The organism is Dietzia sp. IN118, assembly GCF_032905965.1.
Taxonomy (GTDB): domain Bacteria; phylum Actinomycetota; class Actinomycetes; order Mycobacteriales; family Mycobacteriaceae; genus Dietzia; species Dietzia kunjamensis.
The window spans coordinates 1-56,680 of sequence record NZ_JAUMSR010000004.1; the positions used below are offsets into that span (position 1 = coordinate 1).

A 56,680-nucleotide genomic window follows, 5' to 3' on the forward strand; every position below is an offset into this window, starting at 1 on the left:
TCACCCTGACCACCGACACCGACACCAGCTCGCAGACGGAGGTGACCACTGATGCACTGATGCAACTACCCGCCTGATCACCAACGAAGGATCACAATTCAGTTACACCACTTCTAGGGGCTTGACCGTTGCCGATCTGCACGGTCTCTATGTAGGGCGGGAAGTTCCCCTGATTGTCCGCCCGGAACTGAGCGATCCCCATGCTCCTGAGCCGTTCGGTCTCGTCTCCGATCATCTCCGCCAGCCTCTCGGCCTCCGCCTGAATCGCGGCCTCCAGCGCTTCTGGAGTCGGGTACTCCCGGTCCCGTCCGAGCTCCTCCCATGCCGCCTGAACGGCTCTGCGCGTCATCTCTGACATGGTTGTCTCCTTCGGGGGCGTCGTCGCCAAAGCTGAATAGGTCCGGTTGTTCTGACAACGGTGCCTCCACGATCGGCTGCGGTATCGCTTCACCCTACGACCCCGGAAATGCCTGTTGTGGGACGTGCACCGTGATGATTCCTTCTCATCCATGAGCTCTGCCTCCCTGCCCGATTCCGCCAGTTCGCCCCAGGCTGTCTTCAACGTCGAGGGCTAGATCTGCCCAGTCGAGATCCGGCTCAAGTGCGTCGCCGATGAGCTCGCCGACCTCGCGCACGGCCGAGGCGACTGATAGACCTGATTGCGCGGCGACAGCTCCGACGGCAGCCGCGATGAGCCCCACGCAGTCCGGTCGTCGACCCCGCGATGCCAGGACCGCCAGCAGTCGGCGGTACTCCCCCACGTCAGGCCGAGCCAGCCCAGCGCTCCTCGCCGACGCGAGCTCGAACCCGAGCGCTCGCCCGGATAGCGCTGCCATCATGTGCAGCTCAGGTTCCGGCACCTCCGAGTAGGTGGACACCAGAACTGCCTCCGCCCTGCGATGCGCACCGACGAACACGCGGCGCCGTGGATCAGCAGCCACGTGGCGGATGTGCGCGGCGAGATTGGACTTCATCTCATTGGTGGCAAAGACTCGAGTTGGCATGGTCTCGGTTATACGCCACGGATAGGCCTAGTTCTAGGCCTACTTTTCGTCGCCAAAAGAAAGTGCCCCTTGTGGCACAAGGGGCACTTGTTCGAATGGTGGCGCATGTGGCACTTGCGCAGCGCGTTCTATCTCTCCAGCCTGTCGAGCTTTTCGTCGATCGCCTCACGAATGAGATCGGCGATGGCGTCGTAGTCACGAGCATTGGAAGCCCACACGTCCTTAAGCCTCTCGTGACGCTCCTTTCCCAGGACCACCGACACCTGGCCGGTGCGGTCCCAGCCCTTCTTCTTGCCGGCCCCCCGCTTCTGTGGGCTGGCGGCCTCGACCGAGGCGACCTCGGCGACCGGCGCTGGAGCCTCATGCGGAACGGAGCTCAGGTCACTGAACACCGATCGCTTCCTGCGGTTCGGGGGCTTTGGGCCCTCCGGCAACTTGTCCGCCATGGTCGATCAGTCCTTTCCCGTGATGGTCGTGAGCATGTCGTCGAAGAACCGGGCGACCTCGACCGCGCGAATTTCGGTGAGCTCGTCGAATCCGTACCCGGCAGCGTTCGCTCGTTGGATGAAGGTGAGTCTGGGAAGCGGGCGGCCAAGGACTGAAATCTCCGCGTCGCGGGCATACTCCTCGATCTCAGACACGAAGGCCTCTTCGGTCTTGACGTTGGTTCGGTGCCCGTTGATGACGATGCCAGCGATGTCGATTTCGCGGCCAAGCACGCGTCCGAGCTGCTCGTTGGCGGTGTCGATCGTGTTGACGATGCGCCCGACGCCTACGAATCCGGCCGACGACGGGTCGGTGACGATGATGACCGAGTCCACAGCCGCGAACGCATTGGTCAAGGTCAGCCCGAGCGCTGCGGGGCAGTCGATCACGACGAGGTCGTAGGCGTCGTCCGGGAGCTGACTGAGGGCCTTGTGCAGCGTCAGTTCGCGCATCATCGCCCCGGTCAGCGTCATCTCTACTGCGACGTAGTCGTCCAAGCCCGAGGGCACGAGGTCGATGCCATCTCGTCGGGTCGGAACGACCGCCTCGTCGACGCGCACGTTCGTCGACGGATCCATGACGTCGGCGATGGTGACGTCGAACCACTCGTCCGCGTTGCGGGCGGTGAGCTGCTGGGTCAGGTTGCCCTGGGAATCCAGGTCGATACCCAGCGCCTTCTTTCCGCGGGCAGCGGCGGCGTGCAACAAAGACTGCGCGACGGAGGTCTTTCCGACTCCGCCCTTCTGGTTCGCTACTGCAACGATTTTCATGCTTCCTCCCTCTAGTGACCCTAGTGCAACTAGTGGCGCGTGCGGTGCACGCGCCACTAGTTGATTTTGCGTGTCGCTCTAGTCGCGTCGTGCGCTGTCGAGGACGATGCGCCCGGGCAGTGCGATCGCCGCCCATTCGATCGTTTCGGTGTCCACTTCGAGGCCGAGCTCACGCAGAGCGTTGCGCAGTCCTCCGGTCGAGAACTCGCGGACATGGAAGGGGCCGTCCTCGATGCTGCTGTCGGCAAAGTGGTTGAAGTACTCGATGCGGACCGAACCCGGGCCGGTGACCTCCGGGGTCGCCACCGCTCGCACCTCTTCGTCGCCGTGGATGATGCCTTCAACCACGCAGCGGTGGGCGTCGTCCTTCCCGGCAGCCTTGAACAGTCGGGCAAAAACCAGTACCTCACGTGCAGTCAGGTGGGAGGTCAGGGCGTGCAGCACCTCAGCGTCGGCGAGCAGGGACGCGACCTCGGACAGCGCTAGCCCGAGGGCGGCGAGACTGGTGGGTGAATCACCCATGGTGTCCTCCTGGGGTTTCCGGGGGCGGTGTTGCCCTCTCGGTATGCCTCCATAGTAGCACTAGTGTCACTAGTGCCACAAGGGGTTTAGCGGGTTTGGCCTGGGTTTTTCCGGTCGCCGGGACCGGCGGTGACCTCCACGCATGGTGCCCCTTTCCCTGATACCGGCCCGATTGGTGTGGAGCGGACGGGGTCAAGAGAGGGCACGGCGGCGGAGCCGGGAAGGTCCGGGCGATATAAGCGAGCGCAGCGAGCGCGTCCGGGGCTTGTCGGTGGAGCCGGCGCACCCGAAGGGTGCCGACCTTGACGCCGGCAGCGGAGCACCAAGACTGGCGGGAGCAGGGAAAGGGACCCCACCAGCTAGCTACTCCACCCGGCGGGCAAAGGGCTGTGTCGCATGGCCAACGTCGATGCCGTAGACCACCAGGGTGGACGCTCCGTCTTTATCTCCCTGGACCCGGATCGCGTCCTCGGCGTAGACCAAGAGGTCGTCGCCGACCGTGAACCTCGCCTGGATTGCCGTGGACCACTGAAACAGCTTCGAGTCAACGAACTGCACTTCGTATCGAGTGGGGGAGTGGCGCGCCCCCGGTTGGCCACCGTGCTGCGGGCGCGAGTGATCGTCCACGACCCGCAGGGTCGTTAGTTGGGTGGATCCGCGCTTGGTCGTGATTGTGGTGGTGTGCAGGTGAATGAGAGAACCGCGAACGATCATCGTTGAACCCTAACGTCTCGACTTGAACACACGCGGCACACGCGGCACAAGTGGCACTCGTGCCACTTGTGCCGCTAGAGCCGCACGCTCTTTGAGGCTGTGACGGTCCGGATGTGTTCAGCCCCGTGGGCTGAGCCTGGCCGGGTCAGCATCTGGGGGAGGGGCTGGAAACGCTCGGCACTTCAGTGCCCCATACCCACTCCGCCGTCGACGTTGAGCACGTTGCCGGTGATGTAGCTGGAATCCTCGGAGGCCAGGAATGCGACGGCGGAGGCGATCTCCTCGGGTCGGGCGAACCGGGCGAGCGGGATCATCGAGGTACCGATTTCCTTGGCTTTGTCGTCCATCGCGTCGGACATATCGGTCTCGGTGAATCCGGGGGCCACGACGTTCGAGGTGATGCCCTTGATGCCGAGCTCTCGGGCGAAGGATCGGGCCATACCGATGACGCCGGCCTTGGAGGCGGTGTAGTTGACCTGGCCGGGGACGCCCGACATTCCGGATGCGGATCCGATGAAGATGATCCGGCCGTACTTCTGCTTGAGCATGTTGCGCGTCGCTCGTTTAGCGATGCGGAACGCGCCGGCCAGGTTGGTGTTGACGACGTCGAGGAACTGCTCTTCCTTCATCCGCATCACCAGTGTGTCCTTGGTGATGCCGGCGTTGGCCACGACCACGGAGACCGGGCCGAAGGTCTGCTCGGCGTAGGTGAACGCGGCATCGACGGACTCGGGGTCGGTGACGTCGCACTCGACGCCGTGGATGCCTTCGCCGACGCCGCTGCCCCGGTGGGTGCCGACGACCGTGAAGCCGTCGCGGGCGAGTCGGGCGGCGATAGCCGCGCCGATGCCTCGGTTGGCGCCGGTGACCAGGGCTACGCGTGCGTCGGTCATGTGTGATCCTCCTGGGGTCGTCGTGCAGAGAACAGCGCGACTTGGCCGACCCGCCGGGTGCTGACCTCGGCGTAGCCGCGGAGCGCGTTCTCCAGCTCGTCCATGGTGTCGTCGGCGTTACCGAACACGCCGAGCTTGTTGTACGTGCTATTCAACGCTCGAGCTGCGAGCGTCGCGGTCTCGGGATCGGGGATGAGGGTGGAGCCGAAAATGGTCCCGCCAGGCCGGAGGTGGCCGCGAAGCTGGGAGAGGCGGTCCCACTTCTCGTGACTGGGGATGCAGTGAAGCAGGAAGTTCAGACCGATCGAGTCGAAGCTGTGCTCACGGGGCAGCGGGTCGAAAAAGGACTGCTGGAGGGAGGCGACGGATCTGCCGTGGCCAACTCTGACGGACGCGGCGGCGAGGCAGGAGGCGTTGAGGTCGAGCAGGGTGAGCGAGGGGGAGTCGATGCGCTCGAGGAAGTAGCCGGTCCCGGGGCCGACATCGAGGTGGCTACGGCCGGCGTGACTGCGGTAGTGCTCGACCATCGTCGCTGTCGGGCATCGCCAGATCAGCCGATTAGTCAGCCCGAGGACGCCCGCATCGTAGAGCCTGAGAGTGACGGGGTTGTAGATACCTCCGCTGGCGCCGCGATCGCGTGCTTCGCTCATGCAGTTCCTCTTCTACGCAGCATTACAGTGGCCGCCCCGCCGTCCATGTCTGCGATCGGGACCACACTGGCATCGAACTCGATGCCATCTAACTCGACGGGGAAGACGCCGGTTTCATACAGGTCATACTCGGTGACGAGGCGGCACAGTGCCTCGTAGCTCAGCGGGGCGTCTGCACCGACACTGGTGACGGCGCTTCGCGCCAGGCGGTTGACCAGCGCAAGCGTGATGGAGGCGAACTCGACGAGCGGCCCGAGGAGGTCCGGAGGTTCCTGCGTGCGCTCGGCGAGGACGACGCTGGTGCCGATGATCCGTCGCTGCTCACCCTCGACGCGGAGCCGGCCTCCGCTGAACATGTGCAGCGGGGCAGCGTCCGGCAGGTTGAGAGTCCACTCGTATCCGACCCACGTGTTGTCCGGGTCGAGCACCGCCGCTTTGTAGCGCGTGACAAGGGTGGCGGCGTCGGCCGGGGTCAGAAATCGCCACAGATCTTGAATCGGCCGCTGTTCGCCGGCGACACGGCCGTCTGCCATGAGGGAGACGTCGTCGCCGGCAGTGACGGTGGTGAGATCGGCCAGGTCCATGACCCACGAGTTGAGCACGCAGCGCTCACCCGGCGGGGTGGGGTGGAGCCAGACGGCGATTCCGGTCGGACCGCACTCGGGGTGTTCGACCAGGTGGTAGTCAGCGTGCAGGCCGGGAGTCGAGCATGTTCGGGTGCGGGCGTAGTCCGTGAGCAGCCTCAGACCGTCACGGTCGAGGTCGAGCAGGCTGCTCTTGACGGCCCGGCGGAGCGTGCGCTGGCAGGGGACTCCACCGATGGAGTGAACCATCAGGTCTCCATCGCCTCTGTCTGCGAGATCGAAGACGATCCATCTCGGATCAAGCCTCACGTGAAGCCTCCTGACGTGGTCAATGACGGGCACAGCCTATGGTTTCGAGCTCAATCTCGGGCGATCAACTTCCCCCGATCACCACCCTCGGGCGCTACCTGGCGAGGCCGAAGCGGTCGTTCTCCGCCGACCTGCGCTGCCGTCGTCTCAGGATTGAGCGAATGGCGTCCATGTGGCGTGACACCTGCTCGGGAGTAGCTGCGCGTTCTTCGGCTGCGGCGGCGGCCTCGGCCCGTCGGCGCTGCTCTTCGAGGGCTTGCTGTCGGTGCTGCTCGGCCACCTCGCTGGGTGAGGGGCCGGCGAGCACGTCCTGGAGCCGGGAGAGGCGATGCCGCAGGAAACCGGCCGGATTCTTGATCGTGGAGGGCCAGTCCCGCGGGTTCTTCCGCGCATCCTCGTTGAGGATCGTCACCAGATCACGCCCTGTCCAGCGAGTGCAATCCACGAGCTCGTCGATGACGTCGACCAGTGACCCGAGGTGACGCCCGTTGTCGAGGCTCTTTGCTGCGGCGACGAGCTGGGCGGTGACGATGTGTGCCTGGCGAGGTCGCTCTCGCCCCTGGAGTCTTGGTGAGCGCCCGGAGGGCGCCGTCGCGCGCTTGCGCGCGTGTGTGGGGGAACGCTTCTTACGGGGAGTTTTACTCCCCGTAGAACCGCTACGCGGTAGAGACGATTTTGTGTACAACCTGCGGGGAGTCGTCAGCGCCCATGTGGATGCAGCTCGGATCTGAACTCCGTCGTGGTGCACGGCTGCCTGAAACCGTTCCTCGGCGGTGAGGTACCGCCCCCGCGCGACCTCGACCGCGAGTTCCAGCGCCGCCAGGACGGCCCGAGCTTTCAGGACAACATCGTGGCAGTACGGACGAGCGCGACCCGCCAGCTCAGCGGCGACCCGGCCGATAGTGGCGTTGGAAGCGGTGACGCCGCGCCCGGTGCTGGAGTCTGCAAAGTGAGCGCACGCCCGAGCTACGAGCAGTACGGTCCGCGAGGACACGCCCCACTTCCGGCACAGCTGCCGGCCTGGAGCGCACGCCAACACCGCCGCGGCGGCCGTGAGCCACTTGGTGCGGCTCTGCCATACCAAGGCTGGCTGTCGGCCGTCGAGTGCCCAGGAGTGGCCGCGTTGGCCGCGCAGCGTGTTTTCTTTCTCGGCATCCACGATCCGCTGGCGGATCACGTCGCCGAGGTTGGGTTCTTGCGTGTTATCGAGGTCTATTGGCGCACCCTGCGACTCGCCCAGCATTGACATGCTGGACACCGCATTTGGGTGTGCGCTACCCTCGGAGCTGTCTCGCACGACAGTTCCTTCCATTGGGAGGGAGCGCAGATCAGAAGCAGGTTTGGTCGCCTGTCCTGATCTCAAACTTCAAGGACGTCACCCGATTCCCGCCGGGTGGCGTTCTTTTTTGTTTGTGAACGCTCCGCTGTGCAGTTGTCACGCAGGTAGTCGGTGGTCAGTCGATACCCGCGTCAGTGCATGGTGAGAGGCGTCCTCCTGTTCAGTCGTGGTCGGTTCTTAACCGGCTTGGAGCAGCTCCTGCTGCCCGCCCCGGTGGTCTTTGGGTACGGCTTCGTACGCTTCGACGCCCAGTCGGACGATCTCTTCGACAACCTGCCAGCGTTTGGGGTTGCCGGATTCCCGCCAGAGGCGCTGCACGTCGGCGAACAACTTCTCGTCGATGAGCGCATTGAGTTGAGTGCGGCCTTCAGTGGTACGAGGAGGTGCCATGGGGATATTGCTATCACGGGTGTAGTTTCAGGTGTGTTATTTCCTAGGCGGGGCGGCGTGTCGGGCCGGTAATACTTAACGATACAGATGCGCGCTATTGGGTGGAACCCTTGAGCGTGTCGTTGGCGCGCTGCCATGCGTCGCGCACGGCCTCCCGGGGCTCCCCATAGAGGTCGGCCAGGCTGGCGCACAGCGCCTCGGACAGTGGCGAGCCCCCCTGCTCGATGGTGGAGAAGGCGCTTTGGCTGAGGCCAACGCGCTCGGCGACCTCGGACTGATTGAGCGCTGCGTGCACGCGCATGTCCGAGAGGGTTTCGCGGCCCGGGAGTACGCCGGTGAGGTCTCGAACGTTCAGCTCGAGGACTTGGGCTAGCGCGGCGAGTTTCGCTGGGGCTGGTGCCGTGCGGCCGGCTAGCCAGTTGCGCACGGTCGAGGGGTTGACGCCTACGCGAGCGGCGACCTGGAGGCCCGTGAGGCCGTGTCGGAGCATCGCTCCGCGAGCCACGGAAGGGCTGACATAGCCGGGCCTGCGAGCCACGCAACCTCCTGCATCTGGCGTGCAACTCGCATCATCATCGCAGTCCATTTCGGCCCCCTCAGCCCTTGCGCCGGTATAACTTAACGCTATAGCCTAGCGTTGCAGACCCGCTAGACAAGCTGGTCTATCAACTAAGTAGAGGCTCACCGGAATCGAGAGGGAAGCCCTTGAGCAAGCACCCAGCGTTCGCATACCGTGCCTTCTGCGCCCGTACCGCCGGTACGGCTCCGCACCGGTTGATTCTGTCCCGGTGCGATGAAGCGCAATCCCCACCACACGCGTGTGCTCTGCCGACTGTCGGCGCCCCCCTGGTCACGGGGCGCTGCCCCCTGCCGAGCGCCGCCCTCAGTGATCCGAGGATGCGATGAGCCATACCCAGGGAGACCTCCGTTCGGCCGTTCGCGGAGCAGCCATCGGCGCCTGTACAGCGCTGATCGCGTTCGCCGGCGTGTACGCGGCGTCGGCCGCGACACAGTCAGGAATCGAGGAGGCGACTGCGCCCGCAGCTCGACCCTCGAGCACGCAGGCAGGCGTGGACGTGGCCCAGAAGCCCAGCGCTTCCCAGCGGTCCGCGAAGGCCGCTCAGGCGACCCCATCTCGGACGGCTACGCAGCGTCCTGCCCAGGTCAAGCAGGCGGGCGTGGCCAAGGCGGTCCAGCCAGCCCGTGAGGTGAAGAGGGAGGATAGGCGCGACGAGCCCCAAAAGGCGGCCTCTGAGGTCGAAACCGCTCCGGCGCCGCAAGCTCCCACGCAGCAGGTCCGCTCTCCGCAGCCTGCGCCGGTGCAGCAGGCCCCGTCGTACCCGGTGCAGCAGGCCCCGTCGTACCCGGTGCAGCAGGCCCCGTCGTACCCGGTGCAGCAGGCCCCGTCGTACCCGGTGCAGCAGGCCCCGTCGTACCCGGTGCAGCAGGCGCCGGTTCGACAGGCTCCCGCTCCGGCACCCGCTCCGGCACCCGCTCCGGCACCCGCGCCGCAGGGGATCACGATCGACCTCGGTGGCCGCGCGCCCGTCGTGCCGCAGGCCCCGATCCCCCCGAAGCAACTTCACATCGGCTGACGACCGCCCGGTCGCCGGTCCCACCCGTAGAGAAAGAGGAACAACCATGCTCACCGCCGCTTCTGCCATCTCCGGCGCGATCATCGCCGCGCTAGCGACCCTTGGCCCGATCGCTGCCCCCGTCATTGGAGCGGCCACCGCCGCCGGTCCGATTGCCACCGCTGGTACCGCGATCGCCGGGCTGGCCGGCACCGGAAGCGCCGCCGGTGGTGCTGCCTCGCTCGGTGCCGGTGGGGCCGCGGTCAACGCCAACCCGCACGCGGCGATGGGCGTCCAGAACGGCATCAACGACTCGATCAACCAGGCCAAGGACCACGTCGCCGGGTCGATCAACAGCCTGAACATCCCGGGCGTGCCCCCGGTCCACTTCAACTGATCCGACGCACTGATCGCAGCACCGATCGAGGGGAGTGGACATGAGCCGCGACGACGATCTGCCCGAGTGGTTCTCAGAGTCGTCAAATTCTGCTGACGACCGCGGTGAACCCTGCCACTTGGAAGCCGTGGCCGGAGGCCCGGAGTCCGACTGCGACTGGTTCGACCAGGTCGAGGCCACCCCTTCGGCTGGCGAAACCCCGCCGGCGCGAGATAGCGGCCGGAAGCGGACCAAGCTCCTGTTCGGCGGCACGGTCGCGGCGGTACTGCTAGCGATCGGTGGCGGTGCCTGGATGCTGTCGTCGCTCCTGTCTGGCTCCGAGACGTCGGCCTCCCCGACGTTGACGCTCCCCACGACGGCGACCACCGCACCACCGAGCGTCGAGCCGGTGGTGGCCGATTCGGAGTGCGAGTCCTCCGACTCGGCCACCACAGTGACGGGCAACGGCAAGGGCGACCGAGAGTCCGCCGCCGGCGTGGTCCTGGCCTTCCAGCACGCCTACTACGTCGCCAGAGACGCCGACGCCATCAAGCCACTGCTGGCGAAGGATTCACCGATCACCAATCTCGATGCTCTCCAGGAGGGCATCGACTCAGTGGCTCGGGGAACAACGCACTGCCTGCATATCGAGCGCGACGGCGACGACGCCGTGGTCGAGCTGACCGAGACCGCTCCGGACGGCAGCGCAACGACCTACTACCAGCGCGTGACGACCACCCGTGAAAACGGGGAGGTCCGGATCGTGTCGATCGAAGAGAACTCTGAAGGAGCCAGCGAATGAAGCCGGGGAACGTGGCAAGGATCGGCGCTGTACTCACGGCATCATCGTTGGCAGTGGTGGCCCAAGCAGGAGGGGTCCAGGCGCAAACCACGGCGAGCGCTACACCCTCCGCCACCACGGCTCGACCGTTGACCTCAACCGCTACGGTCCCGACCTCGGCTCGAGGAACCTCGGAGGTGGCGCTGCCCGAGGGCGATGAGTGCCCGCTGGTGCAGCTCGTGGCGATCAACGGCACGACGGAGTCAACGAAAAACTCCAAGACCGACGCGGACACGGGATGGATGGCTCGCGTGGTGAGTCCCACCGTCAGAGCGGCCAACGCCGATGGCCAGGCGCGTATGAGCCGCACCTACGTGCCGTACCCGGCATCCTTCGGAGGCTTCGTCCCCTCAGAGGACCAGTCGAGTTATGCCGAGAGCGTCACCGTCGGCATAGAGAACGGGCGAAAGCTCATCGCCGAGACGGTCGAGCGATGCCCGGAGACCAAGATCTTCGTCTCCGGCTACAGCCAGGGCGCCCAGGTCGCCTCGGCGCTGGCTCGAGAAATCGGCGCCGGCGCCGGGCCGGTCACTCCCGAGCAGTTCGCCGGTGCGGCACTGATGAGCGATCCCACCCGCGCTCAGGGCGCCCCGATCTTCCAGGAGGGCTCGTCCCGGACGACTCCGGGGGCGGTGCCGGGCACGGAAGGCGCCGCGGTGTCAGCGATCAGCGTGGGTGAAGGTGCCCCTCGGCCGGAGGGGCGCGGCATCTCCCCGAACACGTCCGCCCCGGATTTTGGTGCGGTGGCCGATCGAGTCGCCTCGTTCTGTGTCCCCGGGGACCTGGCGTGCGACACCCCGCCCGACTCCGATCTGTTCCAGGTCGTAGCCAACATCGCGGGACAGAGCGAGACCGGGGGAGACCCGATCCGTGCGCTGGTCAACGTCGCCACCGTGGCGGGGCAGTCGGTGCTGTTCACGGCCGCAGAGACCATCGCCGAAGACGTGGAGTACTCCGACGGAAGTGGTTTCACCATCGCCCCGGCCAGCCGAGGCAACACCACGCTGTCGCGGATGGCGCGCTACTCCGATCCGACCCAGGTGAAGAACCCGACCGACCCAACCGCACTGCTGGTGGAAGCCGGGACCAAGCTGGCCGGGATGGCGCTCGGAGCGTCGATCACCGTGGCGAAGAAGACCCTGACGCCGGAGAACATCGCGCAGATCGCGGTGGCCGGCGCAGCGAGCCCGGCAGCGGCGGCAGCGGTGCTGGTGGGCCAGCTCGCGGTTGCGGCGTCTGAGGTCATTACTCCCGCAACCGTGGACTCCGGTCTGCAGCGGGTGATCGGCGAGATCGAGCACACGGTGTCGGATACGACGGGCCTGGTCGACCTGGCGACCCAGACCCAGACCTGGAACGCGATCGACGCCCACGGCATGTACGACCGCACCCCGTTTACGGCATCAGGGCAGTCCCCGGCGGCGATCACCCAGCAGTGGGCGCTGGCCGCGGCCAACGACCTCGCCGTTGCCCGGGGGATGGAGCCGGTCAGCGAGATCAGCCACTCCACGGATGCCGACCGCATGTCCCTGATCCGGTCGGGAGCCGGGGACGACCAGCTGTCCAAGCTCCCGGCGACGTCGCAGACCGCCGACATCGCCGGACTCTCCGAGGCCCTGGCCTCGGTGACCGCGTGACGCCCGCAAGGGACAAGACGAAGGAGGCGAGCATGACCAGCGCCCACAAACTCCCGCACCCGACATCTAAGGCTGTTCCCGGGTGGCTGGCGGTGCCAGCCGAAGGAGATCGCGCACCGGTGTGGGACACACCCGTTCCTCGCCCCGCCGACAGCCGGACCCCGGTGATCTGGTTGCTCGGCGCCCACGGAGGGGCCGGGGTGTCGACCTTGGAATCCATGTGGGCGCCGGCCGCAGACAGTCAGCGAGGCTGGCCGTCCGCCGAGAAAGCGCCGTTCGTCGTCGTCGTCGCACGAATGCACACGGTCGGCCTCAATGCAGCGCACCGGCTGTGCCTTCAGCACCAGGCAGGAGAGGTCGGTGGCTGCTCGCTGCTGGGTCTGGTCACCGTCGCCGCAGCCCCCGGCAAACCGGACCTGACACTGTCCCGCCGCCGCGAGCTCGTCGCCGCCGCTGCCGGGACGAGCTGGCACATCGACTGGGTTCCCGAACTGCTGGCCTGCGAGCCAACCGAACTGGCGCAGTGGACCCCGGACTACACGCCGCCGCCAGCAAAGCGATTCGCCCGTCCGTTAGCGCCCACCGACGCGGTCCCGGGATCGGTCGCTGCCGCTGCCGCGGAGATCTTCGCCGCGGCAGGCGAGCAGTGGCGCAACCGCCCTGGCAAGCCCTAACTCCAACTTCAACCGCATCACTTCACCACAAGGAGCACCACCATGATTGTCGAGACGATTCACGCCGCCGCCCCGGTGGCCGAGCACATTATCGCCGTCGGCGAGAACCTGTCCCCGATGGAGATCCCCGGGGCTGGCGACAAGGTCGACACCGCACTGTCGTACGCGATGTGGGGCTGCATCGCCGTCGGGATCTTGGGCGTGATGTTCACGGGGGCATATTTCGTCATGGCGCGGGCAGCGGGGCGGGGTGACGAGGTCCAAGGTCGAGTTATTGGAATCATCGGCGGTTGCTTGACGATCATGCTGGCCGGCCCCATCGTCAACGCCCTGGTCTCCTAACCGCCGTGCTCACCGACGTGGTGACCGTGCTGGCGCAGGACCCGGCGGTAGTACTACCTCCGACCAGCCCTGTCGCCCCGCCACCCGAGGCGATGACCCGGTTCACCCAGGCGGTCGGCTGGGTCAAGTGGGGAGCCACCGCCGTCGTGGTCGCCGGCGTTATGGCGATCGGGGCTCTCCTGACGGTCGACAACCGACTGATCGACCAGTACGGCCCCTCGATCCAGGCCATCGCCATCAAGGTCGTCCTCGGTTGCCTGGTCGTCGCCACTGCTGGCCACTTCGCCGACGTATTCATCTAGAAGGAGTCCCTGTTGTCCAAGATGCGACGCGTTCTCACCGCTGCGGCGGTGGCGCTGCTGCTGACGGCGAACACCGCCTGCTCAAATGATGAGCAGACCGAGCAGCCGCCAGTTGTGGACACCGCTTCTGCCCCGGCGGATCTGATGTGGCGGAACGTAGCCGGACTCAAGGTGCCGACCTCCCGCGCCGACGGGCCGGCGCGAACGTCTCCGCCCCAGGGGTACAGCCATACCCCGCAAGGCGCGGCTCTGGCGGCGGCGAACGGGCAAGCAGCCCTTGCCACGGCGCCCGACTCCACGTGGCCCGAAGTGGTGCGCACGGTCACCGCTCCCGGCCCCGGCCGGGACCAGTGGGCGCAAGCCCGCGTGCTGATGAGCGTGTCGGGCGCCGTCGATCCGTCGGTGGCCGCCACCTTCACTGGGTTCAAGGTCACCGACTACTCGCCTGAGAAGGCGATTGTCTTGCTGGCTACATCGACACCGCCTGCGCCGGGAGAACAGGAGCCCCTGCTGACGGCCTACCCGGTGCAGTTGGCGTGGACAGGAGCGGACTGGAAGCTCGTGCTTCCCACACAGGAAGACGACATCGACGCCTCCGAGATTCAGACGCTCGAGGGCTTCACCACCTGGGAGGCAGAAGCAAAGTGAACAAGCGCCCCTGGACCATTGCCGCGGCTCTCCTAGCGGCGGCCATCATCACCCTCGTCATTGTCGTCGCCTCGCTCACCAGAAACCCTTCGGAAGACACGACTGCGACAGCTGCCCCCGAACCGCCGCCGGCAGCGTCTCTGCAAAGCTCACCACCCGATCAGACCGGCGAGTTAGTACCCGACGCAATGGGCAGGCGGGTACTCGATGTCGGCCAGGTCCCCGGCAAGCCATTGGCGCAAACGGAATCGCCGGGCGACTTTCCTGCGGGAACTGAGCCGGTAGGCCCTCCGGCGGGCTTAGAACTGCAGCGAGTGGCCCGAGGCGTAACGATCGGCGTCTCGACAAGTGACGGACCTACCGGAATCGAGGACGGCGTCCTCACAGGGTTTGCACGCTCGCCCCAGGGCGCTGGCCTGCTCGCGATGACACATCGAGCGCGGGTGATCGCGGCAGGACCGGAGTACACGGCCTTCCTCAAGTACTACTTCCCGGACGCCTTCGCGCAGCTGTCCCCGACGATGATCAACGAGATCGAAGCCAAGGACGAGTCGAAGATGCGGGACTACATGTCCACGGGGTATTTGGCGCCCTCGTGGTTCAAAGTTCGCGCCTGCGACGAAAACTTCTGCACTGTCGAAACCGCTGATGTTCCGCTGAAGGAAGCACTAGGAGCTGTTCCCGAAGAGGCGCAGGGCGCCGACCGGCATTCAGTCACTCGAGTCTCGATGGCGTGGCGCGGGGATCACTGGGTGATCGTCAAGACAGATGCCTACAACGTTGAAGCTCTCGATGACTCGTGGGTAAGGTGGCTATGACACGCCATCGTCCGACCGACATTGCATTAAAGATCCGCCGATGCGTGGCCATTTTAGTCGCGTCCTTCACAGCGATCGTTGCCTTCGGCGGCCCTGCAACAGCGCAGGATCTACCTGAGTCGCAGAACAGCTTTCAAGAGCTCTATCACGAGTGCCGTGAATTCATCGACACGGACCCGTTCACCGGCGAGGACGGCGGCGCTCGTGACCATGAAGCCAGCAATTTCCTTGACGGTGCCCTGAATCAGCTCGGAAACACCGTGGCCAGCGGCACGTGTAACGCAATCAGCGCGGTACGCCACCCAGGCGACGCTTTGGAGGCTGCTGCTTCAACCGCCGCCTCGGCGTTCTGGGGCGATCCGATCGGAGACTTCGTCAAGTCCCTCCTGGAGGGAAATGCTCAGGCGTTGTCGCTGATCATGACAATGTGGATTAAGGAGTCACCCTTCTCGAACGAGGACCTCGAGCAGTCGGTGGCGGACGTTGAATCCCCCTCCACTGCACCAGATTTCCGGTCGTCGGTGGCAGGAGTGTTCAACCTGACGCTGTGGGCGCAGGTACTGCTGTTCGTGGTGTCGCTGATCATCGCGGGGGCACGGATGGCGGTCGCCCGAAACCGCGGATTGGGTGATGGGTTCGAGGACGTCGGACAGCTCGTCTTCAACTTCATCCTCGCCGGGGCCGCGCTTCCGGCGGTGATCATGTCGCTGCACATGGCCACCGACCTGGTCTCGGTTCAGTGGCTCACCGACGGTCTGGGCGGGGATCCAGAGGCCAAGATCAACGCGGTCGCGCTCATCGACGAGAAGACCGGACTCGGACCGGCAGCGGTGTTGATCATGGTGGTGTTCGCGCTGCTGGGCGCTCTGGCGCAGATGGTGGCGCTAGTGATCCGCGAGGGCCTTCTGGTGGTGGTGGTGGGTCTGCTGCCGCTGGCGGCAGCGTCGTTCGCGCTGAGCACCGGCAAGCAGGCCTTCAAGTCGATGATCGGGTTCGTCGTCGCGGCGCTGCTGTTCAAGCCGGTGGCAACCCTGCTGTACCTGGTGGCGTTCTGGCTCAGCTCGGGAACAGAACAGCCGTCGATGATGGAGGCGGTCTCCTCGATGCTGCTGCTGGCCGCCGCCGGCCTCGTACTGCCCGCGCTGATGCGCGTCGTCGCCCCGGCGGTGTCTGCCTCGGTGTCCGGTGGCAGCGCCGCAGGCATCGGCGCCGCCGCTGCCGGAGCCACGGGCGCTGTCGCCGGTGCCGCCGGCGCTGCGCTGGGCAACGCCCAGCAGAGCCTTGGCGGTGGAACGTCGTCGTCCGGCTCGGGAGGCCAGAGTGCCGCGAACGGGGCGGCCTATCTCGGCCCGCACTCCTCGGGAGGCTCGTCGTCACCGCCGGCGGCCGGCTCTTCGGGTCCGACTCCGTCGGCACCTTCGGGGGGCGGCGCACCAGCTGGAGGCAAGAGCTCCTCGGGCACGGGCCCCAGCTCGTCGGGCCGTGTCGGCGGGGCAGTGGCGAGTGCGGCCCGCGGCGCCGGCACCGTAGCGGGCTTCGCTGCCGCCGGCGTGGGCGCGGTGGCGACGGCAGCTCAGACAACGGCTCGAGCGACACAGACGACCGAGCAGATGATCGACGGTGCGCTGGCAGCTCACCCAACACCCCACCACTACCGCTGACGGCAAGGAGATCGCTGGTGTCTGCATCAGGTGAGCAGGCGGACCTTCGGCTCTACACGCTGGGTGAGAAGTCGCAGCGCACCGGCATGTTCGGCCTGCCGCTGCGGGCCACGATCATCGCCGGGATCGCCTTCATCGTGGCGATGTTGGTGCTGATGCAGGGCGGACTAGGCGCGGGAGCGCTCATTGCGGTGCTGGCGGTGGCGTACCTGGCCCCGGCAGTACTGCGTATCGGTAATCGAACTCTCTACGAGGTGGCTCAAATGCGTTGGCAATTCTGGCGGGCACAGGCCGCTGGCTCCACGGTGTACCGGTCCGGGCCTAACTCGCGGGTACCTGGCGGCCGATACCGGCTGCCCGGTGCCCTGGCCAAGACCGAGCTGCACGTCGGCCGCGACGTGGCCGGCAACGATTTCGCGCTCATCCGCGACCGTGCGCTCAACCAGTACACCGTCCTGTTGGACGCGGCCTCACGTGGCCAGGAGCCGCTGACGGTGGCCGACCGCAACGACATGACCGCCGAGTGGGGCGCCTGGCTCGCCGAGCTGTCGCTCAACGACGACGTCGTGGCGGCCACCGTGACCGTCGAGTCGTACCCGACGACCGGGCAGGACCTCATCGCCGCGGTGAAGGACTCGGTCAGCGAGTCCACCCCGGAGATCGCCCGCCGCATCCAGGCGGAGTCGGCGGTGGAGTTTGCTCGCGGCAAGCTCGTCACGCGGTCGTGGATCGCGGTCACCTTCAAGGCCGCCACCGCGATGCAGCGCAAGGACCCCGAGGCGATGGCCACCGATCTGGGTTTCCGGCTGCCCGGGCTGTACCAGCGGCTCGAGTACGCGGGAGTGTCTGCCACACCGATGAACCCGGAGGACGCGATCGGGCTGGCGTTGCGTTGCTACCGCCCCGACCTGGAGGAGACCATCAACAGCGCTCGCCTGTCTGGCGAGCCGCTCGGAGTGGACTGGGACGACGCCGGCCCGGCCGAGGCTGTGGCGAAGTGGAATCACTACCGCCACGAAGACTGGGTGTCCCGCTCGTTCGAGATGGCCGCCCCGCCGGCCGCCGCGTTCCCGGACCACGTCCTGCGGCCCCTGTTGGAGCCGAAGTCAGACATTCCCCGCAAGCGCGTGACGCTGATCTACCGCCCGATCGCCGCCGGTGACGGGGTGAGGCAGGTCGAGAAGGAGCACACCGACGCGGTCAACGCTGCGAACAAGACCCGCTCGATCGGCAAGGCCTCTGCCGGCCTGCGCCTGGAGCGCACCGAGGCCGCGCGGCAGGCGCTGGCCCGAGGCGGCCAGCTCGGCGAGTACTCGCTGCTGGTGACGCTCACTCTGCGCGATCCTGAGCTGCTCGACCAGGGCTCGGCGATCATCGGCCAGCTCGGCAACCGGTCTCAGCTTCGGCTGCACGCTACCAACGGCCAGCAGGATGCGGCGTTCGCCGCCGGGCTGGGTCTGGGCGTGTTGCTCGATCAGAAGTCCACGATTTCCTCGTTTGCGAAGGCGGAGTGATGGCCAGGCGCACCAAGACCCCCGTCGGGCCGGCAGAGCTGGAAGAGCTGCACGCCCGTATCACCGCAGGCGATCAGCTCCCTCCCTGGCCGCACACACGAACCGGCCGTGCGTACAAGCGGTGGTGCGACGAGCACCCCGAGCGGGCCGAGCAGGCGCGCACCGCTCGCCAGGCACCGCAGCTCCGCTACGGAAAGCCCCGGTTCACTAATCGCTACGCCTCCCTCGACGGCCGCGGCTTCAAGGGCGCGTTCTCGGGGCGGATGGCAGTGGTCTCCGCCCCGGCCGCCACCCAGACCTCCACCAACTACGGCTGTGGTTTCAACCCGTGGGTGGTCGGGGCGACCGCCCCGGCGGTCGGCGTCCCTCTGGGGGTTCACGCACAGACCGACCAGGACGTTTCCGGCGACGTGTTGTCGTGGTTCCGGGCCGGCATCATCGGCAACCCGTCGGCGTTCGTGCTCTCCTTGCCCGGGCTGGGCAAGTCCACGATCATCCGCAAGCAGTTCATCGGCGCGGTCGCCCAGGGCCATGTGCCGATCGTGGCCGGGGACATTAAAGGCGAGTACGTGGCGGTGACCGATGCGATGGTCACCCCGGCCGGAAAGCGCGGGCAGGTGATCCGTCTCGGACATGGGCACGGGCACCTGAACCCGCTGGCCGCCGGCGCTCTGGGCGAGGCGATCCCGGTGATGCAGGCCCATCTGGACGAGCTCCGCGCCCGGGGCGAGGACAGCACACGCCTTGCCGAGGCCATCACCGAAACCGAGGAGTCAGTGCACTCGCGGCAGGTCACGATGGTCGTGGCACTGGCCGAGCTGATCCGCGGTCGGCCGCTGGCTGACTTCGAGGGTCTGGTCATCTCCACCTCGTTGCGGGAGATGCGCCAGGGCGGCAGGTTCTCCTTCGCCTCACCGCCGCTACTGCGAGACCTGATCGACTACATCCGATCCGGAAACGCCGACCTGCGGCGAGCGCTGTTCGTCGCCGACGAAACGGAGTACCGGCGCACGGTCCGGACCCTCGTCCAGACGCTGGAGTCGCTGACCGACGGCGTCATGGGCCAGGTGTTCGCCGAGCACACCACCACCAAGATCGACCTCGACGCCCCGGCGATCTGCATCGACGTCTCGGCGATCGCTCGAGGAGACCAGTCGCTCAAGGCGGGCGTGCTCCTGGCCTGCTGGTCCGATGCCTATGGAGCGATGGAGGCCGCGCACGTGCTGGCCGACTGCGGTCTGGCGCCGCAGCGCTACTTCCTGGCGATTCTCGATGAGATGTGGGCGACCCTGGGCGCCGGGGCGGGGATGGTGCAGCGCGTCGACGAGCTCACGCGCCTGAACCGCACCGACGGCACCGGATTGCTGATGATCACCCACACGGGCCGAGACCTGGAGACGCTGCCCAACGAGGTCGACGTCAAGACCGCGATGGGCTTCATCGAGCGGGCCGGCATGGTCATCTGCGGCGGTCTTCCCGCCGGCGAGCTGGAGCGGCTCAAGGGCGTTCTCCAGTTCACCGATGCTGAGGCAGCGATGATCACCGCCTGGTCCAAGGGCGCGCCGATCGAGCGCACCGAAGCCCGCGAGCGTAAGAAGCCACCCCTGGGGCGAGGCAAGTTCATGCTCAAGTCGTCCAAGGACGGCACCGCCGGGATCCCGGTGCAGGTTCTGCTGACCGCGACCGAGCGGGAGACCAACATCCACGACACGAACGTGCGCTTTCGCGAGCTGCTCGATGGCGTGCCCTCCGGGCAGGCGGTGTCGGCATGAGCTCAACTGCGTACGACGCCGATTTCCGCGACCAGGTGGTCGCGCGGCTGGCAGAGCTCGAGCCCCAGTTCCCCTCGACCTCAGCCGCCGCCGAGGTCGTCGCCCGCGAGTTCGGCATCAGCCGCGACTCGGTGCGCCGCTGGTCGGTCGCCGCGGGGACGTGGCAGGCCCACAACTCGTCCACCCTGCGGGCGCTGCAAGCCGAGAACGCGGCCCTTCGAGCGCAGCTAGGGCTGTAGACGGATGCGGTCGGCCAAGCTCGTCGTCGGCATCGTCATCGGGATCATCGTGCTGTCGCTGGTGGTCGTGGTGATCCTCGGAGACGGCAGCGACGATCGGTGCCGCCCGAACGGGGCCATAACCGGCGGCGGGGGAGTGCCCGCCGGCGAGCTGAGCCTGCCGATCGCCGAAGGCGATTACGTCGTGTCCTCGACCTACAAGAGCGCAGACCGGCCCGGCCACCGAGGCATCGACCTGGCCGCCGCCGACGGCACGCCCATGTACGCGATGGCCCCAGGCGTGGTGACCGCCGCCGGCCCCGCGAGCGGGTTCGGCAACTGGATCGTCATCGACCACACCATCGACGGTCAGCCCTACTCGACCGTCTACGGCCATATGTGGGACGACGGAGTGGCCGTGCAGGTGGGCGACACCGTTGCCGCAGGACAGCACATCGGTGAGGTCGGAAACAACGGCCAGTCCACCGGCGCCCACCTGCATTTGGAGGTGTGGCAGGGCGGGCGCCTGACCGGTGGGAGCGAGACCGATCCGCAGCCGTGGCTCGACCGGGCCGCGAACCCGGGCTCGGGAGGCAGTGAGCCGCCCCCCGACGAGTCAACGACCTCCCGTCAGCCGTCTCCGCCCTCGAGTGGGGAGATGCCCGATTCGGACAAGATCGCCTCCAAGGAGAACTTGCAGGTCGACTCGATCCGGGTGGCCCGGGCCGTAGCGCAGCGCTTTCCCGACGTGAAGACCATCGGCGGGTGGCGGCCTGTTGATGCCTACCCCGATCACCCGTCGGGCCGCGCCGTGGACATCATGATCCCGGACTACTCCTCGAGCGAGGGCCGCGAGCTGGGCAATCGCATCACGAACTACCTGCTGACGCACCGCGAGTTCTTCAACATCGAGTACCTGATCTGGCGGCAGCAGTACATCCCCGCCACCGGGCAGCCCAACCAGAGGGAGGACCGGGGCGACCCGACCCAGAACCATTTCGACCACGTGCACGTCACCGTCGCCGGCGGCGGAAAGCCCACCCCGGACCAGCGCTACGGCGCCGCCCCCACCGACGGTGCCGACGACTCCTCGGAGACCACCGGCGCCGCCGGGGGCGACGACTGCGCCCCGGACTTCGGGCATCGCAGCCTGAACGCGGGCGAGATCCCCGCCGAACTGCGCAAGTGGATCGACCTGGGAGGCCAGGTCTGCCGCGAGGTCGACTCTCCGCTGCTGGCCGGGCTGCTGTACCACGAATCGGCCGGCTTCCAGGCCACGGCGGTCTCGACGGCCGGAGCGCAAGGGTACGGGCAGTTCATGCCCGGCACATGGGCGGCCAAGGGCGCCAAGGTCGACGACAACGGCCAGATCGCCGGACCTCCCGGCTCGGGCTCTCCGTCGGACCCGGCGGACGCGACGATGGCCGCCGCCCGCTACCTGTGCGAGATCGCCGAGGGCCAGCGAGAGGGCATCGCCTCGGGCGAGCTCAGTGGCGACCCGCAGGCGTTGATGCTGGCCGGCTATAACGCCGGACCCGGCGCCGTGCAGCAGTTCGGCGGGGTACCTCCATATGCCGAGACGCAAAAGTACGTGGTCATCGTGCCGCAAGAGGCCGCAAGGTTCGCCGCCGCATGAACACCGCCGACGAGTAGGAGACAGCGATGAACACCAAAGGCGTAGCCGTGGTCGCCGCGGCGGTGGTGGCGGTAGTGGTCGCCGCCGTCGCGATGGCTCTGACGCTTGGACGCGATGATGAACCGGGAACCGATGCGCACGTACACATCGACCCGATCACGACCGCCGATGAAGTGGCGGTGGCGGTGATGGCAGGGATTCACACGTGGACCCCCGCGCAGCAGCAGTCCCCGTGGGATGCGATGCACGCGATCTCCGACCAGCTCACCGGCCAGATGGCGGACGCGGCCACCACCCGCCCGGACCCAGATCCTGCCCCTGGGCAGTGGCCGGCATGGGCGCGCTCGGGTGACCGCGTGATCGGCGCCGCAAGCCTGGCCGGAGATCAAGACCCCGTCCCGCAGGACGCGAACCAAGCTCGGCGCCTGGTCACGGTGCAGCAGAAAGTGCTGCACCCCGACGGAGCAACGACCCCGCTCGAGCGCATCACCGCGACCGTCGAGCTCAAGCGCACCGGCGAGACGTGGAAGGTCGCCAGCTACCAATACCGATCTGTGGGCGAGTAACCGCGCACATCACACCAGGGAGGCAACAATGGCAGGCAAAGACCTGGCACGAACGTCCCAGACCCGCGAGCCCGGACCCACGATCGCGCTGGTCATGATGGGCGTGGTGGCGGCCGCGGTGATTGCGGTGTGGGGCAGTATCGCCCTCGGCGAATCCATCGCCCCCACCGGTCAACAGGTTCCCGGTAACCCCGCGGTGGCGGTGATCGACCTGGCCCAGGGGCAGGTGCAGTGGACCACCGGCGCCACGGTCGTCGCCGTGGCCCTGGTGGTGATCGCCGTTGTGATCGTGGCCGTGGTGGCGGCGCTCGTCGGGCGCCGGCAGGGCCGCAGGACCCGCGTCGATGGGATCACCAAGCACCTGGCGGGCCGCGCTGACGTGAAGTCACTGTCGGCCAAGAGCGTGGTCCGCGCCAACCGCGAGCGAGGCGACACCACCCAGATCCCGGGGGTGTACATCGGCAAGGAGGTCGCTTCCGGCCAAGATCTCTGGGGCGGGTGGGAAGACCTGCATCTGGATCTGTGGGGTCCCCGCCAGGGCAAGACCTCCAGCCGCATCATCCCGATGATCCGCCGCGCCCCGGGCATCTGCATCTCCACCTCGTGCAAGCGCGACGTCATCGAGGCCACGATGCCGTTCCGTCAGCTCCTCGGCCGTGTCTGGGTGCTCGACCCGCAGGACAAGGCGGTCGGGCTGGACACCTCCAAGTGGTACTTCGATCCGCTGGACTTCGTGCGCCGCGACCAGTGGTGGGACGGCAACGCCGAGGAGCTCGCCGAGATCTTCAACGCCGCCACCGCCCGCGGGGAGGCCGGCAGCGACCCCAACGCGTACTTCTACTCCCAGGCCGTGGACCTGCTCGCCTCGCTGTTCCTGGCAGCGGCGATGAAGAACCGTCCCATCACCGATGTCTACGGATGGGTCTCCAATCTCGAGGACGCCACCCCGGTCGACATCCTGGCCGACAGTCAGTGGAAGCCGCAGGCTGCGGACCTGGCCAGCAAGTACAACGCCGATCCCCGTACCCGCTCCAACGTGTTCTCCGCGGCCAAGAACATGATCTCCTGCCTGGGACGCAGGCAGATCGTGCGGTGGCTGACCCCCCAGGCCGGTGCCCAGCGTTTCGACCCGGTCGCCTTCGCAAACTCCGAGGCCGACACGCTGTATCTGGTCTCGGATGAGGAGAACCCGATCGGCCGGCCGGTGACGTCCATCCTGACCGTCGCGGTGTTCAAGGCCCTGGTCGACCGGGCCGACACCTGCCCCGGTTCGCGCCTGCCGGTGCCGGTGACCGCCGCCCTGGACGAGATCGCCAACATCGTGCGGTGGCCCAGGCTTCCCGACTACTACTCGACCTTCGGCTCCCGAGGCATCATCTGCTCGACCGTGCTCCAGTCCTACGCCCAGGGCGTGGAAGTGTGGGGCGAGCAGGGCATGAAGAAGCTGTGGTCTGCCGCCGCGATCGTCGTCATCGGCCCCGGCCACAAGGACTACCGATTCCTCGACGAGCTGGCCCATCTCATCGGCACCCACACCGAACAGCAACGCTCCATCTCCAGCGGCGGCGGCGATCGCGGACGGTCCGTGTCGACCCAGACGGTCGAGAAGCAGACCATCACCGCCGCCGAGCTGGCCGCTCTGCCGTTCGGGCGAATGATCGTCCTGGCCACCGGCCGGCGCCCCATCCTGGCCCGGATGGTCCGGTGGGACCACCAAGACCTTCCCTCCGCACCTGAGAAGACCGAAGAGGCCGCAGCGTGAGCCACCTGTTCGACAAGAAGATCGTCGAGGCGTTCGGTGAGACCCTCACGGCGGCGGCCAAGGAGTCGCTACCTGCTGCTGTAGAGGATGTTCTGGCAACACCCGGCCTCACCGACCACCTTGCCCGCACCGTGGAGAGGGAGGTCCAGCGGTTCGCCGAGACTGAGCTTGGCGTGCCGCCCATCCTGCGGTTCACCGACGAGTTCGCTTTCTTCGACGACTACCTGCGACTGGCCTACGAGTCGACGGGCATGAGTCAGAAGTGGTGCTCGCGCTGGTGGGCGCACCGCTCGGTCCGATTCCGCATCCGTTCGATGTGGCTCGCGTACGAGTCACTGGCCCGCCGGGACCCGGCCACCTGCGATGAGGTGTTCCTGCGCACGATCGGCGACCACCACATGCCGCTCCTGACGGGAGAGCGCTCGCCAATGGTCGCCTGCACGTCCGGTCACCAACCGGGCAAGCCCTTGAAATCGGACCCCATTGAGGAAGGCACGCTATGAGCTCGCACCCCAGCGACCCGGTGGTCGCCGATCTGGTCCGTCACGCCCGCGTGGGCGCGGCAGCTAATCCGTACCCGCCGCGGACTCGCTCGCTCGGCGAGCACTCCGCCCGCCAACACTCGGTCGGATCGCTCGTGGTGGAGGCCGCTCGCGCAGACTCCGGCGTATCCGAAAAGGTCGCTCAGGCGCGGCGTGAGGTGCTCGCCGCCGAGCTGGAGCGAAGGCGGCTGGTGCAGGCCGCGGAGGAAGCGCGGCGGCAGGCAGAACTTGATCGGACCCAGGCCGAGCAAGAGCGCGATGAGGCCGTTCGCCGCGCTCGCGAGCGGTCAGGACCGGACCCGGACTTCTTGACCCTGGCGGTGATCGCAGCGGTGACCCTGGAGATCACCGAGTACGAGCTGGCCGGCGTGCTCGATGCGGCGATCACCGACACCCCGGCCTCTCGTCGGTCGATACCGCCGACCTCGCAGGTGAGCGCAGGGTCGGCCTCACCGAGGAGCTGCTGCACACCGAGGTGGCCGCCGTCGGCGGCTCGCCGGCAGTCGCGGACGTTATCGACACCGGCGTAGGAACGCAGACACCGTCCCAGCTCATCGCCCAGTCCGATCAGGAAGCTCAGCCCGCCGCTGCCACGTTCGACAGCGCTGCGGTGTCCGTCGATACAGCCCCAGAGGTCGAAGAGCTATGAGCGCACAGGCGCCTGGCAACGACCAGATGAGGACCTACCTCGCCGATACCCTGGCAGCGGCCGACTCCCCGTTGACGGTCATGCCGCAAGACCCACAGGACCCGTGGGATGTCCGATTTCACGACGCGCGGTTCGACTCGCACATGAGTGTCAGGCAGGACCGCTTGATGGGCCTGCTCGACACCAGGACTCCCGAAGCCGTCGCCAGGGGGCTCGAGTACCGGTCCGCGGTCGGTGAGATCGCGATAGCGCTCATGGAATACCCCGAGGATTGGTACACCGTCGACACGTACAGTGGCGCCGAGCTAGCCATGTACTCGGGCTTGCTCAGCGTGTACCACCATGGGGCCGACATAGAGGTCGACGTACCGATCGACCACATTGAGCTCGATCGCCCCGACCTGCTCGGTCCAAGCGCACGGGCCGCGATCGAGGACCGTCTCGACCGGACCACGGGGACCACCCCCGATTCCCGATGGGCCCTCACATACCCAGTCGGCGACGAGATCAAGATTGGGCAGCTTCCCCCGCCTGCGTGGTCTCCCGATCGCGCTCTCGGCAGCGAGCCCCTGTCGTCGGCGAATCCGTTCACGGAGTCGTACTTGAGCCACCGCGCTGATCGCACGTTCGAGGCCAGGTCCGCCGAGGTGACGCAAGCGGACTTTGCTGAACCCCCCGTGATCGAGACGTAGCCAAGTAAGACCAGGACGCGTGTTAACTTACGCTTAGGCGGTGTCTAGCGAATCTGGTGCAGGCTGCGGATGTGCCGTTGCCATAGGTGTTGCCCTCTTGCTGGGGTTGGGAATGTGTTCCTCCTCTGACGACGACAGCACATCGCGCAGCCCCGGCAGCTCGAGTAGTAGTGGCACCCGTCTTAGCCCATTGGATTGTGAAGCGCTGAGGATGACGGCCCTGGACAACGACAACCCCGAGCCCTGGAAGGCGCTGGACAAGTACGACAAGTACTGCTGACAACCCCCCTGCCTTCTCGGGCTCACCACGGGTCGGGGGAGGAATCGGTGGTGGCTCCCCAATCCCATTGCGGTCCGGATGTCGATTCGACGTCCGGGCCGCGTTCTTGTTCTGCGGCACGGTGGGCCAGATAGGACTCAGCGAAGTCGTCAGACGGTGCGGGTGCCGGCGCAGTGGTGAGCGAGCCGTGGGTGGTCGCCAGCCACGCTGCCAGTTCGGTGTCGGTGGCCGGCGCGATTGGGGGAGGAGTGGGCAGGGCATCCCGGTCCCGGTCCTCATTTGTCGCGTGACGTATCCGGTGCGCGATGACGGCCCCTGGATTGTCGGCGGTCTCCAGGTTCGCGGTGGCCTCAGCCCACAGCTCGCGGGGGTCGTGGCCGGTGGTGGCGGCGTCGGCCCAGGCTCGGGCGAGGGAGTCGTATTGGTCGCCTCCGGGCTCGAGGTGTCGGCTGTAGAGGCGCGGCAGGGCGTCGATGTAGCCGGGCAGCGTGGAGCTGGTGAAGGCTTGGGCAGCGAGGTCCACGCCGTGGCGGTACAGCGCTTCAATGCGCGCCGGGTCGGTGGCGCCTGTCATCTCCTCGCGCAGTGTTGCGGTCGCGGAGGCTTGGTGAGTGTCGCGCCTAAGAATGGCGGCCAGTACCTCGGCGGCGGTGGGGGCGTCGTTGTCGCCGGCTGAGTGCATGTGGGCGTCTTCGGCGGACAGGTCGACCGTGGGTTCGCACACGGCGTAGGCGCGGTTCTCCTTCTTGCCGCGGGTCATCGCAACGTACAGGCCGGCACGGTCCACCGAGGTGTCGACGACTGCGTGGGTGGTGTCGACGGTGGCGCCCTGAGCGCGGTGCACTGTGGCCGCATACCCCAGATGCATGTTCTGGCCGGCGTAACCGGCTGGCACTGCCATGTCCTGCCCTGTGGACTGGTCCCGTACCGACAGCGAGCCGTCCTCGGCGATGCCGGTGACGGTGAACAGTTGGCCGTTAATCACGCGCCCCAAGGGCCGGCGGTGATCGTCGTAGAGAATCGAGTTCTTGCGGGCGATGACCGTATCGCCGACACCAATGGTGTCGCCGCGAGCGACCTGGGTTGTGCGGGTGTCATCAACTTGCCCACGGGCGATCCGGTCGGCGCGGATGACCTCGTTGAGCGAGTCGACGTCGCTGTTTCGGGACGCGATGATCAAGCTCTTGCGGCCCATCTTGGTGTCCTCGAGGAAGGCTTGAACGGCGTCGGTGAGCATCTGCTCGCGGTGCCCGCCACGGATCCAGCCACGGCGCCCGTAGAGGCCCAGGGCGTCGGTGTCGCCTTCGCGTAGGGCGAGCGTTGCCTCGGCCTGCTCGGAGTCCGCTCCCATACGCATGACCTCACGCAGTTCGACTGTTCCCGGGGTGCGGGTCAGGTCGGCGAACAGGCCACCGGTCTCGACGGCGGCGAGCTGCTTCGGGTCTCCGATCAGGCGCAGGACAGCGCCGGATTCGGCGGCGATTTCGGTCAGCGCGGCGAGGTTCTCGGTACTGGCCATGCCCGCTTCGTCGACCAGCAGCATGTCGCCGGGGCGAATCTTCACCGGCAGCGCCTCGAGGCTCCTTCCCGGGGCACCGGGGTTCCGACCGAGCCAGGTGAAGGTCAGGGAGTCGATGGTGCGGCAGTCGGTACCGATGTCCTCAGCCAGCACGCTGGCCGCTGCCGCGGAGGGTGCCAGACCGATGACGTGGCGACCCGTGTTCTCCCACGCCTGCACGACCACTTTCATGGCGGTGGTCTTGCCGGTACCGGCCGGTCCGACACCGGCGGCGAGCAGGGTTCCCGCCCCGACGAGGTGGTGCGCCAGTTCCTTCTGCCCGGTATTCAGCGGCCAGCCTGTGGCCCTGGCGTGGGCGGCAAGAGCCTTCTCTAGCGTGGCGCGGGACGCGATCACTGCCACCGGTGTGCGGGCTGCATCGAGGACGCGAGTCTCGGCGTCGAGCACGGCCTGGGTGGTGTACTTCTCGGCGTTGGCGTGCCGGTCTATACCTGCGCCGGTGTGGCCGGTCAGGCTCTCGGGCAGGCTCAACGGCTCAGGGGGCGTTAGCTCCACCATGAGCTCCCGAAGCGCGATGTCCATGACCGTGGCATGAGCCTGGTCGAGGGCGCCTGAGGAGGCGAACCGGTAGCCCTTCAGAGCTGTCGACACGGCCGTGTCGATGTGCGACCGGCGGAACTGCGCGCGGCGTGACGACACCGATTGAACGGCCTGCTCGGCGACCTGCCGGGCGTGGCTTTCGGTGTCAAAAACTTTGCGGGGCGCATCGACGGTGGCCTGCTCGGTAACGTCCCGGACAACGGATGAGACGGCGTCGGCGCCGATGGTCTGCTCAGCCACCCGGCGCCACTTGGCACGGTGCTCATCGAGGGACTGGGCAGGCTTCTTGGCGTCGCGGGTATCGAGGATCGCCTTCTGCCACAGGGCGTACGCCGCTCGCTGGGTGGGCTGGCGACCGTTCTTATCTACGTACTCGGCAACGAGCTGCTCGTACACCGGGCGCGCTAGCGCGCGACGGGAGGAGAACACGTCAATGAGACGGCGGTCGATGCCCTTGATCTCCCAGATCGGCGCCTTGTCCGGGTGCGGGTAGTGCGCCTCGAAGTTCAGACCCATCCGGCGGGAGAGCAGGTCATGCAGGACAGCGTCGTAGCGAGCCGAGATCGCCTGGTGCATCTGGTGGATCGTCCGCGAATCCAGCGTGCGCCACCGGCCGTCGGGGCCTTGCACCTTGTTGGCGATCAACACGTGCGAGTGCAGGTCCGGGTCCCCGCCACGGGTGTCGAAGTGCGTGAACTCAGCGGCGACGATGCCCTTAGTTTTCACCTGCTCGATGCCGCCGGCGCCCACGCGGGTGTAGATCGCATTGTCTTCGGCCCACCGCAGGGCCTCGGCCACCGCTTCATGGTGTAGCGCCGCCACTTTCGAGGCCGTTTGCTCGTCGGACAGCGCCCACAGAACGCTGACACTTTTGACCGGTGAGAAGGTGAAATCGAACCCGGCGACGGCCTGGCGGACCTTGTCCCGTTCGCGGTTTACCCAGGCGATGACGTCCTTGCCGGAGGCGTGTTCATAGCCGAACTCATCGGAAAAGAACGGGCGGGCCACGCTCTCGGCAAGTTGGTTTCTCTCGTCGGGAGTGGGACGGCGCCCCTCGGCGGTGAGGAACGACTTTTCGGCGGCGGAGATCGCCGCGAGAACGGGGACATCGCCGGAGTACAGGGGGTAAGCCCGGCCCAGCTTGCAGGCGCCCAGGCTCTTCCCATCGGCCATCATCTGATCGGTGTCCGGGTGTAGCCCTTCGCCGTACAGGGCGGCCATTTGGACCTCACCCACGACTGCGCCGGCGGTTGCTGTCTCAGACAGAAGGCCGGCCAATCCGCTGCCGATCCACCGCCCCGGCGGTGTTCCCTTGGCCGCGTAGTAGTCCGACAGCGACTTGCCCGCGGGGTCAGCGTCGTGGGTGGCGACCGAGCGCAGCAGGTACTGGTATCCAGTACCGGCGTGCACCGCTCGGAGGCTCATCATGAGCCCCAGCGTAGAGGCGCCCCAGGGCGGCGTCTACGCACGCCGCGCCGTCGGCGCGCTGAGCAGGCATTTTCCAGACGTCTCTAGTAGTGCCTACTGTGTGTGGCAGTTTGTGGCGAGCGACAGCGAGGATGATCTAGCACGGCCAGTGCTAGATATGGTGCGGCGATCGGGGACCAGGACGGCGAGACGATGACGGTGGCATGGTGGTTGGGCATTGCGGCACGATGGGTAGGGCAATAGGGTCGGAGTTATGGCGGCGACGAAGACTGATTCGCGTTCACAAACCGCACGCGCGAGGGCTCGTCAGGCGATGGCCGACGAGCTGGAGCGGGCTCGCAAGCGCGAGGCCAAGCTGGTCGCGGTGTTCTCGGCGATCGACGCCCGTGATGACGCGCAGATCGCCCTCGGCCAGGCGCTGGTCGAGCTTCGGGACCTGGGTGTGGCGCAGGCGGATCTGGCGGAGATGACCGGACTGTCCGCCCGCGAGGTCGGGGCGGCGATCCGCGCCGCTAAGGACAACACCGCCGACACCGACGACGCGGCCACGGATGCGGCCGACAGCGACACCACGGCGGCCGGCCAGACACCCGCGGACACCAACGGTGACCAGCAGCCCTGAGCCCGTCGCCGGCGGATGGTTCGAGGACATCCCGCTGCCGGGAATGGACGCCCGTCCCCGACCCCGGCCTGCCGCGAGGCGGTCCAGGCCGTACGACTCGACGCTGCCTCCGACCGAAGCAGCGATCGCCGCGTTTTACTCCCGTGTCGTGCGCGCCCCGGGCAACGGGTGCCACATCTGGACCGGCGCCATCTCCGACGGGTACGGACGGATCAGCTGGCGACGAGACGGCGTCAGCAGAACCGAGTACGCGCACCGCTTCGCCCTCCTGATCGCCGGCGAACTAACCGACGGGGCGATCGGTGAGCACCGCTGCAACGAACCCTTGTGCGTGCGCGTGGACCCCGGCCACCTCATCGCCTCAACCCAATCGGCGAACCTGCTCTACGCGGTCGCCTGCGGACGCACCGGCATCATCCGAAACACCACCGAACGCCACGACCGGCACGCCCGGTCCCTCGCGGTCCGCGAGGCGGTCTCCGGCGGCTGGAACCCCAAGGCTTACGCCCACGCCTGCGGCAACACCGCACCCCTAGACGAGCCGCCACTGTTCTAGAATCGTCTACAAAACCTACAGCAATGGCCCCACCAAAGCGGTGGGGCCATTGCTGTATCGGTCGGGTGGGAAGTGTCAGCGGGCTGCCGCAAGGCCTCGCGCGCGGCGCAACTGCCAGTAGCGCGGAATCGTCCATTTCAGCGGCGTCTTGTCGATCACCACCAGCGCCAGACGCGACCGGTAATGCACATCGTGGCGCACGGCGAATGACCAGTGCCCGATAAACCACGCCACTATCCCCAGCGCCATCACCGTCGGCGCCCAAGAGCTCGACTGGGTCACGCCACAGAATCCGATCACGGCGCAGATGCCTCCGATGCCGCGTGCCAGCGGCGGCACCAGAAGTGATGCCACCGCGACCATCGCCACGGCTTGTATCGCGGTCTGTAGATCCCACATGACACCCCTCCCGTGTTGGCGTTCGTCCCGCTACGTGCCGACCGCACCTGACGCAGGTCCGAGCCACTTGGTCATTGCCTGTCCTGTTCGGTCAGTGTGCTCGCCCGGTCCGACACGACAAGGCCACCCCAGTGCGGCTCGCTACTTGTCCTCGTCGGCCTGCCCGGAGGAACGAAACGCGTCCAACAGTTCACGCAAGGTGTCCGAAGTGGCCTCGGCCCGCACACGCCCGCGGTCAGCCTCCTCGGCCTGGACGCGCGCCTGCTCTGCCTCACGCTGCACCTTCTCGAGCTGCTGGCGAACCTGGGCCAGTTCGGAGCGCAACTGCTCGGCGTCCCGGACCGCCGCCTCTCTGGCCGCGTCGGCGTCTGCTCGCTGCGCCGTAGCCGTCTCCGCCGCGGCGAGAGCGTCGGCCTCGCCCGCGCGCGCGGCATCGAGTGCCACCGCGGTGGCCTCGTCTGCCTGCTCGGCAGCGCGCTTCCACGCCGCCGCCCACACCGAGGCCACCATCGCCGACATCGCCTCCGACAAGTCCGGGGCCTCGGGCACCTCACCCGCTGCACCCGCGGCGTGCTCGCGCATCCACGCCGCCACCTCGCCGATCCGCACCCCCGCTTGTTTCTGCACCGCCCGCACGGTGACCTTGTCCCCACGCGCGACGAGTACGCCATAGGCGTGAGCGATCTTCTCCGACGACGACATGGCGCCCCTTCAGATTCTGTGTCCGGTAACGGGTAACCGGAAACGTATTCTGTTCCCGCCGTTACCCATCATAGGGGACGCCCGCGCCCATGTCGAGGATCAAGCGCTGACCGCTACTGAGACGCCAGGCGTCTGGCGGCGAACAAAACGGGGCGTCACGAGTCGTGTGGACAATCCCACATACCACCAACCGAACGGAGAAGGAATATGGATCCGACAATCATCGGACTCACGCTTAGCGTGAGCGCGTACTGCGCGATTGCGGTGACCGTGATGGTCGCTACGCTTGCCGCTCGCGGACATCACATTGGCCTGCCGGGGCAGTTTGTCGGCATCGCGTCCGGCGTGACCGGACTGGGACTGTCCGGAGTCGCCGTCCTGGCGTCGTCGGCGATCCTGCCGATAGTGGCCGGAGGTGCCATCGGTGCCGGCCTCATCGGCGGCGGCCTCGGCTGGGTCCTGAGCGAGACGGTGAAGGCTCTTCCAGCTGGCAATGATTGAGATAAGGGATGGCCCGGCCACTGCGACCGGGCCATCCCTTCCATCGTCAGCCTCTTACCGACCAGCTTGCTGGGTCTCAGGGGTGCGACTGTCAGGATGGGCGGGTGAACTCCCGGGACCTGGACCTGCCATCCAACTATGGGCGCCTCGTCGAGGACCTCAAGGACAGGGTCCGACGAGCACAGGTCTCGGCGCAGCGACGGGTCAACACCCAGCTGATCGAGTTGTACTGGTCCCTCGGGCGGGCTGTGCGCGAGGAGAGCGCCCGGCACGGGTGGGGCAGCGGTGTGATTCGCAGGCTCGCCGAGGATCTTCGGGCCGAGTTCCCCCAGATGAAGGGCCTTTCTGCCCGGAACCTGCAGTACATGGCGACCTTCGCCGGCGCCTGGCCCGCCGGGCCAATCGCGCAACACCCTGTTGCGTACCTGCCCTGGGGGCATGTGACTGTCCTGCTGGACAAGCTCAGCGCTCAGGACGATCGGGACAAGTACGCCGCCGCGGCCGTCGAGCACGGCTGGTCGCGCAACGTGCTGGCCAACATGATCGCCAGCAGCGCCCTCGAACGCACCGGGGCGGCTCCATCGAACTTTGCGCAACAGCTTGTTGCGCACGATTCCGAGCTGGCCCAGCAGATCGCCAAGGACCCGCTGATCCTTGATTTCCTGGACCTGTCCGGCGAGGTCGCCGAACGCGAGCTCGAGGAGTCCCTGACCGACCGGATCGTCGATACGCTGCGCGAGCTCGGCCCGGGATTCGCGTTCGTGGGAAGGCAAGTGCACTTCGACGTCGGGGGCGAGGACTTCTATGCCGACCTGCTGTTCTTCCACGTCGAGCAATTGCGGTACGTCGTCGTCGAGCTCAAGACCGGCAAGTTCAAGCCCGAACACGCCGGACAGCTGCAGTTCTACGTCGCGCTCGTCGAGGACCGCCTGCGCCGTACCGCGCACGCCCCGACTGTCGGAATCCTCGTCTGCGGCAGCCGCAACGACCGCGTCGTCCGTTACGCGCTGAACCAGGCTGGCGCGCCCCTGGCAGTTTCGACCTTCAGCTACGCGAGCCTGCCTCCCGCCGAGCAGGAGGCGCTACCCAGCGAGGACGATCTCACCGCCGCCCTGGACCAGATCACCGAGGGCGACCAGGACCACCCGTAAACACAGCTGGAGCACACCGTGGCCCCAATAGGCCTTCCACCTGCCACTATGTTAGTGCCGATAACTTATGTTATGACAAGCTAACGTCTGCGTATTGCATCAGATGATTCATCTCCCGGCCCCCGAGTTGCCTTCTCGTACGCAACTTCGATGTCAGCTCCGACCTGTTAGGTAGCCCGCTCACGGGCGACATCACCGACGGCCAGTTGATCGAGTACCGCATCTTGAGACGGTTGGCTGACGACCTCCGCAGCGTCGTTGACCTTTGCGGGATTCCGGACAGTCTCGATCAGATGCATCACCGATTCAGTAGACGAAACGGCCCTCCAGGGCTTCCGCTTCCGGCCAGAGCTCTGGCGGGTCCACTGCCACGATGCTCGAGAAGCTCCTTTATCGAGCATCAGTCGCCGGTCGCGAATACCCACGAGGCAGATGCCCCGCACGTCACCGAGGTCAGCGGCCCAGGCCTCGGCCGCGGTGCCCGGCCGCGCTTTGAGCCCGATCCGGTTGGCCAACAGCAACCCGACCAGAGAGGCCATGGTCATGATCCCGAGGCCCCCACCTGGATCAGGCCTAGGATGACTAGTTGACCGAACCCGGACCGGTGCACCGCAGTGTCCACCACGATCAACCCGGTCAGACACATCGCCGACGTCGCCGTGAAAAATGCCTCGATCACACCGGTGCCGCCACCGGGTGCCACCGACGCAGGCAGCAACAACAACCCGGTGATGCCCTTGCGGATCGCCGCGGCGCGCAACGGGCCGGCTGTGGTCTGGGCAATCGACAACGACTACGTCTTAGGCGCGGTCTCACCCGTGGCGGCGATAGCGCGGAGATACTTGCGTTCCGCCGGCGTAGCCCGATCCCATCGGGAGGGAAAGAACCCCCGGTCCAACAGTGCGGTCCCCCGCGTGCCCGCCCCTGCTATCTGGGCCGTAAGGCTGGGCCGTTCGACATTCCCACAACTGCCGCCGCGATGGCGGCGAGTGCAGCGATCGCGGTGAGTGCGCTGGACGCAAGGGTCAGACTCAATGCGCCCACCAGGCCCGCGACGGGGTAGGTGATGAGGAAGCAGGCGTGCGAGAAGGCGAACTGGGCCGTGTAGACCAGATTGCGATTCCTTTCGGTGGAGGCGGCGGCGAGAAGTCGCGCCGACGGCGTGTTGATCAGGGATGTGCCCGCGCCGAGCGCGAACCACGTGCCCAGTAGCCATCCCCACCCCGTGCCCGATGAGTGCACTGCAACGGTGACCGCCACCGCCACGGTCAGAAAGATCGCGATTACCGCGATCCCGGCCGCCATCGTGCGGATCACCCCGAGACGTTCGACGAGTCGCGGCGTGGCCACCGCGACCAGAAGAGACCCCAACCCGTAGCACGCCAAGGCGAGTCCGAGGTCGGAATCATCACGGTCCAACACGCCGCGGACGTAGACCACGGTATTGACCAGGACCAGCGCGGTACCCGCGGCCACGGCCACGTTGGCGCACATCAGAAACCACAGCTCTCTGGTGCGGGCGAACACCGCGGCCCCTTCGCGGAGCCTGCGCCAGAACGGCAGCCCGGAGGTCGTGACAGATGCCGCCGGCAGGTGCGCCAAAAGCACGAACACGATGGATCCGGCGAACCCGATCGCGGTGCCGACGAACAGGTCATGGAAGCTCACCACGGCCAACATCGCGGCGGCGATAGCCGGCGACAGCAGCGACTCGAGGTCATACGCCAGCCGCGAGAGCGACAACGCGCGGGTGTACTGTCGCTCGTCCGGGAGCACTGCCGGGATCAGGGATTGAAACGCTGGGGTGAACGTCGCCGAGGCCGATTGCAAGACGAACACCAGGACGTAGATCTGCCACACCTGCTCAACGAACGGCAGGAGTAACGCGACCGCGAACCGGACCAGGTCCGCACCCACCAGGACGGTCTTCTTCGGGAGTCGATCCACCAACGCCGCCACCACCGGCGCCACACCCACATACGCCACCATCTTGATGGTCAACGCCGTCCCCATCACCGCGCCGGCATCGCCTCCGGCCAAATCGAAGGCGAGTAGTCCGAGCGCCACCGTCAGCAAGCCTGTCCCCAGCAGCGCCACCACCTGCGCGGCGAACAGCCGGGCGTAGGTGGGGTTGCGAAGAACCCCCACCATCACCGGGGTCCTGTCGACACCACCGGCGGCTGATCGATCGGGACCCGATGGTGGCGGGGCGTGCCCCCGAGGGCATGTTCTGCCTGGAAGATCGCGTCAGAGACCAGCTGGGAGGCGTGCTCATTGGCCAGACGGTAAAACACCCGCTGGCCCTCCTGCCGGCTCTCGACAATCCGGGCCAAGCGCAGCTTCGCCAGATGCTGCGAGATGGCCGCCGGGGTCTTGTCCGCCAAATCCGCAAGATGATTCACCGACATCTCCCCCGCCTGCCGCAGCGCGAGGATGATCCGCACCCTGGTGGCGTCGGCCAACATCGCGAACACCTCTACAGCCAGCTCGACGAACTGACTGTCCGGATCAAGACCGCATATCTGCTTATCTGCATCCATACGCAGATTCTTGCACATTGGCACCGCCGACTCGTGGGAAAGGTCCGGCGTGACATGAACCGCTGGCGCCTAGGGTGTAACCGTGGTTTCATTTCGCGAGTGAACGATGCGACCTCCGCGACGCGCGGCCAGTGGGTGCTGCTGAGCTACCGACTGCCCCGGGAACCGTCCACACCTCGGATCACCCTGTGGCGAAAGCTCAAGAAACTCGGAGTGGCGCAGCTCGCGGACAACGTCGTCGCCCTGCCCGATGACGCCCGGTCGCGCGAACACCTGGAGTGGTTGGCCGACGAGGTCCTCGAGTGGGGCGGTCAGGCCGGGATCTGGATCGCGTCGGCCACCACCCAGGCCCAGGAACTCCACCTGATCGACCAGATGCGCAACGCCCGCGCCGCCGAGTACGCCGACCTCATCGCCCACGCGTCTGCGGCCCTGCACGCGGCCGAGGACGAGCGGCTGAGCAGCCTGCGCCGGCTGCGCAACCAGTGGCGGCAGATCACGAGGCGCGACTACTTCCCCCCAGCTGAACGCGCCGCCGCCCACACCGCTCTCCGGCAGCTTGCGAGCCGCGAACCACAGAACGCGGAGACCACCCAGATGAAGGAATCGCTGTGAAGTGGAGTACCCGAGCCGGAATTCATATCGACCGTGCCGCCTGCGCGTGGCTGATCAGCCGGTTCGTCGACAGCGAGGCCGAGTTCATCTTCGTGGCCGGACCCGGCGACGTGCCGGCAGATGCCACCCCGTTCGACATGCGAGGCGTCGAACTGTCCCACCACAACGGCGACTGCACGTTCGAGACCATCCTGCGTCGCTACGACCTGGCTGACCCCGTGCTGTGGCGCATCGCCGAGATCATCCACGAGGCCGACCTCGAAGACGACCGGTTCGAGGCCCCTGAAGCACCTGGCCTGGACACGGTCCTACGCGGACTGTCCTTGATCGGCGACGACCACCACACGATGGCGGTGACCACGCCGGTCTTCAACGGCCTGTACGAGTACTACCGTCGGAGCCTGCTCGGCGGGCGACCCGCTTGATCACTCCCACCCATCCTCAGAACCGGGACTCTCTATGACCAGCGACCGCACCGCCAATAACCCCACCGACACCGAGACGCCCTCCGCTTTAACCTGGAAGGCGAGCGGGGATGCGATCCCGCTGAGGGTCGCACTGCGCACCTGGTTCGCCATCAGCCTCCAGACCTTCGGCGGACCGGCAGGACAGATCGCCGTGATGCAACGCGCCCTGGTCGACGAGAAGCAGTGGATCGGCCAGAAACGGTTCCTGCACGCCCTCAACTACTGCATGCTCCTGCCCGGACCGGAAGCCCAGCAGCTGGCCATCTACACCGGATGGCTCCTCAACGGCACCCGGGGCGGCATCGCTGCCGGCACCCTCTTCGTCCTACCGGGCGTGGTGGCCATGCTCGCCCTATCCGGCATCTACGTGGCGTTCGGTGACACCACCGCCGTCACCGCGATCTTCGCCGGCCTGGCACCGGCCGTGGTGGCGATCGTCGCCCAGGCCGTCCACCGGGTCAGCAGCCGAGCCCTGGCCAGTCGCGCACTCGTCCTGCTCGCCGTCGCCTCGTTCCTCGCGCTGTCGGTATTCTCCATCCCCTTCCCCGTCGTGATCATCGCCGCCGCCGCCACCGGCTGGCTCATCGGCCGCGCCCGCCCCGATGCACTACAGAGCAAAACCCCCGCCCGCACCACCGACACCGACGAGACGCCGCCACTGATCCCTGACGACGTGCTGCACACTGAGCGCCCGACCGCGCGACGCTCCGCAACGGTACTGGCGATCGGCATCGCCGTCTGGGGGCTACCCCTGCTCGCCGTCGCCCTCCTCACAGGCACCGACAGCGTGTTCACCACCCAGGGCATGTTCTTCACCGGCACCGCCCTGGTCACCTTCGGCGGCGCCTACGCAGTCCTGGCCTACGTCGCCCAACGAGCGGTCGAGGTGTTCGGCTGGCTCGCACCCGGGGAAATGGTCCGCGGACTCGCCCTGGCCGAAACCACACCCGGACCGCTGATCATGGTCGTGCAGTTCGTGGCCTTCGTCGGCGCCTTCCGCAACCCCGGAGGCATGGACCCATGGCTCGCAGGAACCCTCGGAGCCCTAATCACCACCTGGGTCACCTTCGTCCCGTGCTTCGTGTTCGTCTTCCTCGGAGCGCCCTACATCGAGCAACTCCGCAACAACAAGGCACTGTCCGCAGCGCTGACCGGCCTCACCGCCGCCGTCGTGGGCGTGATCGCCAACCTCGCCCTCTACTTCGCCTTCCACACCCTGTTCGCCACCACCACCGCACTTCACTGGGGCCCGATCCATCTCGAACTACCAAACCTGGGCACCTGGCAACCAGTCAGCACCGCCATCACCCTCGTCGCGCTGATCCTGGTCTTCGCACTGAAATGGTCAGTACTTCGCACCCTCGCCGTTTGCGCATCCCTCGGCGCAGCAGCAGCACTCGCCGGATTGCCTCTGCCATGACAGCACCGTCCCCACCCACTCCGGCCCCCACCTGATGGTGTCGCATTAGACGATCTTCTACTGCGACATCCCGAGACGTTGTCGGGCCCAAGCGCACCGGTGATCAAGGCGTTTCACGTGAATGTCGTACTTGCTGATCGCGTTTGACAGGGCCAAGTGCTCCAGTTGGCCGGAGCCAGGCCGAGAGCACGGCCTTCAGGCGTTCGAGGCCTGTCGGACCCATCGGATAACGTGGAAAACATCGGGTGATGACATTGACGTAATTCAGCTTTGGAACCGCTGGAGGATGCCGATGCTTCGTCCGATGTGCGTATACAGCAGAGCCCCGACGGTCGGGGCGAGCCGACAGACGGGGCCTGCACAAGATTGGAGCCTTGCGCGGAAACCGTAACGCACCCGGCCGCCCACTCCCCGCACAGGGGTGACGGGGGGCAGGGTGCGCTGGCTCATGATGTCTGTATTCGCGAGCTCTCGGGAGGGAGCACATCATGGCAAAACAGCCCAACAACCACGGGAAATCCTGGTCTGGCAGCGACGACGCGCAGATGCGGAAGCTCGCAAGCCAGAACACCCCCACGCGCCTTATGGCGTTCAAGCTTGGACGCACGGAAGACGCAGTCCGGAGTCACGCTTCGGATCTCGGCGTCAGCCTCAAGCCTACGAACCAGTCCCCGTACAACAGGCGGAGCAAGTAGTGCTCGGGCGCCCGAGCACTTACCCTTGTGCGGTCACCGACTGCTGTTCGACGGACCCGAAGGCAATCGGGCGCGCTTTTCGGTGGGTACGCGCGCGACAGGAGCCCGGTCAGCAGATGCTTCTCTGGGTCCCCCAGAAGAACGCGATAGACGACAATCCGGAACTCGAGGCGATCTCGCGCTTGCCCGGTGTTTCCGTTGGGACGTCGCGTGGGCGCTCAGCGCCCGGATGGCGCGAGGGACCCGTGCTCGGGATGTGGGCGTACACAGAAGATCTGGCGAAGATTCCGTTCGGACGCCCTACGGCCTTGTGCATAGTGCCGTGGGATTCCGACCGCCTTGAGGGATGGGTTCGAGCTGTGGACGCAGAGGTCCTCGGAGACGGTCACGATTGGCAATCACTCTCCTGGGAAAGGGCGGGACTCGACCCCATTGTTGCCCGAGGTCTCGACCATCTGACTTTCACGATTAACCACAGTAACTCGATCAGGGCCGGATACGAGAGGCGTGATGTCGTCAGCGTGCTACTGGCCCTGCACGATGCAGGATTCACGCTTCCTGCCGAGGCGCTTCGCTCCCAGGCACTGCGGTACGGATGGGAAGCTGGAAACGCCAACCACCTCGCCAGCTACTGCGCACAGATTGGACGGGGAAGTCGGCCTCGTTTTCCTGGACGTGCTGTCCTCAGGCCGGACATCGTTGACCTTTGGCGAAACGATGTTCTTAGTGCGGGATCCGTTTAGGAACTGAGTTAGCTCCGGTCCGGCGATCTTCTGTTCGCCGGACCGTGGCTGATGCCATCAATCACATCTTGGTTGTAAGGGTCGTATCGTAGACACGCTGAGTGAGCATGACGGGTTGTCACTCTCCTTTTGCCGCGGCCATCGCGACGAAGGGGGCAGCGCCGACACCAAACGCGAGTGTATCGTATCCAGACGTTATGTAAAGCCAGAACCTGCGTACCAAGCCAGGTGGATCGCTCGTATTGGCTGATTCACAACGCACCAAACCGCGCCGAGCGATGAGCCCACTCGCGAAGATTCAGCGAAGTAGATCCCCACATAGCGAACTCCGGATCATCTCCGTCGTCTGCCGAACAAGCAGGAATACATCTCAGACATAAGGGACCTCACCTAGCAGAACGGCGCACGAAGGTCACTAAAGAGGAGCGTGAGGCCGTGCTTGCGGTGAGACGATGACCGCTCAGCACAATTCAGAACGAATGGGGACCGAATGACCAATCCGGCGCAGTTCATGCTGGCCGATCTCCGGGAGAAGTACGAGGCTGTGCCCTCCTCCAAGTCCTTCGAACGCCTCTACGACGATCCCGAGTGGGGTCACATGTTCGCCGTACTTCACAGGCGGTTGAACGACCATTTCACAGCCATCAACGGTAGAGCAGAGACGACTCACCACTACTGGGCCGACGACAGTAGAGACCTCCTCTCACTCATCCGAGAGATTGAGGCCGACCTTCACACCCTCAAGCGGGCCGGCGTGGAGGTTGAGCTAGCCGACTCCTACGAGGCTGCATTGGAGCGTTGTCTGCCGTGGCTCTCACCGAGCGGGGGCAGTACGGTGCCGGAGGGGTTCGAGTCAATTGAAGTCATTGCCTACGAACCGGTGCTGACCCGCGTGGGCAGAAGGGTAACGTTGAAGAAGCGCCAAGAAACCCTCGACCTAAAGATGGAGGGCAGCGGATCCTTCGCCCACGTGTATTCTTACGTCGATCCTGACTACGGAATCAAGTTCGCTTTGAAGCGAGCAAAGAAGGACCTCGACGAGCGGGATCTCGAACGCTTTAAGCAGGAGTTCGAGGTCTTAAAGACGCTGAGCTTCCCCTACGTGGTGGAGGTCTACCACTATGACGAGACCCGCAATGAGTACCGAATGGAGTACTGCGACACTACCCTGCGGGACTACATCCGCAGAAAGAACGCCAGTATCTCGTTCGCCGCCCGCAAGCGCATCGCCCTCCAATTCCTCTACGGGATCAACTACTTGCACCACCAGAAACTGCTACATCGGGACATTAGCCTTCAGAACATCCTGCTTAAAGTCTTCGCCGCAGGCGCAGTTCTGGTGAAGCTTTCAGACTTCGGACTAGTGAAGGCCGGCTCGAGCGAGTTCACTCGCACTCAAACTGAGATGAAGGGCACAATCCGCGACCCCATGCTCAGCAACTTCAGGGACTACGCGGTAGTGAACGAGATGTATTCGATCGGCCACGTTCTCGCGTACATCTTCCAGGGTCGGGAGTCCCTCCCACCTGGGACCGACGAGGTGGGGCGCATTATCCATAAGTGCGCCGACAACAACCTCGATCAGCGCTACCAGTCAGTAGCTGAACTCATCGCGGATGTGGAGAGATTGGAGGCTCCGCCAGGACAGGCGACTGCATAGGACCCGTGCACACCGATCCTCTTTCTCCATAAACCGAAGGTAGCCCCTGCTGGGCAAGTGCTGCAGTGACCGTCCCAGTTCCTTGGATCTGAGGCTCGGCGACTCACGTAGCAGCACTGCCAACTCCGCCGAACTGGGAAGCTGTCAACATGGGGCGTGTCGAGTGGACCAGACTGAGCGGTGATGGAGTTGAGGCCGTCGTTGCAATGCTGTTGTGCACCGAGTATCCAAATGCGTGGCGAGTCCGGCCAGGCCAAGGGGACGGCGGGGTCGACGTGTTCGTTCCGCTGTCCGACGACCGCAAGCTCCGCGACGTGTACCAAGTAAAGAAGTTCGCAGAGAACTTGACGAGCTCGCAGAAGCGCCAGATCAAGGCGTCATTCAACAAGGTGCTGAAGACTGCCGACGACAAGCAATGGAAGATCTCGTCGTGGTTTCCTTGTGATGCCTCTCGATCCCACGCCGGCGAACGAGGAGTGGTTCGCCAAGATGACGGCTCCTGTCAGTTTTCCGTGCCATTGGGTGGGTCTGAACCGCCTTGATCTGCTGGCGGCCCAGAACCCGATGGTCATCGACTACTACCTCCGTGACGGCAAAGACAGATTGCAGCAACAGACAGACCTGCTCGCCGGCGTAATCGCTCGCCGAGATAGCCGTACTTCAGGGGAGGGCTTGCTGCCGTTGGACGTCCGTTCTGCCGCGCAAGAGCTGATATGGGATTTTGACCGTGCTAATCCCTTGAGTTGGGACGCTTTCGGGGCCGAGATTTGAAACTGAAGCGCATAGGCCAGCCTAAACTCTTTATTTTTGCTTGGGACTCTTTCTTCCCAGATCCAGTGCAGTAGAAGTTGAAGTGCTCGACTCGTCGACGGTGCTGGCGTTCCAATTCATACCGGGGGCATTTCCGGGGATAGCACTGTTCACGACGTCGCTCCAGGAGGTCTGCCACTGGGACGGGAAGCAGGTTTGGAGCAGGTCGAGCATGATTGGGACTGCCGTCGAGGCCCCGGGGGACGCCCCGAGTAGTCCCGCAATTGTTCCGTCGCCGGCGACGATGAGTTCAGTTCCCTGCTGGAGTACACCAATGTGACGTCGGTCGGGGGTTACCAGTTGGGCGCGCTGACCGGCGGGCACCAGGTTCCAATGATTGATGTCTGCGGCCGGGTAGAAGCGTTGTAGCTTGGCGAACTTCTTTCGGGGTCGGGCGGCAAGTTCGACGAGAAGGTAGCGCATCAGTGGAAGGTTCTGGATGAGTGCTGCCGCGATGACGTGCAGGTTGTGCCAGCGCAGCGTGGTGAAGAAGTCTGTGAGTCGACCCTTCTTGAGCAGCTTGGTGCTGAAGGTCGCGAAGGGACCGAACATCAGGTGTTCGGTCCCGTTGATGAATCGCCGGTCGAGATGGGGAACCGACATTGGTGGCGCTCCGAGCTCTGCTTGTCCGTAGACCTTGGCTTCGTGGCGGGCAACGACCTCTGGTTCCGAGCAACGGAAGAATGCAGCACCAACGGGTAACACAGCGTATCCGCGAATCTCGGGTAGGCGAGCGCGCTGTAGCAGGCGTAGTGCCATTCCGCCTGCGCCGACGAACACTCGTCGCCCACGAAGCTCGAACGTGTTGCCACGTGCGTTTCCCCCGACGACCCATGTTCCATCCGGGGACTGGTGTAGCGAGCGAACGTCGTGCTCGAGCAGTACCTGTCCGCCGGCATTGGAGACGATCTGCATCAACCCTTCCGTGAGCGCGCCGAAGTCGACGTCGGTGCCACCGGGATGGCGGGTGGCGGCTATCGGCTGATCATCGGTCCGTCCCTCCATCATCAGTGGTGCCCACTCGCTGATGGTGGCGGGATCTTCGGTATAGGCCATCCCGTCGAACAGGGGATCTGTCGTCAGCGTCTCGAATCGCTGCCGAAGGTAGTCGACGTCGCGGCAGCCGAAGACGACGTCCATGTGTGGGGTGGAGTGTACGAAGGCGTCCGGGGAAAGCAGTCCTTTGCGTACTAGGTGCGCCCACCACTGGCGGCTGAGATGAAACTGCTGCGCAACCGTCGACGCCTTGTGTCCGTCTGAGGGGTCTGGCATGTAATTGAGTTCGCAGTATCCGGAGTGTCCGGTGCCGGCATTGTTCCAGGACCCGCTGCTCTCAGTACCTAACCCAATTGCCCTCTCAAACAGGACAATCCGCCAGTCAGGCTGCAGAACTGCCAGCATTGATCCCAACGTCGCGGACATGATTCCGCCGCCGATCAAGATCATGTCGGCGTCGAGCTCCGTGCCCGAATCCGGTCCAGCTTTCGGTGTCTTCCTCATGAGTCACACGCTCCCGATGTGGTGGGTCCAGTGCTGTCAGGATCGCCTCGACTCGATCGTTCCGTCCAATGAATGATTAGGGAGATACGATCCGATAATGGATCAATGGACAAATCGGCTGGCCCCGCACTTGCGCGCCCTTGTGGCACTTTCCGCTCACGATGGGCATATGACGCAGGCCGCCGAGGCGCTCGGCATGCCGCAATCGTCGATGAGTCGTCGCGTTCACGCGTTGGAAAAGGAACTGGGCATTCCGCTTCTCATCCACGATGGACGAATCGTCCGCCTTACTGCTGCAGCCCAGCGACTTGCCCAGCAGATGCGCGAGCCACTGCGCGAGCTTGATTCGGTAATTGGTGAAGTAACCGGAGAGGCCGACCCCGATCAGGGAACAGTGCGATTCGGCTTCCCCCTAACGATGGGCTCAGGGCGCATCCCCGATCTGCTCGCCGAGTTCCGACACCAGCACCCCGGCATCAAGGTGCTCCTCAAGCAGGCACACGGCTCCGCCCTGACTGCGGAGCTTCTCGCCGGCGAGCTAGACCTGGCTGTCGTCATACCCGCTCCCGAACGGCTCAGGCACGTACGAATCGGCACGCAGCGAATCCAGGTCGCTGTCCCCAGCGATCATCCGCTCGCTGCGCTAGAGCAAGTCGAACTCGCAGACCTCAAGCACGAGACCTTCATCGCCAACCCGCCCAGCTACAATCTCCGCCAACTAACCGAGACCTGGTGCTGGGAAGCGGGGTTCACACCGGACATCGCGGTCGAGGTAACCGAGTTCGCGACTATCCGCGAACTGGTCAGCCGCGGACTCGGGGTCGCTCTGCTACCCAACGACAAACGGATACCTCCAAGCATGACCGAACTGCCGCTGGTCGGCTCCCAATACCGTCGAGACATCACGCTCGTCTGGAGCGCTACAACCGAAGCGCCCGCCACCCGCCGCCTGAGCAGCTTCCTCCTCCACCAGCCCGGCTGACACCACAACCCTCCGCCTGCCGCCTTCAGGCAACCCAACTGCAGATGAGTTCAGATCGTGGCCTCAACCTCACGGCCGTCAACAACTGACCTTGAGACCCATACCGCACCCACTGGCTAAGTCAGACCGCGCTACGGCGACGGATCGCCTCGACCATTCCGCGGAAGGCTCAGCTGGGTCTCAGCAGTCCCAACCACTTCCTTCAAAACGGCCTGAAAATCCCAGAATCCCAAGATTTCGTCCCAGAATCCCAACTTTCGCCTTGCGCGGCACGTTCGGACCTCATGGAGATCTACAAAGCAATCAATGCCTACGATCCGCACTACCGATATGAGTTGTCGATGACCGCGGCCCCACCCGACGGATCCGAAGTGAATCGACCGGGGATCGTTGCACTAGCGGCGTACGGGTCACCGGACGGCTGGCTATTGATAAGCATCTTCGCTCGGAGTTTGGCAGCCCTAGAAGAGCGTCCAATAACGGGCGAATTCAGGGTAAAAGTCGACGAAGGAAGCGATCTCGATACAGAGTACCGCCGCTACCACGAGTTCGGCACGCCGGTTTCATTGCCGAAAGGCTCAGTGAACTTCCGCCTCTCACTCCCAGGTGGACTGGGAACCCTCGACAGCGACGACGACAACGTCGAGCTGTCCATAACACCCTCGGAAGTTCCACATGACGACGACGCGGAAACCGAATTGGTCATCGCCGTACTGTCACCTGACCAGACCACGCTCGCGGAACTGGAAGTGCGACTGGTCGAGCGCACGCGGGGGGCCGCAGGGGGCACGCGGACAGTTTGGGAAGACCCGTCTGAATCCGTACGTCTGGAAATTCTCGCAAAGGACCACCCCGACCTGACGGTCAACATGCGTATTAGCTCAGATCCTGCCGGGCGTCGGCCTGCCGACATCGTTGACAGTCTCGAGTTCATCGCGAACCTGCACGACCCAAATACGCTGGGGGTGTCAACTGCATACGGTCCGCGTGAGTTCTCAGCCGTATCAACCTCCGCATACGGAAGAGAACGTGACATTAATTCAGTCCGCCTAGCGAGGATTGCGCGGGCATTGATGACCATCCAGGAACACACCAAAGCACGCATCCTCTTCCCGTCCAGCTATACCTGGGACCAAGCGCGTGAGATGCTAGAAGTAGCGAAGCTTCTTTCGGGCGAGGCGATTCCCTTCACCTGGCCGGAAATTAGGGTGGACCTGGAACCAGACCAAGAGTTTCCTTTCCAGGTCGGTGACGAAGCCATGTTCCGCGTGGTGAACGCTCTTGAGATATCGCTGGATTCGGGGCGCCTAGAGGTGGGCCAACGCATGGCAATCCTGCAGGGCCGAATCGCGGAACTAACAGCAACGCAGCTCGTCGCTCTTCCCACTGACAAGGACCGTGCACAGATGTTGCGGTTCGATGGTGACGAGAAGCCTCGGAGAGTTCGTGCGCTCGAGGTCCCGGGACCGAGGCCTGACGTCGGGACGGTTGACCCTCTGCCCTAGCCGCCGTAGCTTGTACCGTTTGACGATCGCCAACCGCGACACTGTGTGGTCGCGCCGATCTTGGGCGTTCGCGCCGCTCGAAACGATGTCTGGCTTATCCGTACTGTCTCGTACACGTGTAAAGCAGGTTTCGTCGCGCAGTAGACGGGCTGCCACTACAGCCGTCTACGACTTTGGGCGCTGAAGTGCGCGATAGAGCGTAGAACGGCCCACTCCGAGGTCTCGGGCGATGGCCGATGGCCCCTCCCCCGCCTCGATGCGGGCGCGGGCCTTGTCGATCTGCTCGTCGGTCAGGACGCGCTTGCGACCTTTGTACTTGCCTTTCGCCTTGGCGATAGCGATGCCCTCGGCCTGGCGCTCACGGATGATGGCCCGCTCGAACTCGGCAAACGCCCCGAGCAGCGAGAGCATCAGATCCGCGCGAGGATCCCGGGCGCCAGCGGCGTAGGTTGCCCGCTCGTGGACGAACTCCACACTCGCACCCTTCGCGGTGATCTCACCAACGATCTGCTTGAGATCAACCAGAGAACGACCGAGACGGTCCATCGACGCAACAACCAGCTCATCACCGTCACGCAGATACCTGATGCACTCCTCCAGCTTCACGCGATCAGCACGCGAGCGAGCCGACTGCTTCTCAACATAGACCCGGTCGCACTCCCCCACCGCCTCGAGCTGACGCGCCTCATTCTGATCCGCCGCCGACACCCGCACGTACGCCACCCGCTGTCCACGCGGACGCGACGCCCGGCGAGTCGGCTTCTGATTCGGCTTTGGCTTCCGCTCGATGACGTTCTCCGAGTCTGTCGATTCCACCCGAATCGACCAGTCCAGCTCGTCCCGGCGACGGAACTGAGTCCGCACGCTCCCACGGCTGACGATCAGCACCTCCTCGCCACCATCACCCGCCCGATTCAAGAGCGTCCCGATCCGATCAGCCATCAAAAGACCCTTTCGCCCGGAATCCGTATCAATAGATACTAGACCCGGCGGGAAGACGTTTCATAAGTACCGATCTAGACCCTGTGACACAGCAGCGATGGCCGGCGGCAGCCCGTCCCGCACGGGTGTACCGGCAGATCGCACTACTAAGTGGTGGCGCCCTAGCGGTGATACCTGAAGGTGGCTGCCTGCATCAGCGTTCCAGTGCCTCGAGGGCTCGGGCGGCTTGCTGGTGGCGGTAGAGCGTGGCGCGGGACCATCCGACCAGGCTGGCGGCTTCCTCGGCAGTGCGTCCCTTCTTTCGGGCGTCCTGGGCGATCTCGAGCTTTTCCGCGATCACTGCGGGATCGACCGGGGGCCGGCCGAACCGAGTGCCGTTCTGTTTCGCTGCGGCGATGCCGGCGTTGACTCGCTCGGTGATTAGTTCGCGTTCGTACTCGGCGAGCGTGGCGAGCATGCCCAGCATCAGCCGGCCCGAAGTGGTCTCCGGGTCGATGCCGTCCGAGAGCGACCGGATTTTGACGCCCTTGTCGCGAAGTAGGTTCACGGTGTTGAGGACATCGATCAGGGAACGGCCGAGACGGTCAATGCGCCACACCACGACGGTATCGCCGGGCTCGACGTAGTCGAGCAGACGCTTCATGCCCGGGCGCTCGATCGCGGTCCGGCTCCCCGAGGTGACGTCAGAGAAGACGTCGCGCTTCTGAACCCCGGAATCTACGAGTGCATCCAACTGCAACTGCGCGTCCTGACTCGCGGTACTGACGCGGGTGTACCCCAGATGCCTCATGGCCCGATTCTGCCCCATAAACCCCTACCGAAGCCGACCCTGAGACGAATGTCGCCAAGATGACTTAATGAGACACCGGCGGGTGGCCGTAGAGCCAGGAAACCGATTCAAAACTGGCCGCCTGCCCGGGCGGGGTCGAGCGTCTTGAAAACCTTTAGGTTTTTAAGGCGCTGTCCCAACAGTTCAGCGGACGCTGTATAGTTCAGCAAGTGCTGACTATTGTTTCGCGTGTGGATGTGATGAACCGGTTAGGGCGGGCGATGGCCGACCCGACGCGGTCCCGGATACTGCTGACCTTGCTGCAGCAGCCGGCCTACCCGGCGGAGCTGGCCCGCGATTTGGAGCTGACACGGTCGAACGTGTCGAACCATCTGGCATGCCTGCGCGACTGCGGGATCGTTGTCGCAGCGCCCGAAGGCCGCCAGACCCGGTACGAGATCGCAGACCCGCACTTGGCGCGGTCGCTATCCTCCTTGGTCGAGGTCACCCTCGCGGTCAACGAAAACGCCCCCTGCTTGGAGCCCGACTGCTCAGTGCCGGGTTGTCACGCCACGGAGGTGCAGGCATGATCCTGTCCTCGGCCCTGCAGGCGATCGGCCTGTTCATTGCCACCAATATCGACGACATCATCGTCCTGTCGCTGTTTTTCGCCCGCGGAGCAGGCCAACGCGGAACCACCGCACGCATTCTGGCCGGCCAGTATCTTGGCTTCATCGGCATCCTCGGCGCCGCAGTGCTCGTCTCCCTGGGCGCGGGAGCCTTCCTGCCCCCGCAGGCCATCCCTTACTTCGGGCTGATCCCACTCGGCTTGGGACTGCGGGCCGCGTGGCAGGCCTGGCGCGGGGACGATGATGACGACGACGACGCAAAGATCGAGGGCAAGAACGTCGCCGTATGGACCGTGGCCGGCGTAACCTTCGCCAACGGCGGCGACAACATCGGCGTCTACGTCCCCGTCTTTCTCAACGTGGGCCCGGGAGCCGTAGTCGCCTACTGCATCGTGTTCCTAGTGCTGGTGGCAGGACTGGTGGGCCTGGCCAAGTTCGTCGCCACCCGCCGACCGATCGCCGAAGTCCTAGAGCGCTGGGAACATATCCTGTTCCCGACTGTCCTGATCGGCCTGGGCGCCTTCATCCTGATCAGCGGCGGAGCATTCGGACTCTGACAGAACCGACGCAAACCCCACCACGCACCCGTGAGCCGCCGACTCGCTCTAATTCTTCCGGCCAGAACGCCCGATTGGTACGTCGCCGCCAAGAAGTAGCCACAGAAGACCGCCACAAAGCGATCAAGTCCACAGCGAGAACGTAGCCGGCGCCGCAGTCCAGCATGGGTGTACCCCAGTGAACCGTTGCTTCGAAAGGCGCAAGAACGCAGTTTCGTAGGGTTAGCCTCGTGAACACCTAAAGCGGGCCAGGAGCGTGGAGGACCACTTCAGCTCGATACGTCCGCGCCGATCTCCAAGCACCGAACAGGAGCCACCGTGAGAGGTTCTGGCTTTTGACCCGCTTCGCTCGGCCTGAAGAAGGCAACGAAGTCGTCTGGGCCCGCGGGCGGCTCCCCCACCGCATCTACGCGTACCGAAGTTTCATTGCCCAGTTCGCAGCTGATGCGGGGCACCCATCGCGCTACATCTACAAAGTGTTCGACGAGCAAGCCGATGAGGCCCTCGACTCCGAGTGGGATTGGACCAGATTCGTGATCGACACAACGCACGGAGGCCGAAAGCAGCTGCAGCTCCAAGTTGCCCGCTACGCAGGTGCGATACGCCAAATCCGTATCCAACGAGTCCCGACCGACCCAGCGGCGACCCAGTTGGAAACGATGCTAAAGCTTGACCGCGCTCAGTCCACCACCTTGATCGACCTCATCAAGGCGCTGGACTCGATTCCCGCTGAAGGCGAAGAGAGTATCCGTGTGGACGATCAGCTATTGAGGGACGTCTTCTCGGACCCGGACACGGTCGGGGCACTCTACGCTCAGGAGCCAGAGAGATTTAGGGCTCTCATCCGGAGCGACGCTGATGCCCGCGATGTCATTGCCCTTCAGCGCCGTCGAGACGTGGTAGCCACCATGCGAGCTTGGCTGGAAGACGACACGGTGTTCGACGCCGCGAAGAAGGAGGCAGGCGGGCCTGAGAAAGCGTGGCAGCGCCTATTGGAAGTGAATCCCTGGGTGCTGGGTGTCGGACTCGGTGGCCAACTCCTCACCTCGTGGAGCGACGAAAAGCTGGAGCAAGTCACGAGCGGTGCCGACATCCGGTCTGTTGGCAAGCGCGCGGATGCTCTTCTAAGGACCAACGGCATCATTCGCTCGATGGCGTTTGCGGAAATCAAACATCACCGCACCGAACTTCTCGCCGCGAACAACTACCGGTCAGGGTGCTGGGGTCCGTCGGCTGAGTTATCCGGAGCTGTTGTTCAGGTACAGCAGACGGTCCGGATGGCGGTGCGTGACCTAGGTGAGTTCGTCGAGGACCGCGCCCATGACGGATCACGTACGGGCACAGGAACGTTCATCACCCAGCCCCGGGCCTTCTTAATCGCAGGGTGCTTGAGCCAGCTCGCAGGGACGGGCGGAGGAGCCATCGACGACAAGGTCCACAGCTTTGAGCTCTTCCGCCGCAATCTTGCCCACCCGGAGATCATCACGTTCGACGAGCTACTCGCGCGGGCCGAATGGCACGTCAAACTCGCCGAAGAGCAAGCGGAGGTCGGCGAAATGTCAGGGGAGGGACCGCTAGTGAACGATATCGTTGAGGGATCTGACGTGGACTCAGCTGACGGCGGCGATCCCCGAGATGAACCTCCCGTCTAATCCGGAGCCCGGCACACCGGAAGATCTCGAGCGGCACACTCTTCCAGGGCCGGCTCGGTTACTACTGCTCACGGCGACTTGCCGTTCGTCAGCCCCGCACCTATACTGGCAGTAACATGACAGGCTCGCTTCCCGTGACGGGACGCGGGCCTGTTCTCTATCTATCCCCTGTCGGGGCGCCAGGACGATGTGCACGTGACAACCCCGGACAGCACTTACGCGAAGCCCTTCCTCTCTATCCCAGAGCAGATCCGGCGACTCCGCGGTCGCGGCATGGACTGCGGCTCGGACGCATACGCCGCTAGCGTTTTGGAGCGGTATGGCTACTACCGACTATCCGGGTATTGGCATCTGTACAGAGAACGGCCTTCGGATCCGAAGGACCGCTTTGACCAGGAGAACCGAGAAGTACGCTTGGACACTTTCGTGCCCGGCACCAAGCTCTCACACGTGGTCACCATGTATGAGTTTGACCAGGAACTCCGCTCACGGCTGAGCGACGTGCTCAGCACAGTTGAAATCTCCATTCGGTTCTTCCTCGGCCATCGGCTCGGCAAGGCTAACGCGTTCGCACACCGCAACCCTGAGTTGCTAGGTGCGACGCGAGAGAAGGAGACCTCGCTCCTCTCGCACATTTGGGCGAAGGTCAGGTGGCGGAATTCTCTGCCTCAGCGCGAGCCGACCAAGGCTTACCGGGAGTGGCTTACGGAGTACGACCGACACGAGAAGCGAGCGCGTGACGGTTTCGTGTTCCACTTTCGCAAGAAGTACGGTCCTCATCTTCCAATCTGGGTCGCCACCGAGGTGATGTCGTTCGGCGTTATCAGCAATCTTTATCCCCTGATGCGCCAAAGCGACCAGGAAATTCTCGCCGCGCGCTTCCAGGTCCACGCAGCGGACGGCCGCGGAGACCGGCGAGCACTTGCGAATTGGCTCAACAACCTCAGGCACGTCCGGAACATCTGTGCGCACTACGGCCGCCTATGGAACCGCACCTTCGATGTGCTGATCGACGTCCCAGGAGAAGCGAGGAAAGATGGAGGTCACTACCTTTCCCGGCTAGCTGATCGGAACATTAACAACAAGCTCTACGGAGTTCTCCTCATCCTGCGTCACTTGCTCCAGAGCATCGCTCCCGACCGCTTTGACGTTGTAGACATTACTGACTTCATTCACGCCAAATCCCAGGACGGCCACTTCTCGATGGGACAGCTCGGTTTCCCTGACGGTTGGCAATCGGATCCGATCTGGGACCGCAACTTTATGCTCGACCGCGCGCCAATGCTGGCCGCGAGCCTTCTCGACCGCGCGGAGAGCTACACAGCTCCGCAGGCCCGCGAAGCACTGACCTCTGCCGTGGTGAAGCCCTCTGAAACACCTCGCACCCCAGAGCAGGAGGCAGCTGCGAAGAGAACGGCTCAGAAAAACCTGCTACGGACCTACCTGCGGTTTGACGTCGTGATCGAGATTAAAGTCGGACAGACGAAGTACTATCCAAAGTTCCAGTTCCGGGACGGCGCAATCATCAACGCCCTGGCGGAATTCAATAAGACCCTCACCGCGCGATGCACCAGTACTGAACGAGTGCAGGTCTCGGCAGCTCTCCTCGACTGGTGGCAGACGCCGCACCCCGCCCTTCCAAAATCATCGACCGGATCGAATCAGTCCCCGTGCGATCTGCTGCTTTCAGAGTCGGAATCGAGCTTCTCAACACTAATTTCCACGACCGACGCGATGAGTACCTTCGTCGTGCCGGATCCGCGGTGACAAGCCGATTCGGGGCACTAGAAGCTTTTTCGCGGACAGCGCTGCTACCGAGACATTCGCCAAACACCGACGGGCGGTGAGGGGACTCAAACGGCGGGTCCAAGTGCCCCGAGCCTAGCCATGACAGACAATCGGTCTGGCCACGTCAACAACTGAAAGGACGCTTTCGTGTCATCGTCTTGGCTTGCAAATGCGGTCTCTGAGTTTGGGGAGCGCTGCAAAACCAAGCTTTCCGGCCCCGGAGAGTCCGAAGCAGCGATCCGGGCACCCATCGAGCAACTCCTAGCCGCGACGGGCACACGCTTAGGCCTAGATGTCGTACCGCACGACGAAGTCCGCGACGACGATCGAGGAGTGCGCCCGGACTACGCGATAAGCGTCGGCGGGGCCATCACGGGATACGTAGAGGTCAAAAAGCCAGGGGCCAACCTCGATCCCGAAGGAATGACCGGACACAACCGTCGCCAGTGGGATCGACAGCGAGACCTCCCCAACCTGATCTACACCAACGGGACCGAATGGCGGCTCTATCGCGACTGTGAACCCGTCGGCGACCCCGTGCACCTTGGCGGTGGCACGCTTCGAACCGCCGGAAGCAAGCTCACCGCGCCTCCAGAGCTGGAACAGCTGCTTACCGATTTCCTGCGATGGAAGCCTGCACCGATCACCTCGGTGATCGCACTCGTACGAGCCGTGGCACCTCTGACCCGCCTTCTCCGAGGCGAGGTGATGGACCAGCTCGAGCTTGAGTCACGAGCAATCAAAGCGGGCGAAGACCGCGCGAGCCAGCCGTTCCATGGTCTGGCGAGGGACTGGCGCAAGCTCCTGTTCCCCACAGCCACCGATGGCACCTTCGCTGACGGGTACGCCCAAACCGTCACTTTTGCCCTCCTGCTCGCCCGCACTGAAGGAATTACCCTGGCCGGTCCCGGCGGCCTGCACTCGGTGGGAATGAAACTGTCGGGCGAGCACTCGCTAATGGCTCGGGCCCTCCAGCTACTCACCGACTACGTGGCCGAGGATTTCAAGGTCACCATCGACCTGATGGTTCGGGTAATTGACGCCGTCGACTGGCCGAAGGTTCGCGCCGGCAAGCGTGACACCTACCTGCACCTTTACGAGAAGTTCCTCGATGAGTACGACCCGGAGCTGCGCAAGCAGTCCGGCTCGTACTACACCCCGCGCGAGGTGGTCGAAGAGATGGTCCGCCTCACCGAGGACGTGCTCGTAACCCGGCTGGGCAAGACCGCCGGCTTCGCCGACCCAAACGTGGTCACCGCCGACCCTGCAATGGGCACAGGCACCTACCTCCACTCGATCATCGAGCACGTCGCCACCAGAGTTGCCGAACGTGACGGCCCCGGAGCAGCAGCGGGCGCGGTCACCGACCTCGCTCGGCGGTTGTACGGCTTTGAGCTCCAGATGGGCCCGTTCGCCGTCGCGGAGCTGCGCGCAACCGACCTTATGGCCGACCTCGACGCCTCCCTCCCCCCTGGAGGTCTGGGCCTCTTCGTCACCGACACGCTCGATGACCCCTACGCCGAGCAGACACAGCTCGGCTCCGGCCTAGAGCTGATCAGCCGGTCACGCTCTCGAGCCGCGAAGGTCAAATCCGGAACGAAAGTCACCGTCGTCATCGGCAACCCCCCGTACCGCGAGCGAGCCGAGGGCATCGGTGGCTGGATCGAGAACGGCAGCGACAGCGACAAAACCGCCAAGGGCGACCACTACCGACCATTGGACGACTTCCGCGCTGATGGCAACGGTCGAAACGAATACGTTCTGAAGAACCTCTACATCTACTTCTGGCGGTGGGCCACCTGGAAGGTGTTCAACGCAAACCATTCGCTCGCCGAAGGCGACATCGGCGTGGTCTGCTACATCACCACATCTGGCTACCTACGCGGCCCCGGGTTCAAGGGAATGCGCGAATACCTCCGCCGAACCACCAGCGAAGGCTGGATCATCGACGTCTCCCCCGAAGGCATGCGTCCAGACGTTTCCACCCGAATCTTCCCCGGGGTACAGCAACCGCTAGCGATCGCAATTTTCACCCGTCGCGCAGACTGCGATCCAAACGTCCCTGCCCCAGTGCACTACACCGCCCTCCACGGCCACCGGGCCGAGAAGTACGCCGCCCTCACCGGCCTCGGGCTCGATGACGAGCACTGGCGCGATGCCCGCCCCGATTGGCAAGCACCGTTCACCCCAGCGGCCGAGAGTGCATGGGACGACTACCCCGCAGTGAACGACCTGCTGCCATGGAGCTCGCCGGGAGTCAAGGGAAACCGTAACTGGATTATCGACCCAATGGCCGAAGTCCTCGCCCGCCGCTGGCGGACGCTACGTGCGGCAGCCCCCGACGAGCGTCCGTCCTACTTCAAGGAATCTCGAGACGCGAGACTCGACCGCGGCAAGAAGCCACTCCACGGCGAGGACGTAGAGAGAAACACGGAACTACCCCTCACCTCGAACTTTCCCGAATCGCCGGCTGTAGTGAGGTACGGATTCCGGTTCCTGGATAGACAGTGGATTGTCGCCGACCATCGAGTTCTCCATTCTGCGAGTCCACACCTGTGGGCCGGCCGACGGGCGGGCCAAGTGTTTGTCATCGAGCAACACGCCGAAGCAATTGATGACGGGCCGGGCCTCGTGTTCTCCGCACTCATCCCCGACATGCACCACTTCAACAACCGTGGCGGACGCGCACTGCCAGCACTGCATCCGGGCGGACGGCCGAATCTCGCAAAGGGGCTACTCGCGGCACTATCCACCCTTGCGGGCCAGCCGGTCACGGGAAGTGACGTGGTGGCCTACATGGCGGGTGTGAGCGCCCATCCCCGTTTTACAAAGCGCTTCGCTGACGAGCTGACTACGCCCGGCGTGCGCATACCGATCACGACTGATCCGGAACTCTTCGAGCTCGCGCTTTCGCTGGGCAAGGAGGTGGTGTGGGCACACACCTATGGCGCGGTCTTTGCTGATATCGGCGCAGGTAGACCACACAATGACGTGCGGTTCCCTCCTGGTGACGAGCGGCGAGTGGCGAACCTGACGGCGGTCGAGTCGATGCCGACAAAGATGACGTACGACCCGAGCGCTCAGATTCTCGAGCTGGGCGACGGAACATTCGGACCAGTGCTCGAGTCGGTGTGGGACTACACGGTAGGAGGGAAGAACATACTGCGGTCCTGGTTCAACTATCGAAGAGCCTCACCGACCGGCCGAAAGTCCAGCCCGCTGGATGACATCAACACCGACTCTTGGCCGGTGGAATGGACTGCCGAACTGCTCGATCTCCTGTCGGTTCTGGCCCGGCTAACTGCGATGGAGTCGAAGCAGGCCACTCTGCTCGAGCAAGTCCTCGCCGGACCAATAGCTTCTCGGGACATGCTCGCGGCCACCGGGGTTATTTGGCCAGCCGGAGACAAGGATCCGCAGCGCAAGCCGGACTACTCAACCAAACAGAAAGATTTCGAGTCGACGGATGATGGGCAAATGGGCTTCACATTCGCCTAGAACCGGGAGCTGACGTGCCCGACGTGGCCCGTCCGAGCCGTTTCATGATCGCTCACAAGTCACGGCATCGCCCCGTGAGCGAGCGCCGATAATGTGTGTTCTGACGTAGTTGCTGGTCAGGGCGTCCTCTCTTGCGATCGCTGTTAGTGTCACAGCATGTGTGGTCGGTACTCGGTCGCAGTGTCTGGTGCAGCCCTGGTCGACGTTCTTGACCTGGACGGGGCGGAGCCGGGATTCGAGTGGGAGCCGACCTACTCGGTTGCTC

The 56,680-nt window shown here is 65.1% G+C and carries 56 protein-coding genes and 2 pseudogenes (1 of these 58 cut by a window edge); 36 read left to right on the forward strand and 22 right to left on the reverse strand.

Going from position 1 to position 56,680, the window contains the following annotated elements:
- Nucleotides 1–91 precede the first annotated feature (91 nt).
- The 13 genes and pseudogenes from Q2K20_RS17330 to Q2K20_RS18245 form a co-directional block, all read right to left on the reverse strand.
- On the reverse strand, nucleotides 92–358 hold the full coding sequence (locus Q2K20_RS17330) for a hypothetical protein (RefSeq protein ID WP_317177044.1): 267 nt from the start codon (nucleotides 356–358) through the stop codon (nucleotides 92–94).
- 145 nt (nucleotides 359–503) lie between these two features.
- Entirely contained in the window at nucleotides 504–1,004 is a 501-nt protein-coding gene (locus Q2K20_RS17335; RefSeq protein ID WP_132064159.1) for a hypothetical protein, read from the reverse strand.
- A gap of 128 nt (nucleotides 1,005–1,132) precedes the next feature.
- On the reverse strand, nucleotides 1,133–1,450 hold the full coding sequence (locus tag Q2K20_RS17340) for a hypothetical protein (protein WP_069390389.1): 318 nt from the start codon (nucleotides 1,448–1,450) through the stop codon (nucleotides 1,133–1,135).
- A 6-nt stretch (nucleotides 1,451–1,456) separates the two neighbouring features.
- Complete coding sequence (locus tag Q2K20_RS17345) at nucleotides 1,457–2,260, reverse strand: ParA family protein (protein WP_096907597.1); 804 nt, start codon at nucleotides 2,258–2,260, stop codon at nucleotides 1,457–1,459.
- Between the two features lie 78 nt (nucleotides 2,261–2,338).
- Entirely contained in the window at nucleotides 2,339–2,782 is a 444-nt protein-coding gene (locus Q2K20_RS17350) for a hypothetical protein (RefSeq protein ID WP_063972672.1), read from the reverse strand.
- A gap of 363 nt (nucleotides 2,783–3,145) precedes the next feature.
- A complete protein-coding gene (locus tag Q2K20_RS17355) occupies nucleotides 3,146–3,496 on the reverse strand; it encodes a hypothetical protein (protein WP_063972546.1) in 351 nt (116 codons plus the stop codon).
- Between the two features lie 182 nt (nucleotides 3,497–3,678).
- Nucleotides 3,679–4,389 carry a 3-oxoacyl-ACP reductase FabG gene (fabG, locus tag Q2K20_RS17360; RefSeq protein WP_063972547.1) on the reverse strand — a complete coding sequence of 237 codons (711 nt, stop codon included), beginning with the start codon at nucleotides 4,387–4,389 and terminating at the stop codon, nucleotides 3,679–3,681.
- A complete protein-coding gene (locus Q2K20_RS17365; RefSeq protein ID WP_096907595.1) occupies nucleotides 4,386–5,039 on the reverse strand; it encodes a class I SAM-dependent methyltransferase in 654 nt (217 codons plus the stop codon). The genes fabG and Q2K20_RS17365 overlap by 4 nt, the downstream gene beginning before the upstream one ends.
- A complete protein-coding gene (locus tag Q2K20_RS17370; protein ID WP_096907594.1) occupies nucleotides 5,036–5,872 on the reverse strand; it encodes a hypothetical protein in 837 nt (278 codons plus the stop codon). Before Q2K20_RS17370 ends, Q2K20_RS17365 begins: the two co-directional genes overlap by 4 nt.
- A 154-nt stretch (nucleotides 5,873–6,026) precedes the next feature.
- Nucleotides 6,027–7,190 carry a hypothetical protein gene (locus Q2K20_RS17375; RefSeq protein ID WP_143337791.1) on the reverse strand — a complete coding sequence of 388 codons (1,164 nt, stop codon included), beginning with the start codon at nucleotides 7,188–7,190 and terminating at the stop codon, nucleotides 6,027–6,029.
- A 258-nt stretch (nucleotides 7,191–7,448) separates the two neighbouring features.
- On the reverse strand, nucleotides 7,449–7,661 hold the full coding sequence (locus tag Q2K20_RS17380) for a hypothetical protein (protein WP_132064161.1): 213 nt from the start codon (nucleotides 7,659–7,661) through the stop codon (nucleotides 7,449–7,451).
- A 94-nt stretch (nucleotides 7,662–7,755) separates the two neighbouring features.
- Nucleotides 7,756–7,962, reverse strand: a complete 207-nt coding sequence (locus Q2K20_RS17385; RefSeq protein WP_253695567.1) for a helix-turn-helix domain-containing protein — start codon at nucleotides 7,960–7,962, stop codon at nucleotides 7,756–7,758.
- 51 nt (nucleotides 7,963–8,013) lie between these two features.
- Nucleotides 8,014–8,247 (reverse strand): annotated as a pseudogene (locus Q2K20_RS18245) (helix-turn-helix domain-containing protein); the annotation flags it as partial.
- A 733-nt stretch (nucleotides 8,248–8,980) separates the two neighbouring features.
- On the opposite strand from Q2K20_RS18245, the gene Q2K20_RS17390 reads away from it, so the two are divergent.
- The 19 genes from Q2K20_RS17390 to Q2K20_RS17480 all read left to right on the forward strand — a co-directional run bounded on the left by Q2K20_RS17390 (nucleotide 8,981) and on the right by Q2K20_RS17480 (nucleotide 25,885).
- Nucleotides 8,981–9,256 carry a hypothetical protein gene (locus Q2K20_RS17390; protein ID WP_132064162.1) on the forward strand — a complete coding sequence of 92 codons (276 nt, stop codon included), beginning with the start codon at nucleotides 8,981–8,983 and terminating at the stop codon, nucleotides 9,254–9,256.
- 46 nt (nucleotides 9,257–9,302) lie between these two features.
- Nucleotides 9,303–9,632 (forward strand): hypothetical protein, encoded by a 330-nt coding sequence (locus Q2K20_RS17395; protein WP_096907590.1) that lies wholly within the window; start codon nucleotides 9,303–9,305, stop codon nucleotides 9,630–9,632.
- A gap of 40 nt (nucleotides 9,633–9,672) precedes the next feature.
- On the forward strand, nucleotides 9,673–10,413 hold the full coding sequence (locus Q2K20_RS17400; RefSeq protein ID WP_143337789.1) for a hypothetical protein: 741 nt from the start codon (nucleotides 9,673–9,675) through the stop codon (nucleotides 10,411–10,413).
- Between the two features lie 176 nt (nucleotides 10,414–10,589).
- Nucleotides 10,590–12,089 carry a cutinase family protein gene (locus Q2K20_RS17405; protein WP_159981235.1) on the forward strand — a complete coding sequence of 500 codons (1,500 nt, stop codon included), beginning with the start codon at nucleotides 10,590–10,592 and terminating at the stop codon, nucleotides 12,087–12,089.
- Between the two features lie 32 nt (nucleotides 12,090–12,121).
- On the forward strand, nucleotides 12,122–12,763 hold the full coding sequence (locus Q2K20_RS17410; RefSeq protein ID WP_143337788.1) for a DUF6668 family protein: 642 nt from the start codon (nucleotides 12,122–12,124) through the stop codon (nucleotides 12,761–12,763).
- A 42-nt stretch (nucleotides 12,764–12,805) separates the two neighbouring features.
- Nucleotides 12,806–13,105: a hypothetical protein gene (locus tag Q2K20_RS17415; protein WP_063935013.1), complete on the forward strand. Its 300-nt coding sequence runs from the start codon at nucleotides 12,806–12,808 to the stop codon at nucleotides 13,103–13,105.
- Between the two features lie 5 nt (nucleotides 13,106–13,110).
- On the forward strand, nucleotides 13,111–13,407 hold the full coding sequence (locus tag Q2K20_RS17420; protein ID WP_132064165.1) for a hypothetical protein: 297 nt from the start codon (nucleotides 13,111–13,113) through the stop codon (nucleotides 13,405–13,407).
- 21 nt (nucleotides 13,408–13,428) lie between these two features.
- Nucleotides 13,429–14,055, forward strand: coding sequence for a hypothetical protein (locus tag Q2K20_RS17425; RefSeq protein ID WP_063972559.1), 627 nt, complete (start codon nucleotides 13,429–13,431; stop codon nucleotides 14,053–14,055).
- On the forward strand, nucleotides 14,052–14,873 hold the full coding sequence (locus Q2K20_RS17430; RefSeq protein ID WP_132064166.1) for a hypothetical protein: 822 nt from the start codon (nucleotides 14,052–14,054) through the stop codon (nucleotides 14,871–14,873). The genes Q2K20_RS17425 and Q2K20_RS17430 overlap by 4 nt, the downstream gene beginning before the upstream one ends.
- Nucleotides 14,870–16,534, forward strand: coding sequence for a hypothetical protein (locus Q2K20_RS17435; RefSeq protein WP_143337787.1), 1,665 nt, complete (start codon nucleotides 14,870–14,872; stop codon nucleotides 16,532–16,534). The genes Q2K20_RS17430 and Q2K20_RS17435 overlap by 4 nt, the downstream gene beginning before the upstream one ends.
- 17 nt (nucleotides 16,535–16,551) lie before the next feature.
- The gene (locus tag Q2K20_RS17440) at nucleotides 16,552–18,048 is read left to right on the forward strand and encodes an SCO6880 family protein (protein WP_082923841.1); all 1,497 of its coding nucleotides are present in this window, start codon (nucleotides 16,552–16,554) and stop codon (nucleotides 18,046–18,048) included.
- On the forward strand, nucleotides 18,048–19,820 hold the full coding sequence (locus Q2K20_RS17445) for an ATP/GTP-binding protein (protein WP_317177045.1): 1,773 nt from the start codon (nucleotides 18,048–18,050) through the stop codon (nucleotides 19,818–19,820). Before Q2K20_RS17440 ends, Q2K20_RS17445 begins: the two co-directional genes overlap by 1 nt.
- A complete protein-coding gene (locus tag Q2K20_RS17450; RefSeq protein ID WP_063935020.1) occupies nucleotides 19,817–20,059 on the forward strand; it encodes a transposase in 243 nt (80 codons plus the stop codon). The genes Q2K20_RS17445 and Q2K20_RS17450 overlap by 4 nt, the downstream gene beginning before the upstream one ends.
- A gap of 4 nt (nucleotides 20,060–20,063) precedes the next feature.
- On the forward strand, nucleotides 20,064–21,674 hold the full coding sequence (locus Q2K20_RS17455) for a peptidoglycan DD-metalloendopeptidase family protein (protein WP_067715232.1): 1,611 nt from the start codon (nucleotides 20,064–20,066) through the stop codon (nucleotides 21,672–21,674).
- 26 nt (nucleotides 21,675–21,700) lie between these two features.
- On the forward strand, nucleotides 21,701–22,240 hold the full coding sequence (locus Q2K20_RS17460; RefSeq protein WP_253701968.1) for a hypothetical protein: 540 nt from the start codon (nucleotides 21,701–21,703) through the stop codon (nucleotides 22,238–22,240).
- Between the two features lie 28 nt (nucleotides 22,241–22,268).
- Nucleotides 22,269–24,002 (forward strand): type IV secretory system conjugative DNA transfer family protein, encoded by a 1,734-nt coding sequence (locus Q2K20_RS17465; protein WP_096907584.1) that lies wholly within the window; start codon nucleotides 22,269–22,271, stop codon nucleotides 24,000–24,002.
- A complete protein-coding gene (locus tag Q2K20_RS17470) occupies nucleotides 23,999–24,505 on the forward strand; it encodes a DUF4913 domain-containing protein (RefSeq protein WP_096907583.1) in 507 nt (168 codons plus the stop codon). The genes Q2K20_RS17465 and Q2K20_RS17470 overlap by 4 nt, the downstream gene beginning before the upstream one ends.
- A complete protein-coding gene (locus Q2K20_RS17475; protein ID WP_317177046.1) occupies nucleotides 24,502–25,074 on the forward strand; it encodes a hypothetical protein in 573 nt (190 codons plus the stop codon). The genes Q2K20_RS17470 and Q2K20_RS17475 overlap by 4 nt, the downstream gene beginning before the upstream one ends.
- Nucleotides 25,075–25,189: 115 nt before the next feature.
- Nucleotides 25,190–25,885: a hypothetical protein gene (locus Q2K20_RS17480; RefSeq protein WP_143337786.1), complete on the forward strand. Its 696-nt coding sequence runs from the start codon at nucleotides 25,190–25,192 to the stop codon at nucleotides 25,883–25,885.
- Nucleotides 25,886–26,187: 302 nt separating this feature from the next.
- Here the strand turns inward: Q2K20_RS17480 and mobF are convergent, their stop codons facing one another.
- Nucleotides 26,188–29,712: a MobF family relaxase gene (gene mobF / locus Q2K20_RS17485; RefSeq protein WP_254050721.1), complete on the reverse strand. Its 3,525-nt coding sequence runs from the start codon at nucleotides 29,710–29,712 to the stop codon at nucleotides 26,188–26,190.
- A 313-nt stretch (nucleotides 29,713–30,025) separates the two neighbouring features.
- On the opposite strand from mobF, the gene Q2K20_RS17490 reads away from it, so the two are divergent.
- On the forward strand, nucleotides 30,026–30,334 hold the full coding sequence (locus Q2K20_RS17490) for a hypothetical protein (protein WP_096907579.1): 309 nt from the start codon (nucleotides 30,026–30,028) through the stop codon (nucleotides 30,332–30,334).
- Entirely contained in the window at nucleotides 30,318–30,890 is a 573-nt protein-coding gene (locus Q2K20_RS17495; protein WP_268100074.1) for a hypothetical protein, read from the forward strand. The genes Q2K20_RS17490 and Q2K20_RS17495 overlap by 17 nt, the downstream gene beginning before the upstream one ends.
- A gap of 75 nt (nucleotides 30,891–30,965) precedes the next feature.
- Here Q2K20_RS17495 and Q2K20_RS17500 read toward each other — a convergent pair whose 3' ends face one another.
- Nucleotides 30,966–31,289, reverse strand: coding sequence for a hypothetical protein (locus Q2K20_RS17500; protein WP_096907628.1), 324 nt, complete (start codon nucleotides 31,287–31,289; stop codon nucleotides 30,966–30,968).
- A gap of 141 nt (nucleotides 31,290–31,430) precedes the next feature.
- Nucleotides 31,431–31,991: a DNA-binding protein gene (locus Q2K20_RS17505; protein WP_096907627.1), complete on the reverse strand. Its 561-nt coding sequence runs from the start codon at nucleotides 31,989–31,991 to the stop codon at nucleotides 31,431–31,433.
- A gap of 207 nt (nucleotides 31,992–32,198) precedes the next feature.
- On the opposite strand from Q2K20_RS17505, the gene Q2K20_RS17510 reads away from it, so the two are divergent.
- Together Q2K20_RS17510 and Q2K20_RS17515 are read left to right on the forward strand one after the other, a co-directional pair.
- On the forward strand, nucleotides 32,199–32,492 hold the full coding sequence (locus tag Q2K20_RS17510; protein ID WP_096907626.1) for a hypothetical protein: 294 nt from the start codon (nucleotides 32,199–32,201) through the stop codon (nucleotides 32,490–32,492).
- A gap of 104 nt (nucleotides 32,493–32,596) precedes the next feature.
- Nucleotides 32,597–33,643 carry a YhcG family protein gene (locus Q2K20_RS17515; protein WP_096907625.1) on the forward strand — a complete coding sequence of 349 codons (1,047 nt, stop codon included), beginning with the start codon at nucleotides 32,597–32,599 and terminating at the stop codon, nucleotides 33,641–33,643.
- 413 nt (nucleotides 33,644–34,056) lie between these two features.
- Here Q2K20_RS17515 and Q2K20_RS17520 read toward each other — a convergent pair.
- The 3 genes and pseudogenes from Q2K20_RS17520 to Q2K20_RS17530 form a co-directional block, all read right to left on the reverse strand.
- A pseudogene (locus tag Q2K20_RS17520) lies at nucleotides 34,057–34,427 on the reverse strand (TrkH family potassium uptake protein); the annotation flags it as partial.
- A 143-nt stretch (nucleotides 34,428–34,570) separates the two neighbouring features.
- Nucleotides 34,571–35,794: an MFS transporter gene (locus Q2K20_RS17525; protein ID WP_096907624.1), complete on the reverse strand. Its 1,224-nt coding sequence runs from the start codon at nucleotides 35,792–35,794 to the stop codon at nucleotides 34,571–34,573.
- Entirely contained in the window at nucleotides 35,794–36,183 is a 390-nt protein-coding gene (locus tag Q2K20_RS17530) for an ArsR/SmtB family transcription factor (RefSeq protein WP_173674861.1), read from the reverse strand. Before Q2K20_RS17530 ends, Q2K20_RS17525 begins: the two co-directional genes overlap by 1 nt.
- A 99-nt stretch (nucleotides 36,184–36,282) precedes the next feature.
- On the opposite strand from Q2K20_RS17530, the gene Q2K20_RS17535 reads away from it, so the two are divergent.
- From Q2K20_RS17535 to Q2K20_RS17555, 5 genes are all read left to right on the forward strand, one after another.
- Nucleotides 36,283–36,798 carry a Chromate resistance protein ChrB gene (locus tag Q2K20_RS17535; protein WP_096907622.1) on the forward strand — a complete coding sequence of 172 codons (516 nt, stop codon included), beginning with the start codon at nucleotides 36,283–36,285 and terminating at the stop codon, nucleotides 36,796–36,798.
- Nucleotides 36,795–37,223, forward strand: coding sequence for a chromate resistance protein ChrB domain-containing protein (locus Q2K20_RS17540; protein WP_096907621.1), 429 nt, complete (start codon nucleotides 36,795–36,797; stop codon nucleotides 37,221–37,223). The genes Q2K20_RS17535 and Q2K20_RS17540 overlap by 4 nt, the downstream gene beginning before the upstream one ends.
- 34 nt (nucleotides 37,224–37,257) lie before the next feature.
- Nucleotides 37,258–38,685, forward strand: coding sequence for a chromate efflux transporter (gene chrA, locus Q2K20_RS17545; protein ID WP_096907620.1), 1,428 nt, complete (start codon nucleotides 37,258–37,260; stop codon nucleotides 38,683–38,685).
- Between the two features lie 1,928 nt (nucleotides 38,686–40,613).
- Nucleotides 40,614–41,783 carry a protein kinase family protein gene (locus Q2K20_RS17550; RefSeq protein WP_096907618.1) on the forward strand — a complete coding sequence of 390 codons (1,170 nt, stop codon included), beginning with the start codon at nucleotides 40,614–40,616 and terminating at the stop codon, nucleotides 41,781–41,783.
- Between the two features lie 444 nt (nucleotides 41,784–42,227).
- Nucleotides 42,228–42,554, forward strand: a complete 327-nt coding sequence (locus Q2K20_RS17555) for a hypothetical protein (RefSeq protein WP_143337794.1) — start codon at nucleotides 42,228–42,230, stop codon at nucleotides 42,552–42,554.
- A gap of 30 nt (nucleotides 42,555–42,584) precedes the next feature.
- Here Q2K20_RS17555 and mqo read toward each other — a convergent pair whose 3' ends face one another.
- Nucleotides 42,585–44,093 carry a malate dehydrogenase (quinone) gene (gene mqo / locus Q2K20_RS17560; RefSeq protein WP_096907616.1) on the reverse strand — a complete coding sequence of 503 codons (1,509 nt, stop codon included), beginning with the start codon at nucleotides 44,091–44,093 and terminating at the stop codon, nucleotides 42,585–42,587.
- A gap of 97 nt (nucleotides 44,094–44,190) precedes the next feature.
- On the opposite strand from mqo, the gene Q2K20_RS17565 reads away from it, so the two are divergent.
- Nucleotides 44,191–45,075 carry a LysR family transcriptional regulator gene (locus Q2K20_RS17565; protein ID WP_096907615.1) on the forward strand — a complete coding sequence of 295 codons (885 nt, stop codon included), beginning with the start codon at nucleotides 44,191–44,193 and terminating at the stop codon, nucleotides 45,073–45,075.
- A gap of 284 nt (nucleotides 45,076–45,359) precedes the next feature.
- Nucleotides 45,360–46,580: a hypothetical protein gene (locus Q2K20_RS17570; protein WP_143337793.1), complete on the forward strand. Its 1,221-nt coding sequence runs from the start codon at nucleotides 45,360–45,362 to the stop codon at nucleotides 46,578–46,580.
- 165 nt (nucleotides 46,581–46,745) lie between these two features.
- Here Q2K20_RS17570 and Q2K20_RS17575 read toward each other — a convergent pair whose 3' ends face one another.
- Both Q2K20_RS17575 and Q2K20_RS17580 read right to left on the reverse strand, forming a co-directional pair.
- On the reverse strand, nucleotides 46,746–47,522 hold the full coding sequence (locus Q2K20_RS17575; protein WP_096907613.1) for a recombinase family protein: 777 nt from the start codon (nucleotides 47,520–47,522) through the stop codon (nucleotides 46,746–46,748).
- 193 nt (nucleotides 47,523–47,715) lie between these two features.
- Nucleotides 47,716–48,312 (reverse strand): recombinase family protein, encoded by a 597-nt coding sequence (locus Q2K20_RS17580; RefSeq protein WP_317177047.1) that lies wholly within the window; start codon nucleotides 48,310–48,312, stop codon nucleotides 47,716–47,718.
- Between the two features lie 209 nt (nucleotides 48,313–48,521).
- Here Q2K20_RS17580 and Q2K20_RS17585 point away from each other — a divergent pair, with 209 nt between their 5' ends.
- The 6 genes from Q2K20_RS17585 to Q2K20_RS17610 form a co-directional block, all read left to right on the forward strand.
- Nucleotides 48,522–48,881: a metalloregulator ArsR/SmtB family transcription factor gene (locus Q2K20_RS17585; protein ID WP_317177048.1), complete on the forward strand. Its 360-nt coding sequence runs from the start codon at nucleotides 48,522–48,524 to the stop codon at nucleotides 48,879–48,881.
- Entirely contained in the window at nucleotides 48,878–49,477 is a 600-nt protein-coding gene (locus tag Q2K20_RS17590) for a cadmium resistance transporter (RefSeq protein ID WP_317177049.1), read from the forward strand. Before Q2K20_RS17585 ends, Q2K20_RS17590 begins: the two co-directional genes overlap by 4 nt.
- 476 nt (nucleotides 49,478–49,953) lie before the next feature.
- On the forward strand, nucleotides 49,954–51,129 hold the full coding sequence (locus tag Q2K20_RS17595) for a Shedu immune nuclease family protein (RefSeq protein ID WP_317177050.1): 1,176 nt from the start codon (nucleotides 49,954–49,956) through the stop codon (nucleotides 51,127–51,129).
- 273 nt (nucleotides 51,130–51,402) lie between these two features.
- The gene (locus tag Q2K20_RS17600; RefSeq protein ID WP_317177054.1) at nucleotides 51,403–52,896 is read left to right on the forward strand and encodes an Abi family protein; all 1,494 of its coding nucleotides are present in this window, start codon (nucleotides 51,403–51,405) and stop codon (nucleotides 52,894–52,896) included.
- Between the two features lie 354 nt (nucleotides 52,897–53,250).
- The gene (locus Q2K20_RS17605; RefSeq protein WP_317177051.1) at nucleotides 53,251–56,415 is read left to right on the forward strand and encodes a type ISP restriction/modification enzyme; all 3,165 of its coding nucleotides are present in this window, start codon (nucleotides 53,251–53,253) and stop codon (nucleotides 56,413–56,415) included.
- A 156-nt stretch (nucleotides 56,416–56,571) separates the two neighbouring features.
- Nucleotides 56,572–56,680, forward strand: the 5' end (the start) of a protein-coding gene (locus Q2K20_RS17610; RefSeq protein WP_096907608.1) for an SOS response-associated peptidase. Its footprint extends 632 nt past the window's final position; 109 of the gene's 741 nt are visible here — the first part of the coding sequence; the start codon lies at nucleotides 56,572–56,574; its stop codon lies off the right edge, out of view.

Coding starts and splice junctions, on each gene's coding strand:
- Q2K20_RS17330 (WP_317177044.1), bottom strand. CDS start 358: ATGTCAGAGATGACGCGCAGAGCCGTTCAGGCGGCATGGGAGGAGCTC.
- Q2K20_RS17335 (WP_132064159.1), bottom strand. CDS start 1,004: ATGCCAACTCGAGTCTTTGCCACCAATGAGATGAAGTCCAATCTCGCC.
- Q2K20_RS17340 (WP_069390389.1), bottom strand. CDS start 1,450: ATGGCGGACAAGTTGCCGGAGGGCCCAAAGCCCCCGAACCGCAGGAAG.
- Q2K20_RS17345 (WP_096907597.1), bottom strand. CDS start 2,260: ATGAAAATCGTTGCAGTAGCGAACCAGAAGGGCGGAGTCGGAAAGACC.
- Q2K20_RS17350 (WP_063972672.1), bottom strand. CDS start 2,782: ATGGGTGATTCACCCACCAGTCTCGCCGCCCTCGGGCTAGCGCTGTCC.
- Q2K20_RS17355 (WP_063972546.1), bottom strand. CDS start 3,496: ATGATCGTTCGCGGTTCTCTCATTCACCTGCACACCACCACAATCACG.
- fabG (WP_063972547.1), bottom strand. CDS start 4,389: ATGACCGACGCACGCGTAGCCCTGGTCACCGGCGCCAACCGAGGCATC.
- Q2K20_RS17365 (WP_096907595.1), bottom strand. CDS start 5,039: ATGAGCGAAGCACGCGATCGCGGCGCCAGCGGAGGTATCTACAACCCC.
- Q2K20_RS17370 (WP_096907594.1), bottom strand. CDS start 5,872: ATGGTTCACTCCATCGGTGGAGTCCCCTGCCAGCGCACGCTCCGCCGG.
- Q2K20_RS17380 (WP_132064161.1), bottom strand. CDS start 7,661: ATGGCACCTCCTCGTACCACTGAAGGCCGCACTCAACTCAATGCGCTC.
- Q2K20_RS17385 (WP_253695567.1), bottom strand. CDS start 7,962: ATGCGCGTGCACGCAGCGCTCAATCAGTCCGAGGTCGCCGAGCGCGTT.
- Q2K20_RS17395 (WP_096907590.1), top strand. CDS start 9,303: ATGCTCACCGCCGCTTCTGCCATCTCCGGCGCGATCATCGCCGCGCTA.
- Q2K20_RS17400 (WP_143337789.1), top strand. CDS start 9,673: ATGAGCCGCGACGACGATCTGCCCGAGTGGTTCTCAGAGTCGTCAAAT.
- Q2K20_RS17410 (WP_143337788.1), top strand. CDS start 12,122: ATGACCAGCGCCCACAAACTCCCGCACCCGACATCTAAGGCTGTTCCC.
- Q2K20_RS17415 (WP_063935013.1), top strand. CDS start 12,806: ATGATTGTCGAGACGATTCACGCCGCCGCCCCGGTGGCCGAGCACATT.
- Q2K20_RS17425 (WP_063972559.1), top strand. CDS start 13,429: ATGCGACGCGTTCTCACCGCTGCGGCGGTGGCGCTGCTGCTGACGGCG.
- Q2K20_RS17435 (WP_143337787.1), top strand. CDS start 14,870: ATGACACGCCATCGTCCGACCGACATTGCATTAAAGATCCGCCGATGC.
- Q2K20_RS17445 (WP_317177045.1), top strand. CDS start 18,048: ATGGCCAGGCGCACCAAGACCCCCGTCGGGCCGGCAGAGCTGGAAGAG.
- Q2K20_RS17450 (WP_063935020.1), top strand. CDS start 19,817: ATGAGCTCAACTGCGTACGACGCCGATTTCCGCGACCAGGTGGTCGCG.
- Q2K20_RS17455 (WP_067715232.1), top strand. CDS start 20,064: ATGCGGTCGGCCAAGCTCGTCGTCGGCATCGTCATCGGGATCATCGTG.
- Q2K20_RS17460 (WP_253701968.1), top strand. CDS start 21,701: ATGAACACCAAAGGCGTAGCCGTGGTCGCCGCGGCGGTGGTGGCGGTA.
- Q2K20_RS17465 (WP_096907584.1), top strand. CDS start 22,269: ATGGCAGGCAAAGACCTGGCACGAACGTCCCAGACCCGCGAGCCCGGA.
- Q2K20_RS17475 (WP_317177046.1), top strand. CDS start 24,502: ATGAGCTCGCACCCCAGCGACCCGGTGGTCGCCGATCTGGTCCGTCAC.
- Q2K20_RS17480 (WP_143337786.1), top strand. CDS start 25,190: ATGAGCGCACAGGCGCCTGGCAACGACCAGATGAGGACCTACCTCGCC.
- mobF (WP_254050721.1), bottom strand. CDS start 29,712: ATGATGAGCCTCCGAGCGGTGCACGCCGGTACTGGATACCAGTACCTG.
- Q2K20_RS17490 (WP_096907579.1), top strand. CDS start 30,026: ATGGCCGACGAGCTGGAGCGGGCTCGCAAGCGCGAGGCCAAGCTGGTC.
- Q2K20_RS17500 (WP_096907628.1), bottom strand. CDS start 31,289: ATGTGGGATCTACAGACCGCGATACAAGCCGTGGCGATGGTCGCGGTG.
- Q2K20_RS17505 (WP_096907627.1), bottom strand. CDS start 31,991: ATGTCGTCGTCGGAGAAGATCGCTCACGCCTATGGCGTACTCGTCGCG.
- Q2K20_RS17510 (WP_096907626.1), top strand. CDS start 32,199: ATGGATCCGACAATCATCGGACTCACGCTTAGCGTGAGCGCGTACTGC.
- Q2K20_RS17525 (WP_096907624.1), bottom strand. CDS start 35,794: ATGGTGGGGGTTCTTCGCAACCCCACCTACGCCCGGCTGTTCGCCGCG.
- Q2K20_RS17530 (WP_173674861.1), bottom strand. CDS start 36,183: ATGGATGCAGATAAGCAGATATGCGGTCTTGATCCGGACAGTCAGTTC.
- chrA (WP_096907620.1), top strand. CDS start 37,258: ATGACCAGCGACCGCACCGCCAATAACCCCACCGACACCGAGACGCCC.
- Q2K20_RS17550 (WP_096907618.1), top strand. CDS start 40,614: ATGACCAATCCGGCGCAGTTCATGCTGGCCGATCTCCGGGAGAAGTAC.
- Q2K20_RS17555 (WP_143337794.1), top strand. CDS start 42,228: ATGCCTCTCGATCCCACGCCGGCGAACGAGGAGTGGTTCGCCAAGATG.
- mqo (WP_096907616.1), bottom strand. CDS start 44,093: ATGAGGAAGACACCGAAAGCTGGACCGGATTCGGGCACGGAGCTCGAC.
- Q2K20_RS17565 (WP_096907615.1), top strand. CDS start 44,191: ATGGATCAATGGACAAATCGGCTGGCCCCGCACTTGCGCGCCCTTGTG.
- Q2K20_RS17570 (WP_143337793.1), top strand. CDS start 45,360: ATGGAGATCTACAAAGCAATCAATGCCTACGATCCGCACTACCGATAT.
- Q2K20_RS17575 (WP_096907613.1), bottom strand. CDS start 47,522: ATGGCTGATCGGATCGGGACGCTCTTGAATCGGGCGGGTGATGGTGGC.
- Q2K20_RS17580 (WP_317177047.1), bottom strand. CDS start 48,312: ATGAGGCATCTGGGGTACACCCGCGTCAGTACCGCGAGTCAGGACGCG.
- Q2K20_RS17590 (WP_317177049.1), top strand. CDS start 48,878: ATGATCCTGTCCTCGGCCCTGCAGGCGATCGGCCTGTTCATTGCCACC.
- Q2K20_RS17600 (WP_317177054.1), top strand. CDS start 51,403: ATGGACTGCGGCTCGGACGCATACGCCGCTAGCGTTTTGGAGCGGTAT.